This is a genomic window from Cardiobacterium hominis, assembly GCF_900637305.1.
Lineage (GTDB): Bacteria > Pseudomonadota > Gammaproteobacteria > Cardiobacteriales > Cardiobacteriaceae > Cardiobacterium > Cardiobacterium hominis.
Window position 1 is genome coordinate 1243044 of the sequence record NZ_LR134365.1, and the last position, 57108, is coordinate 1300151.

Here is a 57108-nt window from a genome sequence, read left to right on the forward strand (position 1 = left end):
GGCAGTATGCACATTCATCACACCGCCCTCATCGCCTCCGACTACGCGCGCAGCAAGCGCTTCTATACCGAAATCCTCGGCTTGCAAATACTCGCCGAACACTACCGTGCGGCGCGCGATTCGTGGAAACTGGACCTCGGCCTGAACGGCCAGTACGTCGTCGAACTCTTCTCCTTCCCCAACCCGCCGCCGCGACCGGGCAGTATGGACGGCACGCCGGAAGCCTGCGGCCTGCGTCATCTCGCCTTTGCCGTCGCGGACATTCCCGCCAAGCGTGCCGAACTGCAAGCGTTGGGCGTTGCCTGCGAGCCCATCCGCATCGACGAATACACCGGCAAGCAGCTCTTCTTCATCAAAGACCCGGACGGCCTGCCGCTGGAGTTTTACCAGCAGTAACCGCGTCATAACCAAACGGAATACCGCGCGACAAACATGGCACAAAAAATGCTTAATTAGAGACAATCGCCGCGCCAACCGGTGCCGAGAAATCTTGCAATATCCCTGAGAAACAAAGGAAACCCATGAACCCGATTCCAGATATGGAAAAGCCGTCCGGCCAATCCGAAGCCTACGACCTCACCTATTTTGACGGCCACAAGCGCCGCGTGTACGTGACCGATGACCAGTTCTACCTCACCAACACGATGATGATCTTCTCGCGCACCGATACCAAAGGCTTCATCACCAGCGTTAACCTGCCCTTCATCGAAGCGAGCGGCTGGGAAAAAGAAGAGCTCATCGGCCAGCCGCACTACATCCTGCGCCACCCGCACATGCCGGCATCCGCCTTTGAAGACCTGTGGAGCACGCTGCAAGCGGGCAAACAATGGACGGGCTGCGTGAAAAACCTGCGCAAAGACGGCGGCTATTACTGGGTGCGCGCCGTGGTTGATCCCATCATTGAAGACGGCAAAATCGTCGGCTACAACTCGGTGCGCCGCCGCATTGATAACGCCACCATCAAAGAACATGAAGCGCTTTACGCGCAACTGCGCGCTGCGGAAATCTGATTCGCGCCCCGCGAAACGGCATTCGCGCGCCTAAACTCCGCCCTTCGGGGCGGTTTTTTGTGCGCCATTTTTCTCGCGGACAGGCGGCAAATGGCATAATGTCGCCCTTTTTCTCAACCCGGTCTGTTTATGAGTCAGCACGATAATTGGTCTTCCCGTCTCGGTTTCATTCTCGCCGCCGCCGGTTCTGCCATCGGTCTCGGCGCCATCTGGAAATTTCCCTACACCGCCGGCACGCACGGCGGCGCGGTGTTTTTCCTGCTCTTTATCGTGTTTACGTTTTTGGTCGGTGCGCCGGTATTGGTCGCCGAGTTCGTCATCGGCCGTCACAGCCGGCACAACGCGATTCAGGCGTTTCACCGCATCCGCCCCGGCAGCGTCTGGCCGCTGGTCGGTTGGCTCGGTGTGGCGACCTGTTTTGTGTTGTTGTCGTTTTATAGCGTCGTCGGCGGTTGGGTGGTCGCCTATATTTGGCACGGTATCAGCGGCGATTTGGCGGCGGTGACCGATTATGGTGCCTTTTTCGGCGCGATGATTGAGAATCCGGGCGAGGTGCTGCTGTTCCAGGGGCTGTTCATGTTGGCGACGGTTTATGTAGTGCAGGCTGGGGTCAGCCAGGGGATTGAGCGGGCGAACAAGTACATGATGCCCGCGCTGTTTGTGATGTTCCTGCTGCTGGCGCTGCGCTCGCTGACGTTGCCTGGCGCCTGGCAGGGCGTGGTGTTTCTGCTGAAGCCGGACTGGTCATTTTTCAATGGCGAGACGATGCTTTCCGCACTCGGTCAGGCGTTTTTTGCGCTGAGCATCGGTGTGTCGGTGATGATTACTTATGCCTCGTACTTGCGTGATGACTACGACTTGCTGCGCAGCGCCAACAGCATCGTCTGGATGAATATCGCCATTTCGCTGCTCGCCGGGCTGGTGATTTTCCCGGCGGTGTTTGCGCTCGGGTTTACGCCGAATCAGGGGCCGGGGCTGATTTTTGCGATTTTGCCGGCGGTGTTCGCCCAGTTGCCGCTCGGCGTGCCGCTGTTTGTGGTGTTCATGGTGCTGGTGCTGTTTGCGACGCTCACTTCGGCGTTTTCGATGCTGGAGAATATTGTCGCGGTGCTGGCGTACAAGAAGCCGGAGCGGCGCGCGCCGGTATCGTGGCTGCTCGGGCTGGCGATTTTTCTCGCGGGGATTCCGTCGGCGCTGTCCTTCGGGCTGCTCAAGGATGTGCAGTTTATCGGCGCGCGCGGGATTTTTGATTCGCTGGATTTGCTGGTGACCGGCTGGAGCATGCCGTTCGGCGCGCTGTTAATCGCGCTCTTTACCGCCTGGGCGTGGCAGCGCGCGGCGGTGCAACGCGAAGCGATGACCGGCAGCAATCTGCCGCTGTGGGTGTTTGATTTGTGGTTCGTGCTGGTGCGTTTCGTCGCGCCGCTGGCGATTGTTATCGTCTTTTTGCACGGCATCGGGGTGTTCTAATTTACATACACCTGAGCGCTCATCGTGTATGTATATTTTGTCCGTGCCACCGCCGCCGCTTTTGCGGCGGTTTTTATTTGTCTGCACCGTCTATCGTCTGCGCTTAATGTTGCGCGGGCTTATGAGGTAGTAATTTGTTTTATTGATTCTTTTTTTACGCGCCCCCTTGCCGCCCGTGCGACGCGGGTGCGGGCGTGCTACAATTTGTGCCGCTTCTGCGCCGTGTTGCGCATGGTTAAATTCTTATTTTTTGGAGGCACTAAAAGATGAATAAAGATATCGACCCGCAAGAAACCCGGGAATGGCTGGCGTCGCTGGCCAGTGTGCTGCGTGAGGAGGGTGAGGAGCGTGCGCATTTCATCCTCGAAACGCTGCTGGAGCAGGCCGCGCGTGACGGTCTCGGCTTTGAGAGCGGCTTCACAACGCCGTATTACAACACCATCCCGGTGGAGCGCCAGCCGTCCTATCCCGGCAATCTGGAGCTGGAGAAACGCATCGAGGCTTATGTGCGCTGGAACGCGCTGGCGATGGTCATCCGTGCCGGCAAGCACACCAACGTCGGCGGGCATATCGCCAGCTTCGCCTCATCCGCCGTCATGTATGAAGTCGGGCAGAACCACTTCTGGCACGGGCAGGAAGGCGAGCAAGGCGGCGATTTGGTCTTCTTCCAGGGACACTGCGCGCCGGGAATGTACGCCCGCGCTTTCCTCGAAGGCCGTTTGACCGAGGAGCAACTCGACAATTACCGTCAGGAAGTGGGCGGCAATGGTCTGTCTTCATATCCGCACCCGTGGCTGATGCCGCATTTCTGGCAGTTCCCGACGGTTTCCATGGGGCTTGGCCCGATGATGGCGCTCTATCAGGCGCGCTTCATGCGTTATATGGAAAGCCGCGGCCTCATCAAGCACACCGGGCGCAAGGTCTGGGCGTTCCTCGGCGACGGCGAGATGGACGAGCCGGAATCCCGCGGGCAAATCGCCCTCGCTGCGCGCGAGCATCTGGACAATCTGGTCTTCGTAGTGAACTGTAACCTGCAACGCCTTGACGGCCCGGTACGCGGCAGCGGCAAGATTGTGCAGGAGCTGGAAGGCGAATTCCGTGGTGCCGGCTGGAACGTCATCAAAGTCATGTGGGACAGCCAGTGGGACAAACTGTTCGCCCGTGACGTTAATGGCGTGCTGCGTAAGCGCATGATGGAAGTAAACGACGGCGACTATCAGACGTACAAATCCAAGAACGGCGCTTACATCCGCGAGCATTTCTTCAACTCGCTCGAACTGAAGGCGCTGGTTTCCGACATGACCGACGAGGAAATCTGGGCGCTGCAACGCGGCGGCCACGACCCGCTCAAGGTCTATGCCGCGTACAAGGCCGCGCAGGAAAGCGGCACGCCGACGCTGATTCTGATGCACACCGTCAAGGGTTGGGCGATGGGTGGTTCTGCCGAATCACAAAACGTCGCGCACCAGTCCAAGAAAATGGATTTGCAACAGCTGCTTGCCTTCCGCGACCGCTTCAACCTGCCGCTGACGCATGAGCAGGTCGAGAAAGTCGAGTACCTGAAATTCCCCGAAGGCTCACCGGAGCAGAAATACCTGCTGGAGCGCCGCGAGAAGCTGCAAGGCTTCGTGCCGGAACGCCACGACCGCGCCGCCTCCCTGCCCGCACCGTCGCTGGAATCCTTCGCCACCATCACCGCTGCCACCAAAGAAGGCCGCGAAATCTCCACCACGATGGCGTTCGTCCGCGTCCTCGGCGCCCTGATGAAAGACAAGGCGCTCGGCAAGCACATCGTGCCCATCGTGCCGGACGAATTCCGCACCTTCGGCATGGAAGGCATGTTCCGCCAGTACGGCATCTGGAACCCGCTCGGCCAGCAATACACGCCGTCCGATGCCGACCAGTTGATGTTCTACAAAGAAGCCGCCGACGGGCAAATTCTGCAAGAAGGCATCAACGAAGCCGGCGCGATGTGCGACTGGATTGCCGCCGGGACGTCTTACAGCGTCAATGGCGTGGCGATGATACCCTTCCTCATCTATTACTCCATGTTCGGCTTCCAGCGCTTTGGCGACTTCGCCTGGGCCGCAGGCGACCAGCGCGCGCGCGGCTTCCTCCTCGGCGGTACCGCAGGCCGCACCACGTTGAACGGTGAAGGCCTGCAACACGAAGACGGCCACAGCCACATGCAGGCAGCGCTCATCCCGAACTGCATCCCCTACGACCCGACCTTTGCCTACGAAGTCGCGATCATCGTGCGTGACGGCATCCGCCGCATGTACACCGAACACGAAGACGTGTACTACTACCTCACCCTGCTCAACGAAAACTACGCCCATCCGGAAATGCCGGCGGGCAGCGAGCGCGGCATCCTCAAGGGGCTGTACCCCATCGGCGAACACAAAGGCAGCAAGGGACACGTCCAGCTCATGGGCTCCGGCTCCATCCTGATGGAAGTCATCGCGGGCGCCAAACTGCTCGCTGACGACTGGGGCATCGGTTCCGACATCTGGAGCGCGACCTCCTTCACCCTGCTGGCACGTGAAGCCGCAGAAGTTGAGCGCTACAACCGCCTGCACCCCACCGCCAAGCCGCAAGTCGCCTACCTGAACGAAGTGCTGTCCGGCAAAGAAGGTCCGATTGTCGTCTCCACCGACTACATCCGCGCCTATCCTGACCAGATTCGCGCCTACCTGCCGAAAGACCGCGACATGCTCGTCCTCGGCACCGATGGCTACGGCCGCTCCGACACCCGCGAAGCGCTGCGCCGCCACTTCGAAGTGAACCGCTACCACGTCGTCGTCGCCGCACTGAAATCGCTCGCCGACCAGGGCAAAGTCCAGGCAGCCGACGTACAAAAAGCCATCGAAAAATACGGCATCGAGACGGAAACCCAGTACCCGCTCTACCGTTAAACCCAAAATTCACGACACAGGATATTGATAATGAGCAATGAAATTCGCGTACCCGACATTGGAGATTTTGATGCAGTCGATGTCATCGAAGTCCTGATCAAAGCGGGCGACAGTGTCGAGAACGGCCAATCCGTCCTCGTACTCGAATCCGACAAGGCATCCATGGAAGTCCCGGCAGACATCGCCGGAACCGTGGCGAACGTCAGCGTTAAAGTTGGCGACAAAGTCAAACAGGGCGACCTCATCGCCACCCTGAGCGGTGCCGCCGCGCCTGCCGCAGCAGCACCCGCACCGGCGGCAGAAGCGCCGAAAGCCGCGGCAGCACCCGCCGCTGCGGCCGCACAAACCGACATCCGCGTTCCCGACATCGGTGATTTCGATGCGGTGGACGTCATCGAAGTCCTCATCAGAACCGGCGACAACGTCGAGAACGGTCAATCCGTCATCGTCCTGGAATCCGACAAAGCCTCGATGGAAGTCCCGGCAGAAGCCGCAGGCACCGTCGCCAGCGTCGCCATCAAAGTCGGCGACAAAGTCAAACAGGGCGACCTCATCGCCACCCTGAGCGGTGTCGCTGCCGCGCCTGCCGCCGCACCTGCACCGGCGGCAGAAGCACCGAAAGCCGCACCTGCGCCTGCACCGCAAGCAGCCCCAGCAGCCGCGCCCGCAGCCGTCGCCGCGCCTGCGCCTGCTCCCAGCGCCAACCCGCAAATCGACGAAGCCGGCTTTGCCACCGCGCACGCCAGCCCGTCCATTCGCCGCATCGCGCGTGAAATGGGGCTTGACCTCGGCAAAGTACAAGGCAGCGGCCGCCTCGGGCGCATCCTTGAAAGCGACATCCGCGCCTTCGTCAAAACCCTGCTTACCAGCGGCGGTGTTGCGGCAGCAGCCGGTGCCAAAGGTGGCGTAAGTAGCGGTGCAGCTCCGCAAGGCATGGGCGGAATTCCGCCGATTCCGGCGGTGGACTTCAGCCAGTTCGGTGAAATCGAAGAACAGCCGCTGTCACGCATCAACGTCCTGACCGGCGCCGCGATGACCCGCTGCTGGCTCAACATCCCGCACGTCACCCAGCACGACTACGCCGACATCACCGAACTTGAAGCCTTCCGCGTCTCGCTCAAGGCCGAGGCGGAAAAACGCGGCGTGCGCGTCACCATGCTGGCATTTCTGATGAAAGCGCTGACCAGCGCACTGAAAGAACTGCCGCGCTTCAACTCCTCGCTCTCACCGGATGGCAAAGCGCTGATTCTGAAGAAGTACTACAACATCGGTATTGCCGTTGACACGCCGAACGGCCTCGTCGTCCCGGTCATCCGCGACGTTGACCAAAAAGGCATCTACGACCTCTCCGCCGACCTCGCTGCTATTAGCAAAAAAGCGCGCGAAGGTAAACTGTCTCCGAAAGATATGTCAGGGGCGTCGATGACCATCTCCAGCCTCGGCGGCATCGGTGGAACATTCTTCACACCCATCGTCAATGCCCCTGAAGTTGCTATACTTGGTGTCTCGCGTTCGGCGATGCAACCCGTGTGGAACGGCAAAGATTTCGCCCCGCGCTTGATGTTACCCATGTCCCTGTCATATGATCATCGTGTAATAGATGGAGCCTTGGGTGCCCGCATGACCTCCTTGCTGGCACAAATCCTCGGCGACATGAAACGGACTTTACTCTGACAGGAATCTAATGAAACGGCTACTCCGTACCGCTACCGTCACGCTCTACGTGGCGGTAGCTTGTTCATTCTGGGCTTGCGGCAGGGATCTGCCGCAAATACTGCGTTCGGCGGTTGTGCGTGACCCGCAAATCGCCGAAGCGCAGGCCAACCAGCGCGTCGCGCAAAGTACCCTGGAACAAACGGAGGCCAGCCGCTGGCCCACTCTGAAAGCGGGCGTAAACCAAGCCGTGCTTAATAGCAAAAAAGACTACAAATTCACCCCCGGCGTCGAAGCCAACTGGAAACTCTACGACTTCGGCGCGACCGGCGCGAGCATCGAACGCGACCGCATCAAAACCCAGTACTACAAAAACAAAACCAGCGAAACCGCCGAAGAACTGGCGTTCAAAATCGCTACCGACTTCCTCGAAGCGCTGAAAGCACGTGAATCGCTGAAAGTGGCGAAAGAAAACCTCGCCCGTCACGAACACATCGTCAAGCAGCTGCGCATCATCCTCGAATACGACCCTGGCCGCCGCTCCGAATTTACCCAGGCGGACGCGCGCCGCATCCAGGTGCAAGAATCCATCATCAGTTACGAACGTGCGCTTGGCCTCGCCCTGCGCCGCTTGGCGCGTTACGTCGATCCGCCGGTGACCGAATCCGAGCTGAAAGACCCGTTTGCCAATATGCCGATCACCGACCTGCTCAACAAATACAAAGTCAGCGAAGAAGACGCACTGGCGCACCCCAGCTACCGCGCCCAGGCACGCGAACTGGAAAGCATCGAAGCGGCGCTGAAAGTGGCAGAACGCTCGCGTTACCCGGTGGTTGGCTTGAAAGCAGAAGCGAACACGCAAGACTCTGCCGTTTACCTGACCATGTCGGCTGACGTCTTTAACAAGGCGACCGCGCCCGGTATCGAATTACAACGCCACCAAGCGGCCGCCGCACAAGCCAAACTGGCGCAAATCTACGACAGCCTGGTGCAGCGTGCCGAAGTTGCCGCTCTGCAGATGCGCGAAGACCAGTCGCGCATTGAAATCAGCGAGGCGCAGGCAAAAGCGCTGGAACAAGTCGTCGTGGATTACGAAGACCAATTCAAAATAGCCACCCGCACCCTGCTGGACGTCGTCAATGCCTATAGCGAACTGGCGAGCGTCAAACAACTGCGCGTACAGGCGCAGGCTGACCTGATGCAGGCGAAGCTGGAATACCTCTCCGCCACCGGTAACCTCGGCCAATGGGCAAAAATCCCCGACGTTAGCGACGAAAACGCCAAGGCAGAAGGGCGGAAAAAAGGCGAAGCCTCGCCCGATGCCAAAGAAGGCAAAGGCAAGAAAAAAGGCAAAGGCGAACCGCCGCCGCCGCTTACCCTTACCTCGGTCGATGACGACGAGGCGATGGAACTGGAATCTGCCAACGCGGATGACGCCTACGGCGACGAACCCTACACCGGTCCGGAAACCGTTTTCGTCCGCGTCAGCGACAGCGGCGAACTGCTGCTGGAAAGCGAAGGCCACCCGCTGGAAAACATCAAAAGCGAGAGCCGCAGCGTCGCCAAAAACAAAGCCAAGGGCAACAACGCTGCGCGCAAAACCGCGGCGGGCAAATTCCGCAGAAAATAACCGCATATAAAGAAGGAAAGGGCATTCCATGAACAGCTTGCTTGAACACGTCAGTCTGCTGACCCGCATACTCGGCAGCCCCGTTGCCGCCGTCACCTTGGCGGCATCTGTGCCGCGTGACGATGCGGGCGATTTTGACCAAAAAGCCCTCGGTGAAGAACTGAAACATCAGGGTTTTGAAAACCACCTGCAAAAGCGTCCACTACGCAAAATCCCGCAACTGGCGCTGCCCGCAGTTATCCTCTTGCGCGACGGCGAAGCAGCGGTACTGAAAAAACTCGCTGGCGACGAAGCCGTGATTGAATTTGCAGGCATTGGCGAACAGCGCCTCGCCACGGCAGAGCTTGAAGCGCAATACCTCGGCTATGCCTGGTTTATCAAACCAAAGGCGGCAAAAGACGTCCGCTCCGAACTGCCCGAATACGAACTGCCGAAAGGCTGGTTCTGGCGCGTCATCTGGCGCTTCCGCCGCTACTACTACCAAGTCATCATCGCCACCTTCCTCATCAACTTCCTCGCGCTGGTCAGCTCGCTCTACGTGATGAACGTCTATGACCGCGTCATCCCGAACAAATCCATGGAAACCCTGTGGGTGCTGAGCATTGGCGTCTCGCTCGCCATCTTCTTCGAATTTCTCGCCAAACTCATCCGCGGGCATCTCACCGACATCGCGGGCAAAAAAGCCGACCTCATCATCTCCGCCGCGCTTTTCCGCCGCGTCATGCAGCTGCGCATGGCAGACAAACCCGCCTCCTCCGGCTCCTACGCCAACAACCTGCGCGACTTCGAATCCGTGCGCGACTTCATGACCAGCGCTAGCCTGCTCGCCTTCGTCGATATGCCGTTCTTCCTGCTATTCATCACCGTGATGCACATGGTTGCCGGCCAACTTGCCGTAGTACCGCTGACCATCATCCCGATCGTCGTCATCGCTGGCATTCTCGCGCAATTCCCGCTGGCGCGCTCCATCAACGAATCCATGCGCGAATCCTCGCAGCGGCAAGGACTGGCGGTGGAAGCCATCGAAGGCGTGGAAACCCTGAAAGTAAACAACGCCTTCAGCTGGGCGCAGCGCCGCTGGGACGCCTACACCGCGAAAACCGCCGCCTCCAGCATCAAAACGCGCGACATCAGCAACTTCGTTACCAGCTTCTCCGCCGCCATCCAGCAATTAAACACCGTCATCCTCGTCGTTTACGGCACCTACCTCATCCACGCCGAAAACGTCCACGACCGCATCACCATGGGGGCGCTCATCGCCTGTGTCATCCTCTCCGGCCGCGCTCTCGGCCCAGTCGCACAAATCGCCGGCCTTGCAGTGCGCTTCCAGCAGGCGCGTCTCGCCCTGCAAGGGGTAAACAACATCACCCGCCGCCCGATTGAGCGCCATGCCGACCGCCAATACATCACCCTCGACCACCCCGAAGGCAAAATTGGCTTTGAAAACGTCACCTTCGCCTACGGCAAAGAAGGCAAGCGGGTACTGGACAACCTCACGCTCAACGTCAAGGCGGGCGAAAAAATCGCCATCCTAGGCCGCATTGGCAGCGGCAAATCCACCCTGCTCAAACTGGCTGCCGGATTGTACGAACCGCAAAACGGCATGGTCAGCCTGGATGACGTTGACGAGCGACAAATCGACCCGTACTTCCTGCGCAGCGAAGTAGCGCTGCTTGCGCAATCACCGCGACTCTTCCTCGGTACCCTGCGCGAAAACCTAGACCTCGCCCGCTCCGACGGCTTCTACAGCGACGAAATCCTCCTGAACGCACTGAAGCGCTTCGGACTGGAGCGCCTGATACAAGGACACCCGCACGGGCTGGACATGCAGCTGGGCGAAAACGGCGCCGGCCTCTCCGGCGGACAACAACAAATCGTCAGCCTGGCGCGCCTCACCCTGCGCAACCCGCGCGTGGTACTGCTCGACGAACCGACCAGCGGCCTTGACCAAAACACCGAACAACAAGTGCTGCGCGCGCTTGCCGACTGGGTACGCGACCGCACCATGATCGTCGTCACCCACCGTCCGCAAATCCTCATGCTGGTGGACCGCATCATCGTCATGGAGCAGGGACAAATCGTCATGGACGGCCCGAAACAAGCCGTACTCGACCGTCTGAGCGGCCGCCCTGCCACCCCGCCGGGCGCGCCTGCCGCACAACCAGCCCCCGTCGCCGGACACGGCAAACAAGAAACTATCTGAGGCGCTTGAACCATGGCACTACGCAGAAAACCCAAACTGTCGCAGAAAGACCTGAAACTCGTCAGCGACCTCAACGCTGCCCTACAAGAAGAAAAACACCGCGGCCTGTGGTGGAGCATCTTCTTCCTCACCGCCTTCCTCACCGCCTTCGTCATCTGGGCGTATAACAGCGACCTCGAAGAAGTCACGCGCGGCCAGGGCTCCATCATCCCCAGCAGCCGCCTGCAAGTCATCCAGAGCCTTGACCCTGGCATTCTCGCCAAACTGCACGTCAAAGAAGGCGACCTGGTAGAAGCGGGCGATATCCTCGTCACCATTGACGATACCCGCAGCTCCGCGGTACTGCGCGAAAGCGAGGCGAAAGTAGTGAACCTCGAAGCCATGCTGGCGCGCTACCGCAGCGAAGCCTACGACGAACCGCTGAAATTCCCCGCCAGCGTTGCCAAAGAACTGCGCGACCGCGAAACCAGCGCTTACAAGGCACGCCGCCGCGCGCTGGACGAAGCCGTCACCGGCCTGCAACAAAGCAAACGCATCCTCGACGAACAAATCCGCCGCACCGCAGCGATGGTCAAACGCGGCGTATCGTCTGAAATCGAACTGCTGCGAATGCAGCGCGAATCCGCCGATCTGGCGCTACAAATCAACGAACGCCGCAACCAGTACAAAACCGAGGCGAACAACGAACTGGTGCGCACCGAAGCCGAACTGGCGCAGGCGCGGGAAAACCTCGCCATGCACGCCGACCCGGTCGAGCGCGCCAACATCCGCTCGCCAATGCGCGGCATCGTGAACAACATCAAAATTACCACCGTCGGCGGCGTGATTAACGCCGGGCAGGACATCATGGAAATCGTCCCCATTGACGACACCCTGCTGGTGCAGGCCTATATCCGCCCGCAGGACGTCGCCTTCGTCCATCCCGGATTGCCTGCCGTGGTCAAACTCTCCGCCTACGATTACGCCATCTACGGCGGACTCGATGGCGTTGTGACCCTCATCAGTCCGGACACCTTGAGCGACGAGCGCCGCCGCAGCGAGCTGAACCTGGATGCCAACCAATCCTACTACCGCGTACTGGTCGAAACCAAAAACAGCAAACTGACCGACAAAAACGGCAAAGAGCTGCGCATCCTGCCGGGGATGGTTGCCACCGTTGATATCAAAACCGGGAACAAATCCGTCTTCCAATACCTCATCAAGCCCATTACCCGGATGAAACAGGCGCTGCACGAGCGCTGATTTATGCATACATATCGAGCGCTCAGGCGCTATGTAAATAGCGCTTCGAATCATCACCGGACAACCCTTGATGACCAACGCCCGCCCTGCGGGCGTTTTTTCTGCCCAAGCATGAAGGGAAGTTTGACAGAAATTAACCCTGTGCTAGTATTGCCCGACCGGGGAATTTCCCCGCGAACCCGCCGAAACACGGGATGGCGCGGAAAAACCGCGACGTGCCGCAGACAGAACCACGCCCTTTGACAATGAGGTAACACCATGCAAACTCCAGAACTCACGACCTGGCAAATCAACAGCTACTACACGCTGATTATCGCCACCATCGTCCTGCTCTTTGGCCGCTATCTGGTGCGGAAATACCGCTTCCTGCAGGACTTCAATATCCCCGAACCCGTCGCGGGCGGACTTGTCGCCGCGGTCATCATCTACGCGCTTTACCTCTTTAACCACGTCAGCTTCGCCTTCGACAAATCGCTGCGCGAAGCCTTCATGCTGGTGTTCTTCTCCTCCATCGGCCTGAGCGCGGACTTCTCCCGCCTGAAAGCAGGCGGCATGCCGCTAGTCATCTTCACCATCGTCGTCGGCGTCTTCATTGCCGTCCAAAACGCGGTTGGCGTCGGGCTTGCCGTCGCGCTGGACCAAAACCCGCTGCTGGGTCTCGTCGCCGGCTCCATCACCATGACCGGCGGACACGGCACTGCGGCAGGCTGGGGGCCCGACCTCGAAAAAATCGGCCTGGCCAACGCAACCGACATCGGCATTGCCTGTGCCACCTTCGGCCTTGTCGCCGGCGGCCTCATTGGCGGCCCGGTCGCACGCCGCCTCATCAACAAAATGCAGCGCAAACCACTGGAAACCATTGATGACGGCGGTAACGACACCGGCGAAGATGCCAACGACATGTTCGAAAAACCGGAGCGCAAACGCCTGATTACCGCCAGCTCCGCCATCGACACCTTGGCGATGTTCGCCGCCTGTCTGGCGTTCGCGGAAATCATGGACGGCATCGACAAAGTCTATTTCAAACCGGTACTTGCCATACTCGATCTGCCGAAATTCGTCTGGGCGCTGGCCTTCGGTGTCATCCTGCGCAACGTGCTGACCAATATCTTCCGCTTCAACATGTTTGACCGCGCGATAGACGTCTTTGGCAACGCCTCGCTCTCGCTCTTCCTGGCGATGGCGCTGTTGGACCTCAAACTGTGGCAGCTGACCGCGCTCGCCTTGCCGGTCACCATCATCCTCTTGGTACAAGTCGTCGTGATGGCGCTCTACGCGACCTTTATCACCTACACACTGATGGGCCGTGACTACGACGCCGCTGTACTTGCCGCCGGCCACTGCGGTTTCGGCCTCGGCGCGACACCGACCGCAGTCGCCAACATGCAATCCGTCACCGAACGCTTCGGCCCGTCGCACAAAGCCTTCCTCATCGTGCCGATGGTCGGCGCCTTCCTCGTCGACCTCATCAACGCCGGCTTACTGCAAACCTTCGTCAAGGCCATCCACTAAACACGGCTTGCCATAAAAAACCACCGCTTGCGGTGGTTTTTTATGCGAAAGGGGTTTTTTCTGCGGGGCGTTGTATGGGCACTAATAGCGCCATATGTACCAAGCGGGAAGGGCAGGGTGGTGTTACTTGCCGATGCAGAAGGAGGAGAAGATATGGCCGAGCAGGTCGTCGCTGCTGACCGCACCGGTGATGCTGCCCAGCGCGTCGTGGGCAAGGCGCAGGTCTTCGGCGATGAGTTCGCCGTTTTGGCTGGCGTGCAGTTGGGCGAGGGCGTGCTGGTAGTGGCGTTCGGCCTGGTGCAGGGCGCGCAGGTGGCGTTCGCGCGCGATGTACGGGCTTTCTTCGCGGCTGTCACGGCCGACGGCGCAGGCGATGGCATCGCGCAGGGCGTCAATGCCGGCGCCGGTTTTGGCTGAGAGCCACAGGCCGTCCGCATGTTGTGCTTGTACGGCAGGCGGGGTTTGATCGGCTTTGTTGTAGGCGAGGAGCAGCGGCGTGTCAGCGCTTTCCGGCGGCAATGTTTCGTCGCCGCGGTCGTCAAGTGCGCTGCCGTCGCGCAGCAGCAGGATGAGGTCGGCTTGGTTGAGCGCCTGGCGGGTGCGGCGGATGCCTTCTTGTTCGACGAGGTCGCTCGCTTCGCGCAGTCCGGCGGTGTCGAGGATGTTTACCGGCATGCCGTGGATGAGGATGGTTTCGCGCACGATGTCGCGCGTGGTGCCCGCTTGCGCGGTAACGATGGCGCGTTCTTCGCCGACCAGCGCGTTCAGCAGGCTGGATTTGCCCGCGTTTGGTTTGCCGGCGATGACGAGGTTGATGCCGTCGTTCATCAGCCGCCCCTGGGTGCTTTGGGCGAGCAGGGTGCGTAGGCGTTCGCCCCAGCCTTGCAGGCGCGCGGCGATGTCGCCTTCGCGCAGGAAGTCGATTTCTTCTTCGGGGAAATCCAGCGCGGCTTCGATGTAGATGCGCAGGGCGAGCAGGTCGGCGGCAAGTGTTTCGATTTGGCGCGAGAAGTCGCCTTGCAAGGAGCGGTTTGCCGCTTTGACGGCTGCTTGTGAGCGGGCGTTAATGAGGTCGGCGATGGCTTCGGCTTGCGCGAGGTCGATTTTGTTGTTGAGGTAGGCGCGGCGGGTGTATTCACCGGGTTCGGCGAGGCGCGCACCGGCATCCAGCACGGCGGCAAGTACCGCCTGGGTGACGGCGATGCCGCCGTGTCCCTGGATTTCGAGGGTGTCTTCGCCGGTGTAGGAGTGCGGCGCGGGATAGTAGAGGAGTAGCGCCTGGTCGAGGGTGTCGCCACGGGCGTCGCGGATGTGGGCGAGGGTGGCGCGGCGCGGTGCGGGGGTTATGCCGCTCACGCGCGCGGCGATGGCGAGTGCTTCGCCGCCGCTGATGCGGATGATGGAAACGCCGCCCGTTCCGGGCGGCGTGGCGATGGCGGCGATGGTGTCGCGGGCGGGTTGCATCAGGCTTTGTGCCCTTTGTCGTGGTGGTGATGGTGTCCCGGTTGGCGTTCGCCGTAGCGTTTGTTCATGATGTATTGTTGGACGATGCCGAAGGCGTTGCTCACGGTCCAGTAGAGGACGAGGCCGGAGGGGAACCACATGAACATGATGCCGAAGACGAGCGGCAGCATCATCATCACTTTCGCCTGGGTCGGGTCAGGCGGCGGCGGGTTGAGTTTTTGCTGGAGGAACATCAGCGCCGCGTTGATGATGGGCAGGATGTAGTAGGGGTCCATCGCCGAGAGGTCTTGTATCCAGCCGAGCCACGGCGCATGGCGCAGTTCGACGGATTCGACCAGTACCCAGTAGAAGGCGATGAAGAAGGGGATTTGCAGTAGCATCGGCAGGCAGCCGCTGGCCGGGTTTACTTTTTCGTCTTTGTAGAGTTTCATCATGGCCATGCTAGCGGCCTGGCGGTCGTCGCCGTAGCGCTCTTTGATGCGCTGCATTTCCGGGCCGAGGCGACGCATTTTCGCCATGGATTTGTATGCCCAGGCGGACGGGGTGAAGAACAGCAGTTTGATGAGCAAGGTGGTGACGATGATCGCCCAGCCCCAGTTGTGCAGGATGCCGTGGATGAAGTTGATGACGTAGAACATCGGCTGACCGATCATGAAGAGGAAGCCGTAATCGACGGTTTTGTCGAGGTTCGGGGCGACGGCTTTCAGGTCTTTCTGGATTTTCGGGCCGATGTAGATTTGGCTGGTGAAGCTGGTGCTGCCACCGGGGGCGACTTCGCTGGAGGCGCCGACGACGCCGGCGAAGTTGTCGCCGCTGCTGGCGTTGGTGTTGGTGAAGAAGGCTTGCGGCTGGCCTTGTGCCGGGATGATGGCGCCGAGGAAGTAGTGCTGGATCATCGCTACCCAACCGGTTTCGGTGTTGGTGTTGAATTTGCTGCCCAGTTTGATTTTTTCGTAGGGGTCGTCGTCGTAGGACATGACCGCGCCGGTGAAGGTTGCAACCTGGCCGAGGCCTTTGGACGGCAGGGGCTGGCCGAATACCCATTGTTGGTAGGCGTTGCCGCGCCAGGCTTTGTCGCTGTGGTTCTCGACTTTTTGTTCGAGGGTGAAGTCGTAGGCGCCGCGTTTGAAGGTGTAGGTTTTGTGTACGGTGATGCCGTTTTCTTGCCAGCTGAGCGGGACGACGAGGCTGTCTTGGCCATCGGCAAGGGTGTAAGTGGTAGCGGCGGCGCTGAAGGTGTCGTGGTGGCTCGGTGCTTTGCCACCGTCTGCCGCGGTCAGGCCGCTTTGCAGGAGGAAGCGGCCGGGGTTGTCCTGGTGCAGCAGGGCAAGCGGTTTGTCGCCGTTTTTGTTTTCGGGGTAGGCGGGCAGGGTGGTGTGCACGATGGTGCCGCCTTTGTTGGCGATGTCCAGTTCGAGGACGTCGGTTTTGACGTGGATGACGGCGCCGTTGGCAGTGGTGTCGGCCTGGGTGTCGCCGGGGATGTCGCTGCGGGTACCGCTGGTTGCGGCAGGGACGTCGCTGCCGGGCGTGCCTTGCGGGACGTCTGTGGCGGCGGGGACGCTGGCGGTGGTTGGCGTCGGCGGCAGGTTGGCGATCTGCCATTTCTGCCAGAGCAGGAAGGCGATGAAGGCGGCCGCGATGTATAAAAGCAGTTTAGGGTTGTTTTTCATGCTTCACCAAGAAGGTTTCGGGAACGGGGTCGTAGCCGCCCTTGCTCCAGGGGCCACAGCGCAGGATGCGCCATACGGTCAGGATGGTGCCACGCAGCGCCCCGTGTTTTGCGATGGCTTCTTCGCCGTAGTGTGAGCAGGTCGGCTCGAAGCGGCATTGTTGGCCAATAAACGGGCTCAGGGTCTTGCGGTAGAGGCGGATGGCGCCAATCAACAGTCGTTTCATTTTTCAGGGAAAAGACGCTGCCAGTGACGGGCGAGGGCGCGGGCAATGGCGGCGTTGTCGTGTTCTTCGGCGGCGTGGCGGGCGATGACGATGATGTCCAGCGCGGCGCGTTCGCGGGCGGGCAGCTGGCGGAAGCTTTCGCGCACCAGCCGCTTGATGCGGTTGCGCTCGTGTGCGCGGCGGATTTGCCGCTTGGCGATGACCAGTCCCAGCCGCGCTGCGCCGTCTTGCAGACGACAACGCCCCAGAACGGTAAAACAGCGGTCGCTGCTTTTGCGTTCCGGGGCTTGAAATACGCGGTCGAAGTCGGCGCGCTGCGTCAGTCTCGCCGTGCGGGGAAATGACGTATTCACGCCACGGCGGCCGCGATTATACGGTCAGACGGTGGCGTCCCTTGGCGCGGCGGCGCTTCAAAACCAGACGGCCGTTTTTGGTGGCCATGCGGGCGCGGAAGCCGTGGGTGCGCTTGCGGGATAGGTTGCTCGGCTGGAAGGTTCTTTTGGACATTTTTTAGCTCCTGGGGAAAATTCAAAGCGCGCAATCATACGGATAGCCCCTGAAAATGTCAATTTTGCCTACCGCGTGGCGGCGGATTCGGTTAGAGTGTGCCGCCAACCTCTACCGGAGTCATTGTCATGCGTCTTGCCCTGTTGATTTTCTTGATTGCCGCTGCTGCTCATGCCGAAGAAACGAACCCCTGGCGCAAACTTTTTCCGCCGCCGCAAGCCGACGTCATCCTGCAAACGCCGCAAGTAACCGTTGAAAAACCCAGCGAGCCGATTGTGGACGCCATTCCCGACCACATTCTGCGCAGCAACGAACGCTTCTTTACCCTCAACATCGAAAACGACAAATTTGGCAGCGGCTACGACCGTGACTACACCAACGGCCTGCGCCTCACCTGGTTCAACGTTGGCGCCGACCAGCCTTTCTATGTGGACTGGATTGACCGTCTCGTGCCAACCTTCGAGGTCAACAAGACCACCAGCAGCTACTTCTCCTTCGGCCACAACCTCTACACGCCGAGCGACATTGACCGCGCCACCTTGGACACGCGCGACCGCCCCTATGCCGCCTTTGTTTACGGCTCGGCCGGGGTCAGCACCATCACCGACCGCCACATGGACGACACCGAACTCACCCTTGGCTGGATTGGCCCGTCGGCGCAGGGCGAATTCATCCAGGATAAATTTCACCGCCTCATTCACGCCGACTACCAACCGCACGGCTGGAAACACCAACTGCGCGACGAACCCGCCGTCATGCTCTCCTGGGAGCGCTCGTGGCCGGCCTACTACACCGCCGACATCGGCAAAAAACTGCACGCCCGCTTCGCGCCGCACGCCGGACTGACCCTTGGCAACGTCTACACCTACGCCAACGCGGGCTTCATCATCGACCTCACCCCTGCCAACCTGCGCTGGCAAACCCAGCCGGTGCGCGTCCGCCCGGCCATACCCGGCAGCGGCTACTTCGAATACACCGACGGCCACGGCTGGATGGCCTTCCTCGGCTACGACGCCCGCCTGATGGCGCGCAACATCTTCCTCGACGGCAACACCTGGAAAGACAGCCACCGCGTGGACAAACGCCCCTTCGTACACGACATCGCCCTCGGCGCTGCCTACAACCACAAAAACTTCCGCATCAGCTACACCGTCAACTGGCGCAGTCGCGAATTCGAAGGCCCGCTGGCAAACAGCTCCAGCTTCGGCGCGGTGGGCATCAGTTACCGCTTCTGAAAAATTACATACACCACGAGCGCTCAAGCGTATGTATAACGACACCGCGACGCCATAAAACACCATGCGCCCCCTCTTGCCCCTCCTCATACTTGCCGCCATTCCCGTCCACGCCGCCGTTTACCGGGGCGACGTGGGCGGCCGCAGCCTCATCGCCAGCGACGACGCGCGCGCCTATTTCTACGAAGACGAGCGCCTGCCGCAGCCGCTCGCCCCGTCGCCCGACTGCGCGAATGGCGCGACCTGCTATCGCAGCGCAGCGGGCGACATCCTCCGCCTGCACAACAATAGCGCCTGGTGGAACGACAGCCCGCTCACGCCGTTCATCGCATCACCAACCGAAGCGGACAACCGCCTCTACACCGCCGAACTGCCCTTTGCCGCCGCGCTGCTTGCCGACATCACCTTCACCCAAACCACGATCCAGCGCGAACAGGACAAAACCCTGCAATGGTACCGTGAGCCGCAAAGCGGCCTCGAACACTACCTCATGGCCGACGGCTACCCCGCCGCGCAACGGGAGGCACTCAACCAATACCTGCGCGCGCAGGCGCTCAACACCCTCGCCGCGCGCCGGGAATGCCTCGCCGCCCTGCCTGCCGACAAACGCGCCGCACTGCAATACCGCACGACCATCACCCCGACCTTGACAAACGACCGCTACCTCAGCCAGCACATACACGAAGAAAACAACTGCGGCACGCCCTACAGCGGCGACTACGGCATCACCTACAGCATCGCCGCCGGACGCGGCCTCGAACTGGAAGACCTGCTCTGGCTGGGCGACACCCCGCCGCACCCGCTCGCTGACGACAACCCCGCCGACCAGGCAGAACGCGAACGGCGTGCGCAGTGGCTGCTTGCCACCCTGCAAACCGTCGCGCCGCAGACGATGCAGGACTACCCCTACCAGCTGCATCACTACCTCTATCCCTACTTCTACCTGACGCCGCAGGGCGTGTACATCGGCCCGCTCCTGCCTGCCCGCGCCGCCGCGCACGCGCATCCTGCCGCGACGGTCATCCCTTACGGGGAGATAAAAAAACATCCCGGAATCCTTGGCGAAAAAACCTTGCCGTAAATTCATCGCGCGTTTACCCGTTCACCCCAATTTTCATCAAACCGCCGGATGGCACCAATCGAATAGGGGCGCGTGTCAGCGGTGAAAAACGGCGTTTTAAAACCTTGCGCATCATTTCCCGAAAGTACGTCGAAACACAACATATAGTGCTATTGTGGTGAAAAAGACACAAGAACTAGAAAATTCAGCTTAGCCAATAAGAAACGAAAAAGGGGGTGAAGCCCCCCTTGTCGCACCCAAAAATCGTCCTAAAATGCGCCGAAAAATGCCCGCGCCCGCGCGCGGGATTTTTCATGACTCACCGAACGGAACGCCCGCCATGACCCGCAACCTCTTTGAACGCCGCATCCAAATCAAGCCCTACGAATACCCGGAACTGCTCGAATTCAAGGACGCCATCCGCCATTCCTACTGGCTGCACACCGAATTTAACTTCACCGGCGACATCCAGGACTACAAAACCGTCATCACCCCGCGCGAGCGCACCGCGCTCACCCGCGCCATGCTCGCCATCTCGCAAGTAGAAGTCAGCGTCAAACGCTTCTGGGGCGACCTTTACCGCTACTTCCCCAAGCCGGAAATTGACGACGTCGGCGGCACCTTTGCCGAAAGCGAAATCCGCCACAAAGACGCCTACTCCTTCCTCCTGGAAAAACTGGGCATGAACGAAATGTTCAGCCAAATCACCGAATACCCGGCGCTGATGCGGCGCATCGAATACATGGAAGACTTCATGCGCGACAAAGACATTGGTCGCGAGCGCTTCGTGCTGTCGCTCGTGATGTTCTCGCTCTTTGTCGAGCACATCTCGCTCTTTGGCCAGTTCCTCATCATCATGTCGTTTAACAAACACCGCAACCTGTTCAAAGGCATCTCGAACGCGGTGGAGGCGACTTCGAAAGAAGAAGAAATCCACGGCCGCTTCGGCATCGCCCTCTACGGCATCATCCGCGACGAACACCCGCGCCTCTTCACCCCCGACTTCTACGACGAACTGCAACAACTCGCCAACCACGCACTCGAAGCCGAACGCGGCATCCTGCGCTGGATCTTTGAAGACGGCGACCTCGACTTCATCACCCTCGACACCGTCGAAAACTACATCACCAACCGCTACAACAACTCGCTGGAAATCCTCGGCATCAACGCACCCTACCTCGTGGATACAAAAAAACTGCGCGAAACCGAGTGGTTTGACATCGAAATCCTCTCCGGCAAAGAAGGCGACTTCTTCTACAAACGCAGCACCGACTACAGCAAAAAAATCAAACAAATTACGGCGGATGACCTCTTCTAAAACCATTCCCGGCAAATACCTTATGCGCGACGAATAACCGCTTGCCCAAGCCCAAGGAAAACCATGGAAAAAACCTACCACGGCAGTTGCCATTGCCAACGAGTACGCTACCAAGCGGACATCGACCTCAGCAAAGGCAGCATCCGCTGTAACTGCCGCTACTGCATGAAAACCCGCAACTGGAACAGCCGTATCCAGCCGGACAAATTCCGCCTGCTCGCGGGAGAAGCATCATGCAGCGACTACCAACAGCGCCCCGACGGCGTGCACAACATCTTTTGCAAACACTGCGGCACCCACCTCTATTACTACGGCGACATCGCGGAAATGGGCGGCGCTTTCCTCGCGGTGCGCCTCAACACCCTGGACGATGCCAGCACAGACGAACTGATGAGCGGCACCATCACCTGCTGCGATGGCCTGCACAACAACTGGTGGCAAGCCCCAGCAGACATCCGCGCCCTATAGAAAAGCCCGCTACCGACCCAACTCATTTACATACACCTTGAGCGCTCAGGTGTATGTATAACGACCAAACTGCCCCCTCCCCTGCAGGGCGAAGCCCGCAGCGGGGGAGGGTCGGGGAGGGGGTGTGAAAAATCGCGTAGCAGCGGAAATCACTTATTCAGCGTATTTGCGTAGCGAACTGAAACGAGCTAAACCGCTGATATGCTCCCTCCCCCTGTGGGGGAGGGCCGGGGTGGGGGCAGCAAACCACCCGCAGCGCGACAAAACCCAAACAACCCAACCCGTTTACATACACACTTCCCGCTACCCCGTATGTAAAACCGCAAACAGCACCCGGCACCCGGAACGCCGTCCACCCAAAAACATGCAAGGAACCAACCCATGACCCACACCGCACAAACCCGCCCCGACTTCGCCTGGCTCACCGAAGACAGCCGCCTCTTCCTCCAGCGCGGCTACCTCCTGGACGGCACCACGCCAGAAGCGCGCATCCGTGCCATCGCCGAACACGCCGGCAACATCCTGCAAGACGACACCTTCGCCGAACGCTTCCATCACTACATGGCACGCGGCTACTACTCCCTCTCCTCGCCCATCTGGTCAAACTTCGGCCTCTCGCGCGGCCTGCCCATCTCCTGCTTCGGCAGCTACATCGGCGACTCCATCTACGACATCATGCGCACCACCGCTGAAGTCGGCATGATGAGCAAAATCGGCGGCGGCACCAGCGCCTACTTCGGTGCCATCCGCCCGCGCGGCAGCGACATCAGCAACAACGGCAAATCCGACGGCAGCTTCAACTTCAGCAAACTGTTTGACACCATCATCGACGTCATCTCACAAGGCACCTCGCGCAAAGGCCAATTCGCGGGCTACATTGACATCGACCACGGCGACATTGACGAATGGCTGGACATCCACACCGAAGGCAACCCCATCCAGCTCATGTACTACGGCGTCTGCATCAGCAACGCCTGGCTTGAAAGCATGAAAGCAGGCGACCCCGAAAAACGCCGCGTCTGGGCAAAAGTCCTACAACGCAAAGCCGAAACCGGCATCCCCTACCTCTTCTTCAAAGACAACGCCAACGCTGGCCGCCCGGACGTGTACAAAGACCGCAACATGACCGTGTACGCCTCCAACCTCTGCACCGAAATCATGCTGCCGGCGAGCGACGAAGAAAGCTTCGTCTGCTGCCTCTCCTCCATGAACCTGCTCTACTTCGATGAATGGAAACACACCGACGCGCCCGAACTCCTCACCCAATTCTTGGACGCCGTCATGAGCGAATTCATCGAAAAAAGCGCAGAAATCCCCTTCCTTGACCGCGCGCACCGCTTCGCCAAACGCCACCGCGCGCTCGGCCTCGGCGTACTCGGCTGGCACAGCTATTTACAGGCAAACCGCATCGCCTTCGACAGCTTTGCCGCCATGCAAAAAAACAACGAAATCTTCCAGCTATTGCAAGAAAAAACGCTGGCTGCCTCCAAAGCGCTCGCGGCAAAATTTGGCGAACCCGAACTGCTTAAAGGCTACGGCCGCCGCAACACCACCCTGCTTAGCATCGCGCCGACCAAATCCAGCAGCTTCATCCTGGGCAGCGTCTCGCCGTCGGTCGAACCCTTCAAATCCAATTACCACGTCAAAGACCTCGCCAAAATCAAAACCACCTACAAAAACCCGTTCCTGGTAGAACTGCTCAAAGAAAAAGGCATCGACAACGAAAAAACCTGGGAAAGCATCTTGCTAAACGACGGCTCCGTACAGCACCTCGCTGCCCTCAATGACGAAGAAAAAGAAATCTTCAAAACATTCGCCGAAATCAGCCAACTCGCCGTCATCCAACAAGCTGCACAACGGCAAAAATACATCGACCAGGGACAAAGCATCAACGTCATGATTCACCCCGACACCCCGACCCGCGACATTAACCAACTCTACCTCACCGCCGCCGAACTCGGCCTCAAATCCATCTACTACCAGCACAGCATGAGCGCGGCACAGCGGTTTAACCGAAACCTGTTGAATTGCAGCAGTTGTGAGGGGTGATTAGACAATAGAGGTTAGTATGGAAATGATAAAAAATGTATCTGATTACATGAAGATAATTGGAAAACTATATCCTAAAGACAAGAGCGTTCAGGTATTTTTTAGGGGGCAAAAATCTTCCAATTGGGATGTAAGCTCCGCTATATATAGACTTATAAAAAATAATAATATTACCGGAACTAATAGAAGAGGATTTGCTAGATCACTCTTCTTGGATTTTGAACAAAAAGCTTCACTTTATTCTGAAGTAAGCTTCTTGAAAAACCATGATTTAACACCTTTAGATTTAATGTTTGTAGCTCAACATTATGGGGTGGCGACTAGGTTAATTGATTGGACAATAAATCCTCTAGTTTCTTTATATTTTGCTGTTGAGAGTTCAGAAGAAAATGAATTTTCTGCTGTATATATGATTTATCATACAGGTGTTCACCCTATATTTTCATTATCTAGCCAAGAGTTCTATCAAACTATCCTTATTGAATCAGATATGTGGTTGGAATTACTTCATGATTCTTATAAATACATTGACTCTGGTGAAAAATTTTATATAAAAGACTTGTTTCATATACGCTCTCTTGTTAATAAAAAATATAGAGGAAATATTGGGAAGAGAGATTCGGTTTTTTCTAATTTATTTTCTTTACACCCAAATTGTATTAACATATATGATGTAATTAACAATGCCATTGATAACAAAGAAGAAAAATTTGGAGTAAAAGAATATTTTAATATATTTGAAAATATTATAGAAAATATCCACTGCCATCTTAGTGATATAAATATTTATTCAATTGAGCGTCAATTTGGCAATACCAAATATTGGGGCGATTCTGTTATTATGATAGAACCATTACCATTTAATCAAAGAATAAGGAATCAACAAGGCTATTTTATGTTCTCTAAAACTATTGATGATATTGTATATGATGACCATGTCATAGGAAAATCAAATATAATAATAAACCCTAATTTTAATAAGTTTGATGAGTTTTCAGGGAGATTTAAAATATTAATACCTGAAAAAAATAAAAATAATATACGTAAAGAATTATCTATGTATGGAATTACGAGGGATTTTATATACCCAGAATTATCCTCTTATGCAAAATCCATGCAGCAAAAGACTATAGAGTATTATGTAAAAAATAATAGATAACTCAAGTTTGTAGGTTGGGTTGGCGAGGTACGAGCGTAACCCAATAAACCGAATTGCGAACCTGTTCCGTTTTTGGGTTACGCGCTGCGCGCTAACCCAACCTGCAAAGATTCACGGCTGAATGGTAAACAGCGCCTAAATCGGCAAATCCCGTCGCACGCCGCGATGCGGATGGCTGTCATGGTAATCCCAAAAAGCGGCGAGAGATTCCGCCATTGTCTTTGCTTGCATCACCGCATCGCGGTACATAATGTTTCTGGCAATCACAGGTAACTGAAAAAGCCAAATAAAAACGGGATTTGTGTATTTTGTCATGCGGTTTCAGTTCTTGCGGAAGCGGGCGCTGTTTTTGGCGACGTCAATCATCATCTGTAAGGCGATAGTAAAGCTGTTTTCGTCCAGCCCGAATTTGGGGTGATGATGCGGGTAGTCGTTGCCGTTGCTGCCAGAGCCGATAAAGATGTAGGTGGCCGGAGCGCAGCGGGCAAAGGCGCTGAAGTCTTCGCCACCCAGCATCGCCGGCAGGCTGACCACGCGGTCCCCATGTCGTGCTCGAGCGATTTCGCGCACGATGGCAGTTTTTTCCGGGTCGTTCCAGGTGACGCTGTAGCCTGTCTGGTAATTGAGGGCGTAGCGTGCGCCTGCCGCACAGTGTGCACGGCATCGTCGCTGACTTGCAGCAATACGCCCTGCCGCTGTGCGACCTGTTTACCGACAAAGCCGCTACCGTCGCCTACCTGCGCCAGCACGGCAGTGCCTTGAACCCCTGGCTGGACAACAAAAACCTGCACAGCGGCCTCTTTTATTACGCCTTCTGCTGCGGCGGCAGCGAGGCGGCGCGCGATTTCCTCAGCCACCATATCCGCACCTGCGGCTATCGCAGACGCTATGCCGACCTTTACACCGCCTTAGCCAGCGGCCAGACGGATGCCAGCAAAAACAGCGACTTTATCGGCGCGGATGAACTGCGTTTTGCCTATGCGCAAGGCATCCGCTTCGATTTCTAACCGACGCCAAGCAGGGCTAAAATCCGCACCAAGCGAATACCTACCGGAGAACCCCATGCTCATCAACATTTACCGCTTCAAAATATCGCTCATCGAATACCACGCTGTGCCGGCCAACAAACTACACCGCATCCTCGACATCACCGGCAATGCCACCTTCGAAGACCTGCACGACCTCATCTTCACCGCCTTCGACCGCTACGATCCGCACCTCTACCAATTCATCCTCACCCACGAAGAAGCAAAAAGCGACCACGCCTTATACGATTGCAAAGAGCGGGTTCTTGACCCGTACAGCATGGAAGATGCCGACATGATGATGGATGAAGGCGATATCGCCCACAACGCCGCGATCTTCACCCTCGACGACGCGAAGCTGCAAGAAAAAGATTTCATCTACTACCGCTTCGACTTTGGTGACGACTGGATGCACCGCTTGTGCCTGGAAAAAATCTATCCGCTGGAAGCGGCAGCCATTGGCGACGAACCCTATGCCGTCATCGTGAAAAAAGTCGGCGAATCCCCCGCGCAATATGAAGACGAAGATGACGAGGAAGACGAGACATAAAGCGACACGCCTCGCCACGGCGGGGCTTCTTCTTTTGTCGCCTGCATTCCGTTCGGGCGCAAGCGCAGGCATCGCATCAAGCAAGACAACCGCATACGTTCCCAACTGCCTGTACAATATGCTGCCCATTCACACCCACCCTCCCCTATGTCGCAACACTCTTCCATGATGCAGCGCATCGTTAAATTCTGGCTGCCGCTCGCCGTCGTCTCTCTCGGCATCGCTTGGTTCTCACAGTGGCACTATGACCCCGAAAAAGAAGCGAAAGCGGGGCTGGAGCGCCTCAACCACTGGCGGGCGCAGGCAGGAATACAGGAATTGCGCCCCAATCCCGCGTTGACCCAAGCGGCGCAGAATCACGCCGCCTATCTCGGCAAGGACGCGCACGGCCACAAGGAAAACAACCGCCGCAACCCGCACTACACCGGCGCCGACCCGCAGGCGCGCGCCACCGCCGCCGGTTATCCCGCCCCGGTGGTGGAAAATCTCACCGCCGGCAACTTCGCACGCAGCGGCATCCGCAGCACCGACGGCCTGATGACCGCCCTTTATCACCGCCTCGCCCTGCTCGACCCCGATCACGACGAAGCGGGCGTCGCCTGGGTCCGCAGCCGCCACGCCACCTTCGTCATCGTGCAGGGCAGCAGCCGCAAACGTGAGTTGTGCGCGCAGGCGGGCAGTCAAGCGAGCAAACGCTACGTCCTCACCATGGAATGCAACGGCCAGACGGTGAAAATCCCGCTCGATGCCGCACCGCGCCGCTACATCGGCGCAGTCAAATACCCCGCCGGTGGCAACATCGAACCCGCCTATGACGGCAAGGAAATCCCCAACCCCATGCCCAGCACCAAAGCCGTCGGCAATCCGGTCAGCATTGCCTTTTATGGCACGACAGCCCCCGTGGAAATGCGCGCTTTCACCCTGCGTTCCGACAAAGGCGAAATCCGCAACCCGACCATCCTCACCGCCGCGAACGACCGCCACCACCTGATGCAGGCGAACGAATTTGCCCTGTTCGCCCCCGCCCCGCTTGATTACGACACCGAATACACCGCCGAATTTCACTACACCCAGGGCGGCAAGGAACAAACGGAACGCTGGACTTTCCGCACCCGCAAACGCAGAACCCTGGAGTGGTAATGATGCTATCTGCCGAACCAGAGATCCTGCCCTACCGGGCACAAGATAAAAATGCCGTGTTGGCACTTTCCTTAGAACGTGTTCATTGTCTCAGCCTCTGCTGTAAACTATCGGCATGAACAGAAAAACCTACCCAAGCGATATCAGTCGCGAGCAATTTGCGCCTCTCCTTCCCCTGCTGGAAAGTGCCCGTAAACGCACAGCGCCACGCCAGGTGGACTTGTACGATGTCTCGTGCCATTCTCTATCTGCAGCGTACCGGCTGCTCCTGGCGCGCTTTGCCGGGCGATTTCCCCAAATGGCGCACCGTGCATTCCTACTTCCAGAGATGGACCGAACCACGCGAAAACGGCATCAGCATCCTTGAGGAAGCATTAAAAAAATCAGGTAGTTGCGGAGCGCCGCAAGCAGGGGCGCCATGAAGCAACCACTTTCCTGATTATTGATGCGCAGAGTGTGAAGAACACGGATACCGCCATGGAAAAAGGCTACGATGCGGGCAAGAAAGTGAGCGGTATCAAGCGGCATATAGCGGTTGACACGCAGGGTTTGCCGCATGCCCTTGCGGTAACGACGGCGGATATTACGGATAGAAAAGGCTGTCTGCTGGCATTAAAACGCGAGCTGGATAGTCTTGGTGCGATACAAAAAATCCTTGCTGACGGTGGTTACACGGGTAAGGCATTTGCTTCGTCGGTACAAGCGTTGATTGGTGCGGAGGTAGAGATTGCCAAACGAAACGAATTGCACCGTTTTGCAGTATTGCCGAAGCGATGGGTAGTAGAGCGCAGTTTTTCCTGGTTGGAAAAGAACAGGCGGCTTTGGAAAAACTGCGAGCGTAAGTTGAGTACCAGTCTGCAAATGGTCGTTTTGGCTTTCTTGGGAGTCCTGCTACGAAGACTATGAACACGCTCTAAGTAGATTGACGGCGATAATGGTCTCACCGGTAGCGGGATTGACAGCACTCACCCCGGTAAGCGCTGCCAGCCATGAAGCGATCAAGATGACCACGCAAAGAATGATGAAGATGAAAACAGGGTCGGGCAGTTTGTTACCGGCCGTTTCTATGGCATCGAGAAAACGGTTGAAGCGGGAACGGTTGCCCGGCGGGGCAGCAGGAACAGGCTTGGACATGGCGATTTCTCCATTTTTGTAGGGCAGGCCAGTCTAGCGCAGGCTTTTCTGCGGATGCAGCGGGGTTTGTCGCCGATTCGCTGCTTAATGCCGCCGCACCCGCATCGCTTCTTTTATTTCGACAGACACCGCGCCGCTGTAGCCGTCGCTGTCGATGATGGTGGCGAGGGCGTTCACCGCCGGGTGGCGCAGGAGCAGGTCAAGCACCGCCTGTTTCAGCGGGGCGCGGTCGTAATGCGGGCTGTTGCGTCCTTTGCCGTGCACGATCACCCAGCATTCGGCGCGGCGGTTTTTGCGTTCGTCCAGCATGTCGCCGAGGTAGCGCAGCGCTTCGTCCACGAAGAAACCGTGCAGGTCGATTTCGCGCGCAACCGGCAGGCGCCCGGCGCAGAGGGCATGAAAGCGCGCCTCGGGGATGGCGGCGAGGTTGTGCCGCGCTTCTTGCGGGGCGGTGGCGTGTCGAATACGTTGCGCTTCAATGCGGCGGCGCTGTAAAATTTTCGCCTGTTTGCCGAAGTCTTCGGCTTGCGGCGGGGTTTTCAGGGGCGTGACGATGCCGACGAGGTCGGCAAAGCGTTCTTTTTCCGTCATGGGGGCTTCGTGAGGCAGGAGTCGTTTTATCATACATAACTCTGCGGCGCTTTTTAGTAAGGATGAATCATGAAAATCGGTATTCACGGGATTAATGGCAAGATGGGGCTGGCGATTGCGCACGAGATTATGGCGCATCCGGATCTGGAACTGGGCGCGGCTTCGGTGCGCAATGGCCATGAGTGGGCGGGCAAGCGCCTGTGCGATGTGGCGCCCGATTTGCCCGACTGCACGGTGCGCATTACCAGCAATCTGGATCAGTTTTGCGCGGCGGTGGATGTGGTCGTGGATTTCACCCGCCCGGACGCGACGCTTGCCATTCTGCCGGTCTGCCAGAAGCTGAAGAAGCCGCTGATGATTGGCACGACGGGCTTCAACCAGGACGCGACCGCCTGGATTCACCGCGCGGCGCAGCATATTCCGCTGGTGCTGGCGGCTAATACGAGTCTCGGTGTGAATATTTTGTTTGAGGTCAGCCGCCGCGTCGCTGAAGTTCTGGATTTTCAGCATTGGGATGTGGATATTCTGGAAGCGCATCACCGCAACAAGGTGGATGCGCCTTCCGGCACGGCATTGCGTCTCGGCGAGATGATTGCCGCCGCGCAGGACAGCGATTTTGACGAGCGCAAGCGCTATCCTTATGTCAATCGCCGCAAGACGGGCGATATTGGTTTTTCTGTGGTGCGCGCCGGTGATGTCATTGGCGAACATACGGTTTTCTTTACGGCGGATGATGAGCGGCTGGAGTTTACCCACCGCGCCAGCAACCGCCGTATTTTTGCGCGCGGTGCATTGACGGCGGCAAGCTGGCTGGGCGATCGTCCGGCGGGGTTGTACAGCATGGCTGATGTACTGGGCTTCACTTCGTAAGCGGGGACGTGTTATGAAATTTTTGAATTATTTGATCGTTATCATCCTTTGCATCGCCTTTGCGGTGATTGGCCTTTTCAACAACGGCGCGGTAACGCTCGATTATATTTGGGACAAGCAGACGTTACCGCTGGTGGTGGTGATGCTCATCTGTTTCCTGTTTGGCGCGCTGATGATGCTGGTTTTGTTTGGCGCGCAGACGTTCTTCTGGCGGCAACGCGCCCGTGCGCTGGAGCATCTGATGGCGCGGGAACGCAAAGAAGCGGAGATGGCAGCGATTCAGGCAGAATTCCACGCTGACCGGGAAACCGCCGCCTGATGGCTGACTGGCTCATCATCCTGCTGTTGCCGCTTGCCGCCTGGTCGGGCTGGTGGCTGGCAATGCGCAAGGAAGCACGCGATTTGCGTGCGGACAAGACCCGCGCCGCGTATTTCGAGGGCGTGGGCTTTTTACTGAATGACCAGACCGACCGCGCGGTGGACGTCTTCATCCACATGGCCGATCTGGATCAGCAAATGCTGGAAAACCAGCTTACCCTCGGCAGTCTCTTTCGCAAACGCGGCGAACTGGATCGCGCCCTGCACCTGCACCAGCAGCTGCGCAACCATTCGCAGCTCTCCGAAGCGCAACAGCGCGCGGTCGATTACGAGCTGGCGGAAGATTACGCTGCCGCCGGCATGTACAGTCAGGCGCAGGCGCTGTTTGAAACGCTGCTGGCGGCACAATACCGCGCGGCGGAAGTGATGCCGGCGTTGGCGCATCTTTATGAGCGCACCAAACAATGGCAGGCGGCGCTGAAGCTGTCCGAACAATGGCAGGCGCAGGGTTACGGCGCGCGCGGCAAAGAAATCTCGCACTACTACTGCGAACTGGCGCAGCAGGCGGGCGACGATGCCAGCGTTGCCGCCTACCTGCAACAAGCGCTTGTCGCCGACCGCGACTGCGTCCGCGCCAACCGCATGCGCGGCCAGCTCTACCTGCGCCAGGGCGAATACGTCAATGCCATCCACGCGCTGCAATCCATCGGCGAACAGTCGGCAGCGCTCTTGCCGGACGTCTTGCCGGAAATCGCCGAGGCCTACCGTGCCATCGGCCGCAGCGACGAATACCGTGGCTGGCTGGAAAAAGTCGAAGCGCAGACGAAAAACCCGCGCCTGACGCTGGCACTTGCCCAGTTGCTCAATGACACCTCGCCCGATGCCGCCGCCGACCTGTTGCAAACGCGGATGGAAGAGAAGAAAACGCCGCTGCTGCTCTCCGCCTACCTCACGTACCGCACGAATTTCGCGCCGCTCGCCAATACGGCAGGCAAACTGATCGCGCCACGCACCGTGTACCAGTGCAACGAATGCGGCTTCCGCCAACAAAACCTCATTTGGCATTGCCCGGCCTGCTTCGCCTGGAGTAGCTTCCGCCCGATGCTCGAACTCAAAGTGGAAAACCGATGAAAAACAAACCGCTGCTCATCGCGCTTGATGTCAATCGCAGCGAGGACGCGCTCGTACTGGCGGCGCAACTCTCGCCCGAACTGTGCCGCATCAAAGTCGGCAAAGAACTGTACACGCGCGAGGGCAGGGCGCTGGTCGAAACCCTGCAAGGCATTGGCTACGACATCTTCCTTGACCTCAAATTTCACGACATCCCCAACACCGTCGCCTCCGCCCTGCGCGTCGCCGCCGACATGGGCGTGTGGATGGTGAACGTTCACGCCAGCGGCGGGCGCAAAATGCTCGAAGCCGCCGCCGACGCCGTCGCACATTACCGCCAGCCGCCGCTGCTGATTGCCGTCACCGTACTCACCAGCCTGAGTGAGAGCGAACTGCACGACGAGCTTGGCATTGCCGAACCGCTTGCCACGTACGTCGCGCGACTCACCGCGCTGGCCGCCGACAGCGGGCTGAACGGCGTCGTCTGCTCGGCGCACGAAGCAGGCGCGGTCAAAGCCGCGCATGGCTCCGATTTCCTTACCGTCACCCCCGGCATTCGCCCCGCAGGCGTTGCCGCCGATGACCAGACGCGCACCATGACCCCCGCCGCGGCGCTGCAAGCAGGCAGCGATTACCTCGTCATCGGCCGCCCCGTTACCCGTGCAGCAAAACCAGCCATCGCGCTGGCAGACATCATCGCATCCATCGCGCAAGGAGAATAACCATGCCCATGCCCACGCGCGGCTCAAAAACCGTTTACATCCTGCCCAACCTCTTTACCACCGCCTCGCTCTTTTGCGGCTTCTACGCCATTCTCGCCGCCATTGACGGCAGCGGGCGCTTCACCTTCGCCGCCGCCCTCATCTTTGTGGCGATGATCTTCGACGGCTGCGACGGCCGCGTCGCCCGCCTCACCCATACCGAATCCGAATTCGGCGTGCAATACGACTCGCTCGCCGACCTCATCTCCTTCGGCGTCGCCCCCGCTATCGTCATCTACCAATGGTCGCTGCACTTCGCCGCCATCGAACCGATCTACCCCGCCAAACTCGGCTGGCTCACCGCCTTCATCTACACCACCTGCACCGCGCTGCGCCTGGCGCGCTTTAACGTCCAGGTAGGCGTCACCGACAAAGCCGTCTTCGTCGGCCTGCCCAGCCCATCCGCCGCCGCCATCGTCGCCGGCTTCGTCTGGACCGGCAGCAACTACCATTGGAACGGCGCCAACCTCATCATGCTCTCCGCCGTCCTCACCTGGTTCAGCGCCCTGGCGATGGTCAGCAACTTCAAATACTACAGCTTCAAAACCTTCAAACTGCAAAGCCGCCTGCCGTTTAGCAAAGCGGCGCTGCCCGCCTGCCTCATCGGCCTCATCTTCCTCGAACCCGCGCCGGTGCTGTTCGGCCTCTTCCTCATCTACGGACTGCACGGTCCCATCTGGACGCTGTGGCGCATCGCCAAACGCCGTCAGGGACGCACCGGGTGATTGCCCTGCGGCCGCAACAGCAAACGGCGCTGGCGCTCTTGGGCTACAAACTCTGGCTGCCGCGCGCCGAACTGGCCGCGTTGCGCGCCACCCCGCCCGCGCCATCAGCAGAGCGCGAAAAAACCGCACCCGCCGCCGTCGCAAGCCTCACCGCGACAACAGCGCCCGCGACGAATGATGCGACCATCCTGCCACTGCCCGGCATCCATGCCAGCGTCCACCTCGCCCGCGACTACACCCTCCTCACCGGCGAAGCGCTGCGCAGCAACTGGCTGATGCCGCCGCTGTGGAGCGAAGCGGGGCGGCTGATGCCCTTTGCCAGCGACGACGAACGCCGCCTGCTACTCGCCCTCTTTCGCGCCACCGACAGCGCGGAAGCCTTGCGCCTCTTTACCGCCTGGTTTGACCTTGCCCGCGCGGCGCCATTACCCGTCCCCGCCGCCAACCCCGCCCTGCCTGCCGACCTGGACGCCAAACCGCTCATTACCTGCGGCGAAGCCTTGCAAACCGCGGGCAGCGCGTTTGGCAAGACAACCTTAAAAGTTTATAATTTTTTACATCCTTACACCGTCCTCAGCGACATGACACAAAAAAACACGCTGTGGCGACAATGGGAAGAAATCAAAAGGAGCCTGTTTTGAAAAAAAGCCCCGTGCTGCTCACCCTCATCTGCGGCGTTGGCGCTGCCTTTGGCGCGCAAAAAGCCTGGATCAGCGACGAACTGCGCACCGCCGTGTACGACAAACCGGCGAGCGATGCCAAATTCCTCGGCACCCTGCGCTCCGGCGAAGCCGTCGAAATGCTTGACCGCAACGGCGACTACATCCACGTCAAAACTGGCGAACTCAACGGCTGGGTCTCGGCGCGCAGCATCATGGAAACGCCGAGCGTGCACAGTCGTTTCGCCGAACAACAACAACAACTCCAACAACTGCAAGGCGAAGCACAAAACCTGCAAAACACCACCAACGACCAAAACCAGTCGCTGGATGCGCTGAAAGCTCGTCTTGAAGCCCTGCAAGCCGCCGAACAAAAAGCGCGCGACGAACTCGTCGCCCTGCAACGCGCCTCCGGCAACGCCATCGCCATCGACCAGCGCAACCGCGAACTCCAGGCGGCAGTCGTCAACCTCGAACAAGAAAACCTGAGCCTGAAACACCGCAACACCCGCCTCGAAGAAAACCTGAACCAAAAACAGCTCTACATCGGTGGGTTTCTCGTCTTTGCAGGATTCGTCCTGCATTGGCTCTCCGGCCTGTTCCGCCTCGGCCAGCGCCGCCGCAGCAGCTTTGACGACCTCTGAGTCGTCGCATCAATGAACCGTCAAAAACCACAGGAAAACACCATGTCAAAAGTCTTCGATTTCGTAAAACCCGGCGTCATCACCGGGGATGACGTACAAAAAGTCTTTGCCGTCGCCAAAGAAAAAGGCTTCGCCATCCCGGCGGTAAACTGCGTCGGCAGCGACTCCATCAACGCGGCGCTGGAAACCGCCGTCCGCGTCAAAGCGCCCATCATCATCCAGTTCTCCAACGGCGGCGCCCAATTCCTCGCCGGCAAAGGCATCAAACCGGCGAGCGGTGCGCGGGCGGACGTCCTCGGCGCCATCGTCGGCGCCAAACAAGTGCACACCCTTGCCGCCGAATATGGCATTCCGGTGATTTTGCACACGGACCACTGCGCCAAGAAGCTGCTGCCCTGGATTGACGGCCTGCTGGACGCCGGCGAGCAATTCTTTAAGGAAACCGGCAAGCCGCTGTTCTCCTCGCACATGATTGACCTGTCCGAAGAGCCCATCGCGGAAAACATGGCCATCTGCCGCAAGTACCTGGAGCGCATGGACAAAATGGGCATGACCCTGGAAATTGAAATCGGCATCACCGGCGGCGAAGAGGACGGGGTGGACAACTCCGACGTGCACGAGTCCAAGCTCTACAGCCAGCCGGAGGACGTGCTTTACGTCTACGACCAGCTGAGCCCCATCAGCCACCGCTTCACCGTGGCCGCCGCCTTCGGCAACGTGCACGGCGTTTACAAACCAGGCAACGTCAAACTCAAACCGAGCATCCTTGGCAACTCACAAGAATACGTCGCCAAAGAGCGCGGACTTGCGGCCAAACCGATCAACTTCGTCTTCCACGGTGGTTCCGGCTCCAGCCGCGAAGAAATCCGCGAGGCCATCAGCCACGGCGCCATCAAGATGAACATCGACACGGACACCCAGTGGGCTTCCTGGGAAGGCATTCTCAAGTTCTACAAGGAGAACGAGGCCTACCTGCAGGGCCAGCTGGGCAACCCCACCGGCCCGGACGCGCCGAACAAAAAACACTACGACCCGCGGGTCTGGCTGCGGAAAATGGAAGAATCCATGTCTGCCCGCCTCGAAGTCGCCTTTGACGACCTCAACTGCCGCGACGTCCTCTAAACCGCCGCGCCCCCGAGAGAATGCAGCCTGCGGGCTGCATTCCTTTTTTACAAAAGCACGAATCCCCGTAGGGCGACGCTAAAAACGTCCGCTCGTAGGTTGGGTTAGCGCGTAACCCAACATCCCCATTTACATACACCATAGCGACTAACCTGTATGTAAATCACATTCCCTACTCCCCCATGAACCTCCCCTTCCTCCCCTACAACCTCTCCCGCCGCCCCGACCGCAAACACGTCCAGCTCCTCGTCGCCCCCGACGCGCGCACCGGCGAATACTGGTACGAAAACCTCAAATACTGGCTGGCCGACCCGGCCTCGCTCTACTGGTTCAGCGACTGGGAAACGCTGCCGTATGACCAATACACCCCGCATCCCGACCTCGTCGCCGAACGCCTGCGCGTCTTGGCCGAACTGCCGACGCGCACGCACGGCATCGTCATCGCGAGCGCCGCTGCCCTGCGCCAGCGCCTCTGCCCGCAAACCCACCTCGACAAATACGGCATCCACCTTGCCGTTGGCGACCGCCTGGCGCGCGACGGCCTCATCCAGCGCCTCAATGACGCGGGCTACCAGCGCAGCGCGCACCACATCAGCGGCAAAGGCGAATACGCCGCGCGCGGCAACATCGTCGATCTCTACCCGATGAACGCCGCCGACCCCATCCGCCTCGAATGGTTCGACGACCAAATCGACAGCATCCGCACCTTCGCCGTCGCCGACCAGCGCACCCTGGAAAAACTAAGCAGCATCAGCATACTGCCGCGCAGCGAACTCGACCTCTCCGACGCCGGCCGCACCTGCTACCGCCAAAACGCCCGCCTGCACTACGGCGAAAAAATCGTGGACAGCCCGCTGTACCGGCAAATCAGCGACGGACAAACCCCGCAAGGCCTCGAATACTACCTGCCGCTCTTCTACGACGACACCGCGACGCTTTTCGACTACCTGCCGCCAAACAGCCTGCACCTCGCCTGCGACGACCTGCCCGCGCTGCTGGAGCAACACGCCAACTGGTGCGAACAGCGCTACCGCCGCACCAACCCCTTGCGCGAAAACCGCCTCCTGCCGCCCGATGCCCTTTGGCTGCCACCCGCCGACACCCTCGCCCGCCTCGCCGCCATTCCCGCCGCCCCCTATCAAGAACACGCCACTGCTATCGCCTTCAACGGCGACGCCCGCGTCCGTGAACAACAATGGCAGACGCAGATTGACCAGGGCGGCGACCTCACCCTGCACTTTCCCAGCGAAGGCAGCCGCGAACAATGGCAGGAGCGCCTCGGCGCGCGCGGCCTCGCCCTGCATTACACCGTCTCGCCCAACCGCCACAGCTTCCGCGACGGCGATGCCGTCCACCTTGCCGAAGCCGACCTGCACACCACGCCCGTCGCCCCCAACTACCGCCAGAACCGCAGCCGCGACCCCGCCGCCCTCATCCGCAGCCTGCAAGACCTCTCCCCCGGCACCGCCGTCGTCCACGCCGACTTTGGCGTCGGCCGCTACCTCGGCCTCGAAAAACTCGAAGACGACGGCGACGAACTCATTGCCATCGCCTACGCCAAAGGCGCCAAACTCTACGTCCCCACCGCCGACATCGACCTCATCACCCGCTACGGCGGCAGCGACCCGGACAGCGCGCCGCTGCACGAACTGGGCGGCAAAAGCTGGCAAAGCGCGCGGCGCAAAATCCGCGCCAGCCTGCACGACACCGCCGCCGAACTGCTTGCCCTCTACGCCAAACGCGAAGCCACCGCTGGCATCACCATCGCGCACGACCCCGCCGCCCAAGCCGCGCTTGCCGCCGAATTCCCCTTCGCCACCACCCCCGACCAACAAACCGCCATCGACGCCGTCCTCGCCGACCTTGCCCGCCCGCAACCGATGGACCGCATCATCTGCGGCGACGTTGGCTTCGGCAAAACCGAAGTGGCGGTGCGCGCCATCCACGCCGCCGCGAGCGCCGGATACCAAGTCGCCCTCATCGCGCCGACGACCCTCTTGGCAGAGCAGCACTACCACAACCTGCAAGACCGCTTCGCCAACCACCCGCTCACCATCGACAGCCTGAGCCGCTTCAAAAGCGCGGCGGACGCCAAACGCGCCATCGAGCGCTTAAAAGCAGGCGGCACCGACCTCATCATCGGCACGCACCGCCTGCTACAAAAAGACATCCAATTCAAAAACCTCGGCCTGGTCATCATCGACGAAGAACAGCGCTTCGGCGTGCGCCACAAAGAAAAACTCAAAAGCCTCAGAAGCGACACCAACCTCCTCACCCTGACCGCCACCCCCATCCCGCGCACCCTGAACCTCGCCTTGAGCGGCCTGCGCGACATCAGCATCATCGCCACCCCGCCCGCCGGACGACAAAACATCCAGACCATCCTTGCCGAATGGGACATGGAAACCATCCGCGACGCCTGCGAACGCGAACACCGCCGTGGCGGCCAGACCTACATCCTGCACAACGACATCGACAGCATCGAGCGCATCGCCCGCCTGCTACAAGACGCCCTGCCGGAACAACGCATCGCCATCGGCCACGGACAAATGCGCGAGCGCGAACTCGAACACCTGATGCAAAACTTCCAGAACCGCCACTACGACATCCTCATCGCCACCACCATCATCGAAAGCGGCATCGACATCCCCAACGCCAACACCATCATCATCAACCGCGCCGACAAACTCGGCCTGTCGCAATTGCACCAACTGCGCGGGCGGGTTGGCCGCAGCCACCACCAGGCATATGCCTACCTCATCACCCCCAACTGGAACACCCTCGGCAAAGACGCGCAGCGGCGCCTCGAAGCCTTCACCACCCTGGACAGCCTCGGCGCGGGCTTCCTGCTGGCGAGCCAAGACCTCGAAATCCGCGGCGCGGGCGAAATCCTTGGCGACGAACAAAGCGGACAAATCCAGCAAATCGGCATCAGCTACTACCTCGACCTGCTGGAGCGCAGCATCGCCGCGCTGAAAAACGGCGAAACCGCCGACTTTGACGCGCCGCGCAGCGCCATCGAACTGGGCGTGCCGGCGCTTTTGCCCGACGACTACATTTACGACCCGCAAGAGCGTCTCGTCCTCTACCAGCGCCTGGCGCAAACAAAAACCGAAGACGAACTGCAAGACCTCTCCGCCGAACTCATCGACCGCTTCGGCAAACTGCCCGCCGCCGCGAAAGCCCTCATCGCCCGCACCCGCCTCAAACAACAGGCGGAAAAACTGGCCGTTGAACACATCAGCATGAACGAACATGAAACCCGCATCCGCTTTGCCGACCCGACGCGCATCAACCCCGAACCGCTGCTAAAACGCATCCAGAGCGAGCCGCACCGCTACCGCCTAAACAGCAACACCGCCGTTACCCTCAGCCACCCGGACGCGCCCGACCTCGAACACCGCCTTGCCGAAGTCGAACAGCTATTGGCGGAAATCGCGCCGAAACCAAACAAACCTTGACAGCAGGCGGAGAGCCGCTATCATGCGCGGCCTGTGCCCGGATGGCGAAATTGGTAGACGCAAGGGACTTAAAATCCCTCGGTAGCAATACCATGCCGGTTCGACCCCGGCTCCGGGCACCACGAATCAAAAATAACCCCTTCCTTGCGAAGGGGTTTATTGTTTTTGGAGTCCGCTATATAAGGCACTTTTTCGTCCGTACCGCAGGCGGTCAGGCAGTCAGGCAAGCATAAACCGCCATGCCCCAAAGAATGGCGATGAAAGTAAGGCAGGTATATTGCGCGGCGGAGCCCGCGTCTTTGGCGCGTTTGGCGAGCGGATGGATTTCGAGCGAAGTGTGATCGACCGCTGCTTCCAGCGCGGTGTTCAGCAGCTCAACCACGAGCGAGAGGCCGGAGGCGAAGACCAGGAGCATCTTGTGGGTGAAAGGGAAGGGCAGGAAGATGAGCAGGAGGAGGAGCGCGCCGTGCAGGCAGAGCAGCTCGCGGAAGCCCGCTTCTTCGACGGCGGCTTTGATGCCGTCAATGGAATAGCCGATGGCTTTGAGGATGCGGCGGACACCGCTTTTGCGACCTTTATATTGTTCGGAATTGGGCGTGGGAGCTTCGGACATGGGTGTCGTTTTCGGGCGATGGGCAAAGAAAAACCCGCGGGTAGCGGGTTTGGGCGTCAGCGGTGTGATCAGGCGGCTGCCTTGATTTTGGCGCTGAGGCGGCTTTTCAGGCGCGCGGCTTTGTTCTTGTGAATGAGGCCTTTGCGCGCGGCGCGGTCAAGCGCGGAAGATGCGCTGACGTAAACGGCCTGCAGGGCGCTTTTGTCGCCGCTTTCCAGGGTGCGCAGGACTTTTTTGACGGCGGTGCGCATGGTTGAGCGCTGGCTGGCGTTACGGGCGCGGGCTTTTTCGGCCTGTTTGACGCGTTTTTTTGCTTGAGCTGTATTAGCCAATGTGGTTCTCCTGAAGGATTCGGTTAATTTTGAGGGCGCGGATAATGCCTGTTTTTGGCTTTGTTGTCAATGTTTTTCATGGGTTAGCGGGCGTCGGCGGCGGGCGGTTGTATTCGCTCCGGCTTGCTTTCATAATGCCGCCTTTCTTGTTTTTCAGAGGGTTTTTGATGTTATCGCAACAGGCTTTTCTGGCCGCGCAGAAGGTGATTCCCGGCGGTGTCAATTCGCCGGTGCGCGCTTTTCGTGGGGTCGGCGGCACGCCGCGTTTTATTGCCCGCGCGGAAGGCGCTTTTATTTTTGATGTGGATGGCCGCCGTTATATTGATTATGTCGGCTCATTTGGCCCAGCGATTGTCGGCCACGCGCATCCGGGGATTGTCCACGCGGTGCAGCAGGCGGCGGAGAACGGCCTGAGTTTTGGCGCGCCGACGACTGCGGAGACGCAACTGGCAGAAGCCATCGTCGCCCGCGTGCCCGCGGTGGAGATGGTGCGCATGTGCAATTCGGGGACGGAAGCGACGATGAGCGCGATTCGTCTTGCCCGCGCCTTTACCGGACGCAGTGATTTTTTGAAGTTTGCTGGCTGTTACCACGGCCACAGCGATGGCTTGCTGGTCGCCGCCGGTTCGGGCGCGCTGACCATCGGCGTGCCGGATTCGCCCGGCGTACCTGCCGCTTATGCACAACACACGCTGACCGCGCCGTATAACGACATTGCCGCGCTGGAGCAGGCCTTTGCCGAATATGGCGAGCAACTGGCGGCGGTGATTGTCGAGCCGGTGGCGGGCAATATGAGCTGTGTGCCGCCTGATCCGGCGTTTTTGCGCGCGCTGCGCCATTTGTGCAACAAGTACGGCACGGTGCTGATTTTCGATGAGGTAATGACCGGTTTTCGCGTCGCGCGCGGCGGGGCGCAGGAGTTCTACGGCATCGAGGCCGACCTCGTTACCCTCGGCAAGATTATTGGCGGCGGCATGCCGGTCGGCGCTTTTGGCGGACGGCGCGACATCATGGAATTGCTCGCCCCGCTCGGCGGCGTGTATCAGGCGGGGACACTTTCCGGCAATCCGGTATCCATGGCGGCGGGGCTGGTGAGCCTGCGCCTGACGGATGAGCCGGTGTTCTACAAAAACCTGACGGAAATCACCACCGCGCTTGCCGATGGCTTGCTCGACCGCGCCAAGGCGCACCGCATCCCGCTGGTCATCAACCACGTCTGCGGCATGCTCGGCCTCTTTTTCACCCAAGAAGCGCGCATCAACAATCTGGATGCGGTCAAGCGTTGCGACGGCGAGCGCTTCGCCCGCTTCTTCCATCTGATGCTGGACGAAGGCGTGTACCTCGCGCCGTCGCCGTTTGAAGCCATTTTCACCGGCAGCCAGCACAACGCCGCCGTCCTTGACGACACGCTGCGCGCCGCCGACCGCGTTTTCGCCCGCCTGAAAGCAGAGGAGCACTGATGGACATCGGCAACATCCGCCACGACTTTGACGCCCACCCGCCGCTGGAACGCGAAGACCTGCTGGACGACCCCATCGCGCAATTCGAGCGCTGGTTTAGCGACGCACTTGCCGCGAAAATCGCCGAGCCGAACGGCTTTGTCATCTCCACCGTCGCCGCTGACGGCCAGCCCTCGCAGCGTGCGGTACTGCTCAAATACTTCGACCGCGACGGCTTCGTCTTCTACACCAACTACGACAGCCGCAAGGCGCAAGAAATCGCGGGCAACCGCAAAGTCTCGATGCACTTCCCCTGGTTCGCGTTGCAGCGGCAAGTCAAAATCGAAGGCGAGACCGAAAAAGTCTCGCGCGAACAAACCCTCAAATACTTCCTCTCGCGTCCCAAAGGCAGCCAGCTTGGCGCCTGGAGCTCAACGCAAAGCAAAGTCATCAGCTCGCGCCAATTGCTGATGCAACAATGGGAGCGGATGAAAGCCAAATTCGCCGACGGCGCCATCCCGCTGCCCGACTTCTGGGGCGGCTACCGCATCCGTCCGCAGGCGATCGAATTCTGGCAGGGGCAGCCAAACCGCCTGCACGACCGCTTCCTCTACCGCCGCAGCGGCGACGGCTGGATCATCGAACGACTCGCACCATGACCATCACCCCCGAAGACCTGCAAGCGCTCATCCGCGACTACAGCATCGAAATCACCCCGAAAGCAGCGCAAAAAATCGGCGACTTCCGCCCGTGGCTGACCGAAGGCACCCAGGTTTACGTCCCGAACCTGCGCGGCACAAAAATCAGCGACTGCATCGACACCTGCGAGCTGCTGCAAAACCAGCACATGTGCGCCGTGCCGCACATCGTCCTGCGTAACTACCGCAGCGAAGACGAACTGCGGCAAACACTCGACCGCGTACAGGCGCTCGGCATCGACCGCATCCTGCTGTTGGCAGGCGCCGCCTCACAACCGCTCGGTCCTTACGACAGCGTGATGAGCATGCTCAAAACCGGACTGCTACAACACTACCGCTTCGCCCACATCGGCTTTGCCGGCCACCCCGAAGGCGCGGCGGACATCCCCCGCGCCGACCAGGAAGCGGCAGAAGCACAAAAACAAGGCTACGCGCTCACCTACCCCGGCGACTACGCCTTCATCACCCAATTCTGCTTCCAAATGCCGCCGATAGCCGCCTGGCTGGAACACCTGCAGGCGCGGCAAATCACCCTGCCGGTACACATCGGCATCCCCGGCGTCGCCAGCCTCCAATCCCTCTTGCGCCACGCACAAGCCTGCGGCATCGGCTCCTCCATGAGCTTCCTGTGGAAAAACGCGCGCAACGTGCGCAAACTGATGAGCCTCAGCACCCCGGACAAACTGCTCTGCGACCTCGCCGCTCACCGCCGCGACCACCCAGACAGCGCGCTGCGCCAACTGCATTTCTACCCGCTCGGCGGCTTCGAAACCACCATCAACTGGCTGCGCGCCATCGAAGCTGGTCGCATCACCCTCACTGCCGAAGGATTCACCACCCATGAATAAACCGCTCGCCCTTGTCGCTGCCTTTCTTGCCGCCTGCACCACCCAAGCCACCTTCCTCGAAGGCGTACCGGCGCTTGCCGCCGGTGACGACACCTTCTGGGTGTACTACTGCGACAGTGGCGCCGAACTGCAAATGAACTACGCCAACATGGGCGGCGAATACAGCGTCACCCCCAAACTCAAAGACGGCAAGCGCGTCCTGCCGCGGCGCAGCGACTACGACTTCAGCGACGGCGAATACCGCTGGACGAGCGACGACGGCGGCCGCTACTTCCGCCTCAGCCACGGCGAGCAAACCGTGTACGGCCAATGCAGCGGCCGTCGCCAACTGGACAAAAACGCCGTTTACCTGCGCTAGGTCAGCAGGCGCGTCTGGCCAACAAGAGAAAGGGCAGGGGGCTTTCCGATGACCTCAACGCCAACCATCACCGGAGCCATATGAGCGACCCGGACGACGTATTATTCAATGCCATCAACGAAGCCTTGACGCGAGGCTGCTGCTATTACTGCGGCGACAAAGCTGAAGGGCGCATTGAAGGTTCGTGTCAGGGGGCGTACTGCTCCCGCTGCGGTATTTTCCTCGTTGCTACCTCCTACTATTTCCTGCCGATTCGCGAAGACCGCACCTGCTACCACATCCAGCTGCGTCACGCAGACGCGCGCAATCCGCGACACATCCGTACCCTTGCCCGCCTCACCCACCGCAACTATCTGCAAACCCGCGACCTCATTGATGAAAGCTGGCCGCTGATCGCGCAAGCCTTCGCCCTGGAAATCCTTGACGCCAAAAAAGCGTTGGATGCTGCTGGTATCGCCTACACCATTACCCCTCCTTATCCTTACGACGATGACGGCGAAAAAAGGGGCGACAGCCCATGACGCTCACCCTGCCGCGCCGCTTCCTGCCCTTTCTGTTCGCGCTCGCCGTCAGCATCGCGCTGGCGTTGTCTGCCTGCCAGCTTCTGCGGGAAAACCCGCACAGCTTCGGCGCTGCCTTCACCGCGCTGTTCGCCATCGTGTTAGCACTTGTCGCCTTGTGGTGGGCGTTGCGGCAGGCGCGTTACATGTTGCGTCCGGAAAGCCTGCATCTTGACCGCCACGGCCTGCACATCCGCCATCATGCCGTCGCGTGGCACACCCTGCACCTGCGCCCGGCGGATATTCTGGAACTCAGGCACGACGGCGCGACCCTTACCTTCAACTGGCGCGACAGCGAAACGACCCATCACGCCACCCTGCGCCTGCAGCGTGCATGCTACAGCGACGTCAGCGGCAAAACGCGCCGCGGCCAGGCAGCGGTGGCTCTGCTCGTCGCCCGCCTCGGTCAGCAACTGCCGTCGCCTACGGCTCCCGCCCGCCCCTCGCAGCCGTTCCACTACCAATGGCAATTCGCGCGTAACAACAGCGATAGCGACGACATCGGCTGTATGCTCATCGTCTTCGCTTTTCCGCTGCTGGCGGTCTGCGCCTGGCTCGCCGTGTTCCTTAACTCCACCTTGCAGCGAGCGAACGTCCCCGGCAGCATGCTGATTACCACCACCGTTACCCTGCTTGGCCTCTGCGGCATCATGCTCGGCCTGAATAACCTCTGGCTGCGCCACGACAGCCGTCCTGCGCCAACCCTGCTTCTTGACCGCGACGGTGTCCATTACCAAAACGGCCGCAAAACCCTGCGCATTCCCTGGGCGAACATCAGCCTCGTGGAAACCAGACAAAACGCGCAGGAAGACGGCAGCTGGCGCTGCGCCGTGTATCTCTACTGGCAAGCGCACGCCAAAGCCGCCGCTCTTTGCCATTACAGCATCGACACCAGCCGCCCGACCGAACCCCAGGGCGACTGCCGCGACCTGACGCGGCAAATCGCGCAACTCATCCGCGCCTACAGCCCCAACCTTGGCAAAGCGCGCGACTGAATCGCCGCTTTTCGCTATCTCTATCACCGCCAAAATCTCATATTTGTACCGCTTGGTTATCCAACCGCCGTGAGTTGCTAATTGTTGGCTGCTATATATTGGTGTTTATCTTATTTTTATTCTTTATTTTCAATATATAACCAACAATTCAAACGGCTTAATCAGAAAGGATTGTTGTTTTTCATAGGTATTAAGCAACAAAATTCCACATAAAAACAAGTAAAAAAGCTAAAATTCACAACCGTATTCTTGCGATTCCACGCATCGTCAGTAAAATCCGTGTTGCGCAGCGCCGTTACGCGCTGTGGGTTTTTCTTCTGTCTATATGAGGTGTGTTTATGAATGCGATAACGCATGGGGCCGAGTGGTTTATCGGCCTGTTTCAAAAGGGCGGCGAGGTGTTCGTCGGCATGGTGACGGGGATTTTGCCGTTGCTGATTGCCTTGCTGGTGGTGATGAATGCGGTGATTGCCTTTGTCGGTCAGCAGCGCATCGAGCGGCTGGCGCAGAAGTGTGCGGGTAATCCGGTATCCCGTTATTTGATTTTGCCGGTCATCGGCACGTTCGTGTTTTGTAATCCGATGACCCTCAGTTTGGGGCGCTTCATGCCGGAGTGCTACAAACCCAGTTATTACGCCGCCGCGTCGTATAGCTGTCACTCGATGAACGGTATGTTCCCGCACATCAATCCGGGCGAGTTGTTCGTTTATCTCGGTATCGCCAACGGCCTGAAAACGCTGGGGCTGGATTTGGCACCGCTTGCCGTCTGCTATTTGCTGGTCGGCATGGTGACCAATTTCTTCCGGGGCTGGGTGAATGACTGGACAACGGCGCTGTTCGAGAAGCGCATGGGCATCCGTCTTGACCGCACCGTTAATTTGGGTAATTCCAACTAAAGGGGGGCGTCATGAGCAAGGCTATTCGTATTGTTAAAGGTAATGGCGGCTGGGGCGGCCCGTTGCTGCTGAATGTCGAGGAAGGCAAGAAGATTCTTTATATGACCGCCGGTACCCGTCCGGACATTGTTGACCGCCTGGTTGAGCTGACCGGTTGGGAAGCGGTGGACGGTTTCAAGGAAGGCGAACCGCCAGCGGAGGAAATCGGCGTCGCGATTATCGACTGCGGCGGTACGCTGCGCTGCGGCCTCTATCCGAAGCGGCGCATTCCGACCATCAATATTCACGCCACCGGCAAATCCGGGCCGCTGGCGGAGTTCATCGTTGAAGATATTTATGTCTCCGCCGTGCGTCCGCATGACATCAATCTCGCCGATGGTGAAGCGCCTGCCGCGACGCCTGCACCCGCTGCGCAAGCGGCCAACGCACCTCGCGATTACGACACCTCGCGCAAAATTAGCGAACAGTCCGACGGCCTCTTGGCGCGTATCGGCATCGGCATGGGGTCGGTTATCGCCGTTTTCTTCCAGGCGGGACGCGACACCATCGATACGGTGCTGAAAACCATCCTGCCTTTTATGGCCTTTGTTTCGGCGCTGATCGGTATCATCATCGCTTCCGGCCTCGGTGACTGGATTGCGCACGGCCTCGAACCGCTGGCGAAAAGCCCCATCGGCCTGATTGCGCTGTCGCTGATTTGTTCCTTCCCCTTCCTCTCGCCCTTCCTTGGCCCAGGCGCGGTGATTGCGCAAGTCATCGGCGTACTGGTCGGCACGATGATTGGTCAAGGCGTAGTGCCGCCGCATCTGGCGTTGCCCGCGTTGTTTGCCATCAACGCGCAAGCTGCCTGCGACTTCATTCCGGTCGGTCTCTCTCTCGCCGAAGCCAAGCAGGATACGGTGCGGGTCGGCGTGCCTTCGGTACTGCTCGGCCGCTTCCTGACCGGCGCGCCGACGGTACTCATCGCCTGGTTCGTCTCCGGCTTCATCTATCAGGGGTGAGCCATGTCCGTGATTTATCAATCGCAATTTACCCGTGCCGGTTCGCTGGCACGGGAGGGCTTCGGCGACGGCATGTTCATCACCTTCGCCGAAAACGAGGCGACGGATGACATGGCCGATTACTGCTTTCTCCACACGCACGGCCAGCTGACGCAAGACTTCACCTTGGGCGACCTGTTCGTCATCGCGGGCAAACGCTTCCCGCTGACTGCCATCGGTAGCAACGCGCTCGATAACTTCCGCGCGCTTGGCCACATCACCGTGTATTTCGACGGCGCAGAAACCGCCAAACTGCCCGGCACCGTGCACCTGCTCGGCAATTTACCCGCAGACGCCTTGCAAGACGGCAGCAGCTTCGCCATCGAAACCCATTAAATAGAGGATTCCATCATGACCACACAAACAGCCATCGTCATCGGTGGCGGACAAACCCTGGGCGCGTTTCTCTGCAAAGGCCTGGCGGATGCGGGCTACCGCGTCGCCGTTGCCGACTTGAACGGCACGAACGCCGAAGCGGTCGCCGAAGAAATCAACGCCACCCGTGGTGTCGGACGCGCCGCCGGATTCGCAGTGGATGCTACTGACGAAACCGCAGTTGATGCGCTCGCCCAAGCGGTCGATACCACCTTTGGCCGCAGCGACCTTTTGCTGTACAGCGCCGGCGTCGCCAAAGCCTCACCCATCTGGGATTTCCCGCTCAAAGACTTCCAGCGCTCACTGGATGTCAACCTCACCGGCTACTTCCTCTGCGCCCGCGCCTTTGCCCGCCTGATGCGGCGCGACGGCATCCGCGGCCGCATCATTGAAATCAACTCCAAATCCGGCAAAGTCGGCAGCAAATACAACGCCGGCTACAGCGCCGCCAAATTCGGCGCGGTCGGCCTGACCCAGTCGCTCGCGCTGGACTTGGCCGACAGCGGCATCACCGTGAACGCGCTGATGCTGGGCAACCTGTTGAAATCGCCGATGTTCCAGTCGCTCATCCCCGAATACGCGAAAAAACTCGGCATTCCGGAAGATCAGGTCGAGCAGACCTACATCGACAAAGTCCCGCTGAAACGCGGCTGCGACTATCAGGACGTGCTGAACGTGCTGCTCTTCTACGCCAGCGACAAAGCCTCTTATTGCACGGGGCAGTCGATCAACATCACCGGCGGACAAGTGATGTTCTGAGCCAAAATCTACCGGGCGGGGCGATGTGTCCCGCCCGAAAACCATCAAAAGAACACAGGAGATAATCATGGCCGACCCCAAAACCGACAAACAGACCGAAGCCGAAGCCCACGTTGACACACTGGTGCGTCGCGGACTGAAAGCGCTGGAACAATTCCGCGAGCTCAATCAGGAACAAGTGGACTACATCGTCGCGAAAGCTTCGGTGGCGGCGCTGGATCAGCACGGTGTCCTCGCCAAACACGCATTGGATGAAACGAAGCGCGGCGTCTTTGAAGACAAGGCAACGAAAAACCTCTTTGCCTGTGAGCACGTTTTCAACAAGATGCGCCACACCAAAACCGTTGGCGTCATCAGCGAAGACGAAGTGAGCGGTTTGACCCTGATTGCCGAACCGGTCGGCGTCATCTGCGGCATCACCCCCACCACCAATCCGACCTCCACCGCCATCTTCAAATCGCTGATTGCCCTGAAAACGCGCAACCCTATCGTCTTCGCCTTCCACCCCTCCGCTCAGGAAAGCTCGGCGCACGCCGCACAAGTCGTTTACGACGCCGCCGTCGCCGCCGGTGCACCCGAACACTGCATCCAGTGGATTACCCTGCCTTCGATAGAAGCAACCAATGCCCTGATGAAGCACGACGGCATTGCCACTATCCTCGCCACCGGCGGTAACGCCATGGTGCGCGCCGCCTATTCCTGCGGCAAACCGGCGCTCGGCGTTGGCGCGGGCAACGTTCCCGCCTACGTCGAAAAAACGGCTGACCTGCGCCAGGCCGCACACGACATCGTAATGAGTAAATCCTTCGATAACGGCATGGTCTGCGCCTCCGAACAGGCGGTGATCATCGACAAAGAAATCTACGATGACTTCGTGAAAGAGCTGAAAAGCTACCACGTCCATTTCATCAACAAAAAAGAAAAAGCGCTCCTGGAAGAACACTGCTTCGGCGTGAAAGCGCACAGCAAAGACTGCGCGCAGGGCAAACTCAACGCCGATATCGTTGGCCGCCCGGCAGCGTGGATTGCCGAACAGGCCGGCTTCAGTGTGCCGCCCGGTACCAGCATCCTCGCCGCCGAAGTCAGTGAAATCGGCGAAAAAGAACCGCTGACCCGCGAAAAACTCTCGCCCATCATCGCCGTCGCCAAAGCGGACAGCACGCAGGACGGCATTGACAAGGCGCGGCAAATGGTCGAATTCCACGGTCTCGGCCACTCCGCCGCCATCCACACCAAAGACGCGGCGCTTGCCAAAGAATTCGGGCGGCAAATCCGCGCCATCCGCATCATCTGGAACTCACCCTCCACCTTCGGCGGCATTGGCGACATGTACAACGCCTTCCTGCCGTCGCTCACCCTCGGCTGCGGTTCCTGCGGGCGCAACTCGGTCGGCGACAACGTCAGCGCCGTCAACCTGCTGAACATCAAAAAAGTCGGCCGCCGGAGAAACAATATGCAATGGTTCAAAGTCCCTCCCAAAATCTACTTCGAACGCGATGCGGTGCAATACCTGCAAACGATGAAAGATGTGTCCAAAGCCATGATCGTCACCGACAAAACCATGGTCGAACACGGCTTCCTGCAACGCATCATCGAACAACTGCAACTGCGCAGTAACCACGTCACCTACACCGTCTTTTCCGACGTCGAGCCTGATCCGGACATCACCACCGTCACCCGTGGCGCGGAAATCATGAAAACCTTTGCGCCGGACACCATCATCGCCCTTGGCGGCGGCTCGGTCATGGACGCGGCGAAAGTCATGTGGATGTTTTACGAACAGCCGCAAATAGATTTCCGCGATCTCGTGCAGAAATTCATGGATATCCGCAAGCGCGCCTTCAAATTCCCCGAACTGGGCGAAAAAGCGAAATACGTCGGCATCCCGACCACTTCCGGCACCGGCTCGGAAGTCACGCCGTTTGCCGTTATTTCCGACAAACAGCACAACCGCAAATACCCACTTGCCGACTACTCGCTCACACCGACGGTCGCTATCGTTGACCCCGCCTTCGTCATGACCGTGCCGCCGCACGTCGTCGCCGATACCGGCATGGATGTCCTCACCCACGCGGTTGAGGCCTACGTTTCCACCCTCGCCAACGATTACACCGACGGCCTCGCGCTGCAGGCCATCAAAATCGTCTTCCAGTACCTGGAAAGCTCGGTGAAAAACGCCGATTTTGAATCGCGGGAAAAAATGCACAATGCCTCCACCATGGCAGGCATGGCCTTTGCCAACGCCTTCCTCGGCATTTCGCACTCCATGGCGCACAAAATCGGCGGCTATTTCCACACCATGCATGGCCGCACCAACGCCATCCTGCTGCCCTACGTCATCCGCTACAACGGCACGCGCCCGGCGAAAACCGCGACCTGGCCGAAGTACAACTACTACCACGCCGACGAAAAATATCAGGACATCGCGCGTCTGCTCGGCCTGCCGGCGGCAACGCCGGAAGAAGCGGTCAGCGCCTTCGCTCAGGCGGTGTATGAGCTTGGTGAGCGCGTCGGCATCAAGATGAGTTTCCGTGACCAGGGCATCGACGAAAAAACCTGGATGGCGGCGGCGGAAGAAATCGCCTATCTCGCCTACGAGGACCAATGCTCACCGGCCAACCCGCGCCTGGCGATGGTCAGCGACATGAAAGAAATTCTCGAAGACGCCTACTACGGCTACAAAACCCGACCGGGACGGATTAAATAATCATCCTGCGATCGCAAAAAACCGTCCCTGGAGGCGGTTTTTTTGTGCGGGAGCGGAAAACAGGGCGTATAGGACAAAATGGAGGCTAGTCGCCCCTATTGTCCGAAAATAATCCTTTATAAACCTGATCTTATTCTCCCTTTTCATCCCGTGATGACACCCCAATTTGCGCTTTAAGTCGGCAAAGCGTCCATCCAGCAGATTGGTGGTGTTGCACATGCCCAACTCAGGATGGCCTCGAAGGTAAACAGGTAGTCCAGGTTCCGTTTCAGGCTCAAATACGCGCTTCTCAGCGTCTTGTGCGTGTAGTGCGAATTGCCGGTTTCCTCGTTGACCGTTCGTTCGTTGAGGAAGCACTCACGCTGCCCAAACCACGCCTGCAGCGCGCCTTGAAACGCCTCCTTATGCGCTCCTTTCAGGGTGAGCGTCAGCCGCCACAGCGCCTTACCTACGCCCGTTTTCGGGTTACGTGTCAGATAACGGCTGACAGTTTTGACTTGGTGAAACTGGCATAGCTGCGCGGGAATCTCCGGGAACAGCTGCAACAATCCTTTCCGCCCGTCACAAACGATGCTCTGTATTACAACGCCTTTTTCCCGAAGCTCGTTCAGCGCCGCGGCATACAGGGCGTTGGTTTCGTATTTGACTTCATCGACGGACAGAGCCTGTTGGCTGATGCTGTCCATCAGCACCATCACGCCGAAACTGCGCCCGAAGTATGTGGTACCCATGATGATGTTGGCTTTTTCGGGCAGCGGGTAGCGCTCCCTGATTTGCACACTGCGAAGGCGGCGATAGATGGTTTTGCTGCCGCATCCGTACTGCTTGGCAAGCTGCGCGGCCGTTTGTTTGCCTGCGCTATAAGCTGTCCAAAGCTCGTCGTTTTGAAGGCGCTTGCCGCCGTCAAAACGTTTGCCGCAAGCCTTGCATTTATATCGTTGCTTGCCATTTTGCCAGCCATCTTTTTTGATCTGCTTTGAGCCGCAGAAAAAGCATTTTTTGTGTTCAAAGCCTTTGACCCCGCTTAAAGCCTTGCAGCATAAGGCTTACAGCGATTCTTGGCTCCTTTTTTGTCCTATACGCCGTGCTGCCTGGCTCTTGGGCTTCCTGGTCAGGTGGCGCACGATGATTTTGATTGGATGAAATTGGCACATCTGCACGGGGATGTCCGGAAAAGAGCCTAGCAAGCTGCTTTTGCTGTCACAGATAATGCTTTGCATCCCCTCTTTTTCTCGCAACGCCGCGACCTCCTGCGTGTAGAGCGTGTTGGTTTCCCGCTCAACTACCACGACCATCAAGGCGCGCTTGCTGCGAGCGTCGTAGAGGATCATGACGCCCCACTGGTTGCCGAAATAAGTGGTGTCCATGATGAGGTTCACGGGTGTCTGTGGCAGCGCGCATTCAGCCTGTGTAGCGGCTTTGATGAGGTGGCGACGAATCGTTTTGATGCTGCATCCGTACTGCGCGGCAAGCTATGCGGTGCTTTGCTTGCCTTCGCTGTAGCACTCCCAAAGGGCGTTGGGTTTAAGAACGTGTTCATAGTCTTCGTAGCAGGACTCCCAAGAAAGCCAAAGCTACCATTTGCAGACTGGTACTCAACTTACGCTCGCAGTTTTTCCAAAGCCGCCTGTTCTTTTCCAACCAGGAAAAGCTGCGCTCTACTACCCATCGCTTCGGCAATACCGCAAAACGGTGCAATTCGTTTCGCTTGGCAATCTTCACCTCCGCACCCATCAACTTCCTGTACCGACGAAGCAAATGCCTTGCCCGTGTAACCACCGTCAGCAAGGATTTTTTGTACCGCACCAAGATTATCCCGCCCACGTTCCAAGGCTAGCAGGCAGCCTTTTCTATCCGTAACATCCGCCGTCGTTACCACAAGGGCATGCGGCAAACCCTGCGTGTCAACCGCTATATGTCGCTTGATACCGCTAACCTTCTTGCCCGCATCGTAGCCTTTTTCCATGGCGGTATCCGTGTTCTTCACGCTCTGCGCATCAATAATCAGGAAAGTGGTTGCTTCATGGCGCCCCTGCTTGCTGCGCTCCGCAACTACCTGATTTTTTTAATGCTTCCTCAAGGATACTGATGCCACTCTCGCGTGGCTCAGTCCATCTCTGGAAGTAGGAATGCACGGTGCGCCATTTGGGGAAATCGCCCGGCAAAGCGCGCCAGGAGCAGCCGGTACGTTGCAGATAGAGAATGGCACAAAAAACATCGTACAAGTCCACCTGGCGTGGCGCTGTGCGTTTACGGGCACTTTCCAGCAGGGGAAGGAGAGGCGCAAATTGCTCGCGACTGATATCGCTTGGGTAGGTTTTTCTGTTCATGCCGATAGTTTACAGCAGAGGCTGAGACAATGAACACGTTCTTAGAGTTATAGGGGTGCCTTGGCGCACCATTGATAAGAAACAAATATTTCCTCGACGGTGCGCCGAGGCGCACCCTATGCACGCTCATTTTACTGCTCCTTTTAAAAGTTAAATTCTACCGAATAAACAGGGTACTTTTCATTGCGTGCCTCACCACCACCTCTACAAGTGAGTGCTTCTTTTAATATGGATAGCATTTCGTTGTAATCCATATTTTTACCAATCCAAAAAGACAGGATTTTATCCCAGCGATAGATCATCTTGCATTTACCATCAGGAGTATCAACTTGCTCGCTTTCTCCAGGCATAACCAAAAACTCGGCAATATCATGTGATTCTGCCCTTAAAAACCTTATAAATAGACGTTCAGAATAATCCCCATCAATCTTTTTTTTAGTGCTTGGTTGCATCCAAACAACAATACTACGTTCTTCGTCAATCATCCAGGATGATATTTCCTTTATGCCAGTCAATATTCCATTTTCTTCTTCAATTTGTTTGCGGAGTTTTTCATCCACTTCTTCACATTTAAAAGCCATCACACTCTCCCGTCAGTTCTTCATCACCATCTTGCTCATCGGTACCGCGCATTCCATGACGATGGTTGCCGCGAGATGCGATGCGCCAAGGTCGCCCTACGCACGCTCATTTTACTGCTCCTTTTAAAAGTTAAATTCTACTGAAAAATCAGGACACTTTTCATTGCGCGCACCATCTCTACAAGTGAGCGCTTCTTTTAATATGGATAGCATTTCGTTGTAATCCATATTTTTACCAATCCTACTTTTACCAATCCAAAAAGACAGGATTTTATCCCAGCGATAGATCATCTTGCATTTACTATCAGGAGTATCAACTCGCTCGCTTTCTCCAGGCATAACCGTAAACCGAGCAATATCATTTGATTTTGTTTTTAAAAACTTTATCCATAGGTCTTCAGAAAAATCCCCATCAATCTTTTTTAAAGTGTTTGGTTGCATCCAAACAACAATACTACGTTCTTCGTCAATCATCCAGGATGATATTTCCTTTATGCCAGTCAATATTCCATTTTCTTCTTCAATTTGTTTGCGGAGTTTTTCATCCACTTCTTCACATTTAAAAGCCATCACACTCTCCCGTCAGTTCTTCATCACCATCTTGCTCATCGGCACCGCACATTCCATGACAATCGTCGCTGCAAGATGCGGCGCGAGGACGTCTTTGCCCTGTGCCATCAGCTCCTGTATCGCCAGTCCGCAGGCGAGCGGCCAGTCCGCTGCGGGTACTTCCAGCGCTTGCAGAAGGCTGGCGACGAAGGGTTGCCAGAGCAGCTCCAAGCTTTCTTGCGGGGTAAAGCGGATTTCGTCGTGTCCCGGCGGCAGGCGCGGTTTGCCGAATTCCGGCGTGCCGACGCTTTGGCTGACGTGCGCAATAATGGCCTCAAGGTCGGGCAATTCGTGGTCGCCGAGGTGCTCTGCCTGTCCGGCAAGCAATGCCCAGAGCGAGAGCGGCGCTTCTGCCAGTGGCTGGTTGATGGCATCGCCAAAGAGGTATTGTTTGCCGTCTGCGCCATCAATCACCATCACGGTATGGCTGCTGTCGCCGTGTGCCAGCGCGTACACCGCGCTTTGCTGGCAGGCGTAGCCCGCAAGCGCGCCGAGCATGGCAAAGGCGCTTTCGACGTGTACGCCGCTGTCGTCCTTGAGGAGGGCAAGTAGTTTGTCGAGGATGATGCGGCTGGCGATTTGTGCCGCAATATGCGGGTTTTCTTTTTCCTGCGCCTGAATCTGGCGGCGCAGGGCGACAAGGGCGGGGCTGTTTTCTTCTTTCATCGGTTTTCTCCTTCAACAGGTTAGCGGGCGATGCGGAATGCGGCTGATCGCCGTGGCGGTTGCCGCATAAAAAACACCCCCCACGGACGCGCTTGTCTGTGAGGGGATGTGTTTTGCGTGTTGGTGGTGTCCGTGGATTGTCATGGCTGTCTTCCTTGATGGGTTTACCTGCTGGTGAAATTAACGATTTTTTCAGGGATAAGCAAGGTTCAATGGAGCGTGTTAATCCATCGGAGAGATGCGCCTTGCCGTACCGGCCGCGCTCGGCATCGCTGAACTGCGGCAACGGGTTACAATACCCCTGTTTCCATTATTCAAATGCCGTCATGAATACTACGACTGCCTTGCTCACTCTCGCCATTGCCGCTTGGCTCGCGCAAATCGTCCTCGGCTATTGGCAAATCAGCCGTTTTAACCGCGCCTACACCGCGCTGGCCCGCGACAGCGCCTATCTTGGCGTGGGCCGCTCCAATGGGCGCTTTACGCCGAAAGTCCTCATCATTCTCGCGCTCGATAGTGAACAGCGTGTGCGCGACAGCATTCTCATGCAGGGGCTGACCATCTTCGCCGCGCCACAAAAACTGACGCAGTTGCATGGCATGAAATTCAGCGACATTGACCCCGCCGCCGTCTTCCCGCGTCAACCGCGCCACCAGCAGGCTCTTGCCAGCGCGCTCACCCGCAAGGATTAAAAAGGATTGAACATGGCCAAACCTATCGACACCGAGCGGCGGCAAAAAATCGTGCAGTACGTCATGAGCCACGGCAAGGCGCGCGTGGCCGAGCTTGCCGAAGCCTTCAATGTCTCCGGCGAAACCATCCGCAAAGACTTGAACGAGCTGCACAACCGCAACATTCTGCACAAAGGCCACGGCATCGTTCTGCCCGCCAGCGCCTATTTGGAAAACGTCTATGCGCGCAAAGCCGCGCGTCATCAGGAGGAAAAAAGCCGCATTGCCGCGCTGGCGGAAAGTTTGATTCCGTCCGAAGGTGTCATTTATCTGGACGCGAGCAGTACCGTCGCCCGCCTGGCGAGCCTCCTTGCCCGCCATCGCGACCTCACCATCATCACCAATTCCATGAGCAGCGCGCAGGCACTCGCCGGCAGCGACAATCAGGTTATGGTTACTGGCGGCGAACTGCGCCACAAAAGCTACGGTTACATCGGCCAATGGGCGGAACGCGCCGTGCGCCAAGTGCGCTTTGATATCGCCTTCTTCGGCTGCGACGGTTTCCATGGGCAAGGCCCCGCCATCCGCGCCTACCCCGAACTCGCGGTAAAAGAATGCGCGCTGGCGCAGGCGGACAAACGCATCCTGCTTGCCGACAGCAGCAAACTGGAAGCCGAAGGCCTGTATTGCTTTGCTACTTTCCGCGATATCGACCTGCTCATCTGCGACCGCGCCCCGACGGCGCATGAGCAAACCCGCTTCCCGCCGGGGTTTACCATCATCACGCCGGAATCTTGAGCGCTGTTCAAAGCCCGCCGCCCCACTTCACAGGGGCGTTTTTTTCGCCTGCCGCGCAGCTTGATCTCTATATTAGATTATGCTAAATTAGAAACACCAAGAAACAAGGAAACATAATGGATGCACAACACGATAACGACTTTTACCGCGAAGGCGCGGCGAAAGCGGCGCAATGGCTGCGTGCGCTTGCCAACGAGCACCGCCTGCTGGTTTTGTGCCTGCTGCTGGAGGCGGACGAGATGAGCGTCGGCGAATTGCAGGCGCGGATTGCGCTCAGCCAGTCGGCGCTGTCGCAGCATCTGGCGCGGATGCGCGAAGAAGGGCTGATAGCCTTCCGCCGCGAGGCGCAGACCCTCTATTACCGCATCGAACACCCAGAAGTGGCGCGGCTGATGGCCACGCTGAAAACCCTCTTTTGCCCGGACAAGCCGCCAGAGGAAACCGCATGAACACCATTACTCCCGCCGTGGCACAAGACCTGCTCGCCAACGGCGCGACGCTGGTCGATATCCGCAGCGCCGACGAATACGCGCGCGAACACATTGCCGGCGCGCAGCGGCTGGACGTCGCCGCGCTGCAAGCGGAACAGTTCACCGCGCCGGTCATCTTTCATTGTCGTCTGGGACAGCGTACCCGGCAGCAAGCCGCACGACTGCGCGCCAGCGTGCGCGCCGACGTGGCGGCGTATCTGCTTGACGGCGGCATAGAAGCGTGGAAACAGGCGGGGTTGCCGGTCGTTCGCGACCGCAGCCAACCGCTGGAACTGCAAAGACAAGTACACATCGCGGCAGGTTCGCTCATCATCCTGGGCGCCCTGCTCGGTGCGACGGTCTCGCCCTGGTTTTACGGGCTGTGCGCCCTGGTCGGCGCCGGGCTGGTATTTGCCGGGGTGAGCGGCTTCTGCGGCATGGCCGTGCTATTGGCAAAAA

At 58.7% G+C, this 57108-nt stretch carries 57 protein-coding genes, 1 tRNA gene and 3 pseudogenes (1 of these 61 cut by a window edge); 44 read left to right on the forward strand and 17 right to left on the reverse strand.

The genetic code is table 11. The features are described 5' to 3' along the window. Nucleotides 1-6: 6 nt before the first annotated feature. From gloA2 to gltS, 9 genes are all read left to right on the forward strand, one after another. A complete protein-coding gene (gloA2, locus tag EL199_RS06085) occupies nucleotides 7-396 on the forward strand; it encodes an SMU1112c/YaeR family gloxylase I-like metalloprotein (RefSeq protein WP_004139754.1) in 390 nt (129 codons plus the stop codon). A gap of 125 nt (nucleotides 397-521) precedes the next feature. Next, a complete protein-coding gene (locus EL199_RS06090) occupies nucleotides 522-1010 on the forward strand; it encodes a PAS domain-containing protein (protein ID WP_004139755.1) in 489 nt (162 codons plus the stop codon). A gap of 129 nt (nucleotides 1011-1139) precedes the next feature. Next, entirely contained in the window at nucleotides 1140-2480 is a 1341-nt protein-coding gene (locus tag EL199_RS06095) for a sodium-dependent transporter (RefSeq protein ID WP_004139756.1), read from the forward strand. Nucleotides 2481-2746: 266 nt separating this feature from the next. After that, entirely contained in the window at nucleotides 2747-5395 is a 2649-nt protein-coding gene (gene aceE / locus EL199_RS06100; RefSeq protein WP_004139758.1) for a pyruvate dehydrogenase (acetyl-transferring), homodimeric type, read from the forward strand. A gap of 30 nt (nucleotides 5396-5425) precedes the next feature. Continuing rightward, nucleotides 5426-7069 (forward strand): dihydrolipoyllysine-residue acetyltransferase, encoded by a 1644-nt coding sequence (gene aceF / locus EL199_RS06105; RefSeq protein ID WP_004139761.1) that lies wholly within the window; start codon nucleotides 5426-5428, stop codon nucleotides 7067-7069. Between the two features lie 10 nt (nucleotides 7070-7079). Then, complete coding sequence (locus EL199_RS06110; RefSeq protein WP_004139767.1) at nucleotides 7080-8678, forward strand: TolC family protein; 1599 nt, start codon at nucleotides 7080-7082, stop codon at nucleotides 8676-8678. Between the two features lie 28 nt (nucleotides 8679-8706). Beyond that, on the forward strand, nucleotides 8707-10881 hold the full coding sequence (locus EL199_RS06115; RefSeq protein WP_004139769.1) for a type I secretion system permease/ATPase: 2175 nt from the start codon (nucleotides 8707-8709) through the stop codon (nucleotides 10879-10881). A 12-nt stretch (nucleotides 10882-10893) separates the two neighbouring features. After that, nucleotides 10894-12123: an HlyD family type I secretion periplasmic adaptor subunit gene (locus EL199_RS06120; protein WP_004139772.1), complete on the forward strand. Its 1230-nt coding sequence runs from the start codon at nucleotides 10894-10896 to the stop codon at nucleotides 12121-12123. Nucleotides 12124-12381: 258 nt separating this feature from the next. Next, nucleotides 12382-13635, forward strand: a complete 1254-nt coding sequence (gltS, locus tag EL199_RS06125; RefSeq protein WP_004139773.1) for a sodium/glutamate symporter — start codon at nucleotides 12382-12384, stop codon at nucleotides 13633-13635. Between the two features lie 123 nt (nucleotides 13636-13758). On the opposite strand, the gene mnmE is transcribed toward gltS, so the two are convergent. From mnmE to rpmH, 5 genes are read right to left on the reverse strand one after another with little or no spacing between them, the layout of a single operon-like run. Beyond that, the gene (gene mnmE, locus EL199_RS06130; protein ID WP_004139775.1) at nucleotides 13759-15099 is read right to left on the reverse strand and encodes a tRNA uridine-5-carboxymethylaminomethyl(34) synthesis GTPase MnmE; all 1341 of its coding nucleotides are present in this window, start codon (nucleotides 15097-15099) and stop codon (nucleotides 13759-13761) included. Beyond that, nucleotides 15099-16772 carry a membrane protein insertase YidC gene (yidC, locus tag EL199_RS06135; RefSeq protein WP_004139777.1) on the reverse strand — a complete coding sequence of 558 codons (1674 nt, stop codon included), beginning with the start codon at nucleotides 16770-16772 and terminating at the stop codon, nucleotides 15099-15101. The genes mnmE and yidC overlap by 1 nt, the downstream gene beginning before the upstream one ends. Further along, the gene (gene yidD / locus EL199_RS06140) at nucleotides 16756-16998 is read right to left on the reverse strand and encodes a membrane protein insertion efficiency factor YidD (protein ID WP_004139779.1); all 243 of its coding nucleotides are present in this window, start codon (nucleotides 16996-16998) and stop codon (nucleotides 16756-16758) included. Before yidD ends, yidC begins: the two co-directional genes overlap by 17 nt. Continuing rightward, nucleotides 16995-17351 carry a ribonuclease P protein component gene (gene rnpA, locus EL199_RS06145; RefSeq protein WP_004139781.1) on the reverse strand — a complete coding sequence of 119 codons (357 nt, stop codon included), beginning with the start codon at nucleotides 17349-17351 and terminating at the stop codon, nucleotides 16995-16997. The genes yidD and rnpA overlap by 4 nt, the downstream gene beginning before the upstream one ends. A 16-nt stretch (nucleotides 17352-17367) precedes the next feature. Further along, nucleotides 17368-17505, reverse strand: coding sequence for a 50S ribosomal protein L34 (gene rpmH, locus EL199_RS06150; RefSeq protein WP_004139783.1), 138 nt, complete (start codon nucleotides 17503-17505; stop codon nucleotides 17368-17370). 128 nt (nucleotides 17506-17633) lie between these two features. On the opposite strand from rpmH, the gene EL199_RS06155 reads away from it, so the two are divergent. The 6 genes and pseudogenes from EL199_RS06155 (at nucleotide 17634) to EL199_RS06180 (ending at nucleotide 24794) form a co-directional block, all read left to right on the forward strand. After that, complete coding sequence (locus EL199_RS06155; protein ID WP_004139784.1) at nucleotides 17634-18740, forward strand: lipid A deacylase LpxR family protein; 1107 nt, start codon at nucleotides 17634-17636, stop codon at nucleotides 18738-18740. A gap of 76 nt (nucleotides 18741-18816) precedes the next feature. Then, complete coding sequence (locus EL199_RS06160) at nucleotides 18817-19821, forward strand: hypothetical protein (RefSeq protein ID WP_126316027.1); 1005 nt, start codon at nucleotides 18817-18819, stop codon at nucleotides 19819-19821. A gap of 319 nt (nucleotides 19822-20140) precedes the next feature. Beyond that, nucleotides 20141-21118: a ribonucleotide-diphosphate reductase subunit beta gene (locus EL199_RS06165; RefSeq protein ID WP_004139787.1), complete on the forward strand. Its 978-nt coding sequence runs from the start codon at nucleotides 20141-20143 to the stop codon at nucleotides 21116-21118. Nucleotides 21119-21181: 63 nt separating this feature from the next. Next, nucleotides 21182-21586: a GFA family protein gene (locus EL199_RS06170; RefSeq protein ID WP_040354527.1), complete on the forward strand. Its 405-nt coding sequence runs from the start codon at nucleotides 21182-21184 to the stop codon at nucleotides 21584-21586. A 339-nt stretch (nucleotides 21587-21925) separates the two neighbouring features. Next, nucleotides 21926-23635: pseudogene (locus EL199_RS06175) on the forward strand (ribonucleoside-diphosphate reductase subunit alpha); the annotation flags it as partial. A gap of 19 nt (nucleotides 23636-23654) precedes the next feature. Then, complete coding sequence (locus EL199_RS06180; RefSeq protein ID WP_004139792.1) at nucleotides 23655-24794, forward strand: FRG domain-containing protein; 1140 nt, start codon at nucleotides 23655-23657, stop codon at nucleotides 24792-24794. A gap of 135 nt (nucleotides 24795-24929) precedes the next feature. On the opposite strand, the gene EL199_RS06185 is transcribed toward EL199_RS06180, so the two are convergent. Next, nucleotides 24930-25109, reverse strand: a complete 180-nt coding sequence (locus tag EL199_RS06185) for a hypothetical protein (protein ID WP_004139794.1) — start codon at nucleotides 25107-25109, stop codon at nucleotides 24930-24932. 6 nt (nucleotides 25110-25115) lie between these two features. After that, on the reverse strand, nucleotides 25116-25478 hold the full coding sequence (locus EL199_RS06190) for a M20/M25/M40 family metallo-hydrolase (RefSeq protein ID WP_081447796.1): 363 nt from the start codon (nucleotides 25476-25478) through the stop codon (nucleotides 25116-25118). On the opposite strand from EL199_RS06190, the gene EL199_RS06195 reads away from it, so the two are divergent. The 4 genes and pseudogenes from EL199_RS06195 (at nucleotide 25430) to EL199_RS06215 (ending at nucleotide 28415) form a co-directional block, all read left to right on the forward strand. Further along, nucleotides 25430-25801: a hypothetical protein gene (locus EL199_RS06195; protein ID WP_040354532.1), complete on the forward strand. Its 372-nt coding sequence runs from the start codon at nucleotides 25430-25432 to the stop codon at nucleotides 25799-25801. The genes EL199_RS06190 and EL199_RS06195 overlap by 49 nt on opposite strands. 55 nt (nucleotides 25802-25856) lie before the next feature. Then, nucleotides 25857-26369, forward strand: a complete 513-nt coding sequence (locus tag EL199_RS06200) for an IS1096 element passenger TnpR family protein (RefSeq protein WP_004139799.1) — start codon at nucleotides 25857-25859, stop codon at nucleotides 26367-26369. A 165-nt stretch (nucleotides 26370-26534) separates the two neighbouring features. Next, entirely contained in the window at nucleotides 26535-27509 is a 975-nt protein-coding gene (locus EL199_RS06205) for a CAP domain-containing protein (protein WP_004139800.1), read from the forward strand. A gap of 115 nt (nucleotides 27510-27624) precedes the next feature. After that, nucleotides 27625-28415, forward strand: a pseudogene (locus EL199_RS06215) (IS5 family transposase). On the opposite strand, the gene EL199_RS06220 reads toward EL199_RS06215, so the two are convergent. After that, the gene (locus tag EL199_RS06220) at nucleotides 28410-28643 is read right to left on the reverse strand and encodes an AbgT family transporter (protein WP_126316028.1); all 234 of its coding nucleotides are present in this window, start codon (nucleotides 28641-28643) and stop codon (nucleotides 28410-28412) included. The pseudogene EL199_RS06215 and the gene EL199_RS06220 overlap by 6 nt on opposite strands. Nucleotides 28644-28727: 84 nt before the next feature. Continuing rightward, entirely contained in the window at nucleotides 28728-29234 is a 507-nt protein-coding gene (locus tag EL199_RS06225) for a Smr/MutS family protein (protein ID WP_126316029.1), read from the reverse strand. Between the two features lie 69 nt (nucleotides 29235-29303). Between EL199_RS06225 and dapB the strand changes: the two genes are divergently transcribed. From dapB to EL199_RS06275, 10 genes are all read left to right on the forward strand, one after another. Beyond that, a complete protein-coding gene (gene dapB, locus EL199_RS06230; protein ID WP_004139804.1) occupies nucleotides 29304-30104 on the forward strand; it encodes a 4-hydroxy-tetrahydrodipicolinate reductase in 801 nt (266 codons plus the stop codon). 13 nt (nucleotides 30105-30117) lie between these two features. Then, nucleotides 30118-30423: a lipopolysaccharide assembly protein LapA domain-containing protein gene (locus EL199_RS06235; protein WP_004139806.1), complete on the forward strand. Its 306-nt coding sequence runs from the start codon at nucleotides 30118-30120 to the stop codon at nucleotides 30421-30423. Then, nucleotides 30423-31553: a lipopolysaccharide assembly protein LapB gene (locus EL199_RS06240; RefSeq protein ID WP_004139808.1), complete on the forward strand. Its 1131-nt coding sequence runs from the start codon at nucleotides 30423-30425 to the stop codon at nucleotides 31551-31553. The genes EL199_RS06235 and EL199_RS06240 overlap by 1 nt, the downstream gene beginning before the upstream one ends. Beyond that, on the forward strand, nucleotides 31550-32254 hold the full coding sequence (gene pyrF, locus EL199_RS06245) for an orotidine-5'-phosphate decarboxylase (RefSeq protein ID WP_004139809.1): 705 nt from the start codon (nucleotides 31550-31552) through the stop codon (nucleotides 32252-32254). Before EL199_RS06240 ends, pyrF begins: the two co-directional genes overlap by 4 nt. Nucleotides 32255-32256: 2 nt before the next feature. After that, on the forward strand, nucleotides 32257-33018 hold the full coding sequence (gene pssA, locus EL199_RS06250; protein WP_004139811.1) for a CDP-diacylglycerol--serine O-phosphatidyltransferase: 762 nt from the start codon (nucleotides 32257-32259) through the stop codon (nucleotides 33016-33018). Further along, nucleotides 33015-33659 carry a hypothetical protein gene (locus EL199_RS06255; RefSeq protein WP_004139812.1) on the forward strand — a complete coding sequence of 215 codons (645 nt, stop codon included), beginning with the start codon at nucleotides 33015-33017 and terminating at the stop codon, nucleotides 33657-33659. Before pssA ends, EL199_RS06255 begins: the two co-directional genes overlap by 4 nt. Further along, nucleotides 33656-34321: a TIGR04211 family SH3 domain-containing protein gene (locus tag EL199_RS06260; protein WP_004139813.1), complete on the forward strand. Its 666-nt coding sequence runs from the start codon at nucleotides 33656-33658 to the stop codon at nucleotides 34319-34321. Before EL199_RS06255 ends, EL199_RS06260 begins: the two co-directional genes overlap by 4 nt. 42 nt (nucleotides 34322-34363) lie before the next feature. Continuing rightward, a complete protein-coding gene (fbaA, locus tag EL199_RS06265; RefSeq protein WP_040354536.1) occupies nucleotides 34364-35443 on the forward strand; it encodes a class II fructose-bisphosphate aldolase in 1080 nt (359 codons plus the stop codon). 182 nt (nucleotides 35444-35625) lie between these two features. Then, nucleotides 35626-38904, forward strand: a complete 3279-nt coding sequence (gene mfd / locus EL199_RS06270; RefSeq protein ID WP_126316030.1) for a transcription-repair coupling factor — start codon at nucleotides 35626-35628, stop codon at nucleotides 38902-38904. 35 nt (nucleotides 38905-38939) lie between these two features. Beyond that, nucleotides 38940-39026, forward strand: a tRNA-Leu gene (locus EL199_RS06275). A gap of 89 nt (nucleotides 39027-39115) precedes the next feature. On the opposite strand, the gene EL199_RS06280 is transcribed toward EL199_RS06275, so the two are convergent. Both EL199_RS06280 and rpsT read right to left on the reverse strand, forming a co-directional pair. Then, nucleotides 39116-39517 (reverse strand): diacylglycerol kinase, encoded by a 402-nt coding sequence (locus EL199_RS06280; protein WP_004139817.1) that lies wholly within the window; start codon nucleotides 39515-39517, stop codon nucleotides 39116-39118. Between the two features lie 68 nt (nucleotides 39518-39585). After that, nucleotides 39586-39849 carry a 30S ribosomal protein S20 gene (rpsT, locus tag EL199_RS06285; RefSeq protein ID WP_040354539.1) on the reverse strand — a complete coding sequence of 88 codons (264 nt, stop codon included), beginning with the start codon at nucleotides 39847-39849 and terminating at the stop codon, nucleotides 39586-39588. A 164-nt stretch (nucleotides 39850-40013) separates the two neighbouring features. On the opposite strand from rpsT, the gene hemL reads away from it, so the two are divergent. The 11 genes from hemL to adhE all read left to right on the forward strand — a co-directional run bounded on the left by hemL (nucleotide 40014) and on the right by adhE (nucleotide 50524). Next, nucleotides 40014-41309 (forward strand): glutamate-1-semialdehyde 2,1-aminomutase, encoded by a 1296-nt coding sequence (hemL, locus tag EL199_RS06290; protein WP_040354820.1) that lies wholly within the window; start codon nucleotides 40014-40016, stop codon nucleotides 41307-41309. Continuing rightward, nucleotides 41309-41947: a pyridoxamine 5'-phosphate oxidase gene (pdxH, locus tag EL199_RS06295; protein WP_004139829.1), complete on the forward strand. Its 639-nt coding sequence runs from the start codon at nucleotides 41309-41311 to the stop codon at nucleotides 41945-41947. Before hemL ends, pdxH begins: the two co-directional genes overlap by 1 nt. Further along, complete coding sequence (locus EL199_RS06300; RefSeq protein ID WP_004139830.1) at nucleotides 41944-42834, forward strand: methylenetetrahydrofolate reductase; 891 nt, start codon at nucleotides 41944-41946, stop codon at nucleotides 42832-42834. Before pdxH ends, EL199_RS06300 begins: the two co-directional genes overlap by 4 nt. Further along, nucleotides 42827-43192, forward strand: a complete 366-nt coding sequence (locus tag EL199_RS06305) for a hypothetical protein (protein WP_004139831.1) — start codon at nucleotides 42827-42829, stop codon at nucleotides 43190-43192. Before EL199_RS06300 ends, EL199_RS06305 begins: the two co-directional genes overlap by 8 nt. A gap of 80 nt (nucleotides 43193-43272) precedes the next feature. Further along, the gene (locus tag EL199_RS06310; protein WP_004139832.1) at nucleotides 43273-43713 is read left to right on the forward strand and encodes a hypothetical protein; all 441 of its coding nucleotides are present in this window, start codon (nucleotides 43273-43275) and stop codon (nucleotides 43711-43713) included. Continuing rightward, a complete protein-coding gene (locus EL199_RS06315; RefSeq protein WP_004139833.1) occupies nucleotides 43710-44747 on the forward strand; it encodes a hypothetical protein in 1038 nt (345 codons plus the stop codon). The genes EL199_RS06310 and EL199_RS06315 overlap by 4 nt, the downstream gene beginning before the upstream one ends. Before the next feature lie 338 nt (nucleotides 44748-45085). Then, nucleotides 45086-45643 (forward strand): PTS glucitol/sorbitol transporter subunit IIC, encoded by a 558-nt coding sequence (gene srlA, locus EL199_RS06320; protein ID WP_004139837.1) that lies wholly within the window; start codon nucleotides 45086-45088, stop codon nucleotides 45641-45643. 11 nt (nucleotides 45644-45654) lie between these two features. After that, nucleotides 45655-46644, forward strand: a complete 990-nt coding sequence (gene srlE, locus EL199_RS06325; RefSeq protein ID WP_004139839.1) for a PTS glucitol/sorbitol transporter subunit IIB — start codon at nucleotides 45655-45657, stop codon at nucleotides 46642-46644. Between the two features lie 3 nt (nucleotides 46645-46647). Further along, nucleotides 46648-47019, forward strand: coding sequence for a PTS glucitol/sorbitol transporter subunit IIA (locus EL199_RS06330; protein WP_004139841.1), 372 nt, complete (start codon nucleotides 46648-46650; stop codon nucleotides 47017-47019). A gap of 15 nt (nucleotides 47020-47034) precedes the next feature. Next, the gene (gene srlD / locus EL199_RS06335; protein ID WP_004139843.1) at nucleotides 47035-47817 is read left to right on the forward strand and encodes a sorbitol-6-phosphate dehydrogenase; all 783 of its coding nucleotides are present in this window, start codon (nucleotides 47035-47037) and stop codon (nucleotides 47815-47817) included. Nucleotides 47818-47884: 67 nt separating this feature from the next. Next, nucleotides 47885-50524: a bifunctional acetaldehyde-CoA/alcohol dehydrogenase gene (gene adhE, locus EL199_RS06340; protein ID WP_004139844.1), complete on the forward strand. Its 2640-nt coding sequence runs from the start codon at nucleotides 47885-47887 to the stop codon at nucleotides 50522-50524. A 173-nt stretch (nucleotides 50525-50697) separates the two neighbouring features. Here adhE and EL199_RS13290 read toward each other — a convergent pair whose 3' ends face one another. The 6 genes and pseudogenes from EL199_RS13290 to EL199_RS06375 all read right to left on the reverse strand — a co-directional run bounded on the left by EL199_RS13290 (nucleotide 50698) and on the right by EL199_RS06375 (nucleotide 54710). Then, the gene (locus EL199_RS13290; RefSeq protein WP_449240229.1) at nucleotides 50698-51495 is read right to left on the reverse strand and encodes an IS256 family transposase, variant Zn-binding type; all 798 of its coding nucleotides are present in this window, start codon (nucleotides 51493-51495) and stop codon (nucleotides 50698-50700) included. A 75-nt stretch (nucleotides 51496-51570) separates the two neighbouring features. Continuing rightward, complete coding sequence (locus EL199_RS06355) at nucleotides 51571-51903, reverse strand: hypothetical protein (RefSeq protein ID WP_197719346.1); 333 nt, start codon at nucleotides 51901-51903, stop codon at nucleotides 51571-51573. Between the two features lie 157 nt (nucleotides 51904-52060). Further along, nucleotides 52061-52854: pseudogene (locus tag EL199_RS06360) on the reverse strand (IS5 family transposase). A gap of 143 nt (nucleotides 52855-52997) precedes the next feature. After that, nucleotides 52998-53435: a hypothetical protein gene (locus tag EL199_RS06365; protein ID WP_126316033.1), complete on the reverse strand. Its 438-nt coding sequence runs from the start codon at nucleotides 53433-53435 to the stop codon at nucleotides 52998-53000. A 123-nt stretch (nucleotides 53436-53558) separates the two neighbouring features. Further along, a complete protein-coding gene (locus EL199_RS06370; RefSeq protein ID WP_126316034.1) occupies nucleotides 53559-54005 on the reverse strand; it encodes a hypothetical protein in 447 nt (148 codons plus the stop codon). Between the two features lie 12 nt (nucleotides 54006-54017). After that, nucleotides 54018-54710, reverse strand: coding sequence for a hypothetical protein (locus EL199_RS06375; protein ID WP_126316035.1), 693 nt, complete (start codon nucleotides 54708-54710; stop codon nucleotides 54018-54020). A 326-nt stretch (nucleotides 54711-55036) separates the two neighbouring features. Between EL199_RS06375 and gutM the strand changes: the two genes are divergently transcribed. The 4 genes from gutM to EL199_RS06395 form a co-directional block, all read left to right on the forward strand. Continuing rightward, complete coding sequence (gutM, locus tag EL199_RS06380; protein WP_004139852.1) at nucleotides 55037-55402, forward strand: transcriptional regulator GutM; 366 nt, start codon at nucleotides 55037-55039, stop codon at nucleotides 55400-55402. Nucleotides 55403-55414: 12 nt separating this feature from the next. Then, nucleotides 55415-56179, forward strand: a complete 765-nt coding sequence (locus EL199_RS06385; protein ID WP_004139853.1) for a DeoR/GlpR family DNA-binding transcription regulator — start codon at nucleotides 55415-55417, stop codon at nucleotides 56177-56179. Between the two features lie 116 nt (nucleotides 56180-56295). After that, entirely contained in the window at nucleotides 56296-56628 is a 333-nt protein-coding gene (locus tag EL199_RS06390; RefSeq protein WP_004139854.1) for an ArsR/SmtB family transcription factor, read from the forward strand. After that, nucleotides 56625-57108: the 5' portion of a rhodanese family protein gene (locus EL199_RS06395; protein WP_004139855.1), read on the forward strand. The gene runs 29 nt beyond the window's last position; 484 of the gene's 513 nt are visible here — the first part of the coding sequence; the start codon lies at nucleotides 56625-56627; its stop codon lies off the right edge, out of view. Before EL199_RS06390 ends, EL199_RS06395 begins: the two co-directional genes overlap by 4 nt.

Bases quoted from the DNA above. Each gene is read 5' to 3' on its own strand.
- gloA2 (WP_004139754.1), top strand. From the start codon at position 7: ATGCACATTCATCACACCGCCCTCATCGCCTCCGACTACGCGCGCAGC.
- EL199_RS06090 (WP_004139755.1), top strand. From the start codon at position 522: ATGAACCCGATTCCAGATATGGAAAAGCCGTCCGGCCAATCCGAAGCC.
- EL199_RS06095 (WP_004139756.1), top strand. From the start codon at position 1,140: ATGAGTCAGCACGATAATTGGTCTTCCCGTCTCGGTTTCATTCTCGCC.
- aceE (WP_004139758.1), top strand. From the start codon at position 2,747: ATGAATAAAGATATCGACCCGCAAGAAACCCGGGAATGGCTGGCGTCG.
- aceF (WP_004139761.1), top strand. From the start codon at position 5,426: ATGAGCAATGAAATTCGCGTACCCGACATTGGAGATTTTGATGCAGTC.
- EL199_RS06110 (WP_004139767.1), top strand. From the start codon at position 7,080: ATGAAACGGCTACTCCGTACCGCTACCGTCACGCTCTACGTGGCGGTA.
- EL199_RS06115 (WP_004139769.1), top strand. From the start codon at position 8,707: ATGAACAGCTTGCTTGAACACGTCAGTCTGCTGACCCGCATACTCGGC.
- EL199_RS06120 (WP_004139772.1), top strand. From the start codon at position 10,894: ATGGCACTACGCAGAAAACCCAAACTGTCGCAGAAAGACCTGAAACTC.
- gltS (WP_004139773.1), top strand. From the start codon at position 12,382: ATGCAAACTCCAGAACTCACGACCTGGCAAATCAACAGCTACTACACG.
- mnmE (WP_004139775.1), bottom strand. From the start codon at position 15,099: ATGCAACCCGCCCGCGACACCATCGCCGCCATCGCCACGCCGCCCGGA.
- yidC (WP_004139777.1), bottom strand. From the start codon at position 16,772: ATGAAAAACAACCCTAAACTGCTTTTATACATCGCGGCCGCCTTCATC.
- yidD (WP_004139779.1), bottom strand. From the start codon at position 16,998: ATGAAACGACTGTTGATTGGCGCCATCCGCCTCTACCGCAAGACCCTG.
- rpmH (WP_004139783.1), bottom strand. From the start codon at position 17,505: ATGTCCAAAAGAACCTTCCAGCCGAGCAACCTATCCCGCAAGCGCACC.
- EL199_RS06155 (WP_004139784.1), top strand. From the start codon at position 17,634: ATGCGTCTTGCCCTGTTGATTTTCTTGATTGCCGCTGCTGCTCATGCC.
- EL199_RS06165 (WP_004139787.1), top strand. From the start codon at position 20,141: ATGACCCGCAACCTCTTTGAACGCCGCATCCAAATCAAGCCCTACGAA.
- EL199_RS06170 (WP_040354527.1), top strand. From the start codon at position 21,182: ATGGAAAAAACCTACCACGGCAGTTGCCATTGCCAACGAGTACGCTAC.
- EL199_RS06180 (WP_004139792.1), top strand. From the start codon at position 23,655: ATGGAAATGATAAAAAATGTATCTGATTACATGAAGATAATTGGAAAA.
- EL199_RS06185 (WP_004139794.1), bottom strand. From the start codon at position 25,109: ATGACAAAATACACAAATCCCGTTTTTATTTGGCTTTTTCAGTTACCT.
- EL199_RS06200 (WP_004139799.1), top strand. From the start codon at position 25,857: ATGCTCATCAACATTTACCGCTTCAAAATATCGCTCATCGAATACCAC.
- EL199_RS06205 (WP_004139800.1), top strand. From the start codon at position 26,535: ATGATGCAGCGCATCGTTAAATTCTGGCTGCCGCTCGCCGTCGTCTCT.
- EL199_RS06220 (WP_126316028.1), bottom strand. From the start codon at position 28,643: ATGTCCAAGCCTGTTCCTGCTGCCCCGCCGGGCAACCGTTCCCGCTTC.
- EL199_RS06225 (WP_126316029.1), bottom strand. From the start codon at position 29,234: ATGACGGAAAAAGAACGCTTTGCCGACCTCGTCGGCATCGTCACGCCC.
- dapB (WP_004139804.1), top strand. From the start codon at position 29,304: ATGAAAATCGGTATTCACGGGATTAATGGCAAGATGGGGCTGGCGATT.
- EL199_RS06235 (WP_004139806.1), top strand. From the start codon at position 30,118: ATGAAATTTTTGAATTATTTGATCGTTATCATCCTTTGCATCGCCTTT.
- EL199_RS06240 (WP_004139808.1), top strand. From the start codon at position 30,423: ATGGCTGACTGGCTCATCATCCTGCTGTTGCCGCTTGCCGCCTGGTCG.
- pyrF (WP_004139809.1), top strand. From the start codon at position 31,550: ATGAAAAACAAACCGCTGCTCATCGCGCTTGATGTCAATCGCAGCGAG.
- pssA (WP_004139811.1), top strand. From the start codon at position 32,257: ATGCCCATGCCCACGCGCGGCTCAAAAACCGTTTACATCCTGCCCAAC.
- fbaA (WP_040354536.1), top strand. From the start codon at position 34,364: ATGTCAAAAGTCTTCGATTTCGTAAAACCCGGCGTCATCACCGGGGAT.
- mfd (WP_126316030.1), top strand. From the start codon at position 35,626: ATGAACCTCCCCTTCCTCCCCTACAACCTCTCCCGCCGCCCCGACCGC.
- EL199_RS06280 (WP_004139817.1), bottom strand. From the start codon at position 39,517: ATGTCCGAAGCTCCCACGCCCAATTCCGAACAATATAAAGGTCGCAAA.
- pdxH (WP_004139829.1), top strand. From the start codon at position 41,309: ATGGACATCGGCAACATCCGCCACGACTTTGACGCCCACCCGCCGCTG.
- EL199_RS06300 (WP_004139830.1), top strand. From the start codon at position 41,944: ATGACCATCACCCCCGAAGACCTGCAAGCGCTCATCCGCGACTACAGC.
- EL199_RS06305 (WP_004139831.1), top strand. From the start codon at position 42,827: ATGAATAAACCGCTCGCCCTTGTCGCTGCCTTTCTTGCCGCCTGCACC.
- EL199_RS06310 (WP_004139832.1), top strand. From the start codon at position 43,273: ATGAGCGACCCGGACGACGTATTATTCAATGCCATCAACGAAGCCTTG.
- EL199_RS06315 (WP_004139833.1), top strand. From the start codon at position 43,710: ATGACGCTCACCCTGCCGCGCCGCTTCCTGCCCTTTCTGTTCGCGCTC.
- srlA (WP_004139837.1), top strand. From the start codon at position 45,086: ATGAATGCGATAACGCATGGGGCCGAGTGGTTTATCGGCCTGTTTCAA.
- srlE (WP_004139839.1), top strand. From the start codon at position 45,655: ATGAGCAAGGCTATTCGTATTGTTAAAGGTAATGGCGGCTGGGGCGGC.
- EL199_RS06330 (WP_004139841.1), top strand. From the start codon at position 46,648: ATGTCCGTGATTTATCAATCGCAATTTACCCGTGCCGGTTCGCTGGCA.
- srlD (WP_004139843.1), top strand. From the start codon at position 47,035: ATGACCACACAAACAGCCATCGTCATCGGTGGCGGACAAACCCTGGGC.
- adhE (WP_004139844.1), top strand. From the start codon at position 47,885: ATGGCCGACCCCAAAACCGACAAACAGACCGAAGCCGAAGCCCACGTT.
- EL199_RS06365 (WP_126316033.1), bottom strand. From the start codon at position 53,435: ATGGCTTTTAAATGTGAAGAAGTGGATGAAAAACTCCGCAAACAAATT.
- EL199_RS06370 (WP_126316034.1), bottom strand. From the start codon at position 54,005: ATGGCTTTTAAATGTGAAGAAGTGGATGAAAAACTCCGCAAACAAATT.
- EL199_RS06375 (WP_126316035.1), bottom strand. From the start codon at position 54,710: ATGAAAGAAGAAAACAGCCCCGCCCTTGTCGCCCTGCGCCGCCAGATT.
- gutM (WP_004139852.1), top strand. From the start codon at position 55,037: ATGAATACTACGACTGCCTTGCTCACTCTCGCCATTGCCGCTTGGCTC.
- EL199_RS06385 (WP_004139853.1), top strand. From the start codon at position 55,415: ATGGCCAAACCTATCGACACCGAGCGGCGGCAAAAAATCGTGCAGTAC.
- EL199_RS06390 (WP_004139854.1), top strand. From the start codon at position 56,296: ATGGATGCACAACACGATAACGACTTTTACCGCGAAGGCGCGGCGAAA.